Annotated in this window: 41 protein-coding genes and 4 pseudogenes (1 of these 45 running past the window's edge); 9 read left to right on the forward strand and 36 right to left on the reverse strand. The window is 62.7% G+C overall.

What is annotated here, in order from left to right; genetic code table 11:
- The 9 genes and pseudogenes from C3Y15_RS16255 to C3Y15_RS16295 form a co-directional block, all read right to left on the reverse strand.
- A pseudogene (locus tag C3Y15_RS16255) lies at positions 1-319 on the reverse strand (phosphomannomutase/phosphoglucomutase); the annotation flags it as partial.
- Positions 320-859: 540 nt separating this feature from the next.
- Positions 860-5,323, reverse strand: a complete 4,464-nt coding sequence (locus C3Y15_RS16260; protein WP_124260102.1) for a cellulose biosynthesis protein BcsC — start codon at positions 5,321-5,323, stop codon at positions 860-862.
- A 1-nt stretch (position 5,324) separates the two neighbouring features.
- On the reverse strand, positions 5,325-7,871 hold the full coding sequence (gene bcsB, locus C3Y15_RS16265) for a cellulose biosynthesis cyclic di-GMP-binding regulatory protein BcsB (protein WP_124260103.1): 2,547 nt from the start codon (positions 7,869-7,871) through the stop codon (positions 5,325-5,327).
- A gap of 16 nt (positions 7,872-7,887) precedes the next feature.
- Positions 7,888-10,089 (reverse strand): UDP-forming cellulose synthase catalytic subunit, encoded by a 2,202-nt coding sequence (bcsA, locus tag C3Y15_RS16270; RefSeq protein ID WP_124260104.1) that lies wholly within the window; start codon positions 10,087-10,089, stop codon positions 7,888-7,890.
- Complete coding sequence (gene bcsQ, locus C3Y15_RS16275; RefSeq protein ID WP_124260105.1) at positions 10,086-10,865, reverse strand: cellulose biosynthesis protein BcsQ; 780 nt, start codon at positions 10,863-10,865, stop codon at positions 10,086-10,088. The genes bcsA and bcsQ overlap by 4 nt, the downstream gene beginning before the upstream one ends.
- The gene (gene bcsP, locus C3Y15_RS16280; RefSeq protein ID WP_308117486.1) at positions 10,862-11,299 is read right to left on the reverse strand and encodes a cellulose biosynthesis protein BcsP; all 438 of its coding nucleotides are present in this window, start codon (positions 11,297-11,299) and stop codon (positions 10,862-10,864) included. The genes bcsQ and bcsP overlap by 4 nt, the downstream gene beginning before the upstream one ends.
- A 27-nt stretch (positions 11,300-11,326) precedes the next feature.
- On the reverse strand, positions 11,327-11,782 hold the full coding sequence (bcsD, locus tag C3Y15_RS16285) for a cellulose biosynthesis protein BcsD (RefSeq protein WP_124260107.1): 456 nt from the start codon (positions 11,780-11,782) through the stop codon (positions 11,327-11,329).
- A gap of 279 nt (positions 11,783-12,061) precedes the next feature.
- Positions 12,062-12,295, reverse strand: coding sequence for a flagellar transcriptional regulator FlhD (locus C3Y15_RS16290; RefSeq protein ID WP_011880561.1), 234 nt, complete (start codon positions 12,293-12,295; stop codon positions 12,062-12,064).
- Between the two features lie 207 nt (positions 12,296-12,502).
- On the reverse strand, positions 12,503-12,727 hold the full coding sequence (locus C3Y15_RS16295) for a flagellar transcriptional regulator FlhD (protein ID WP_059703086.1): 225 nt from the start codon (positions 12,725-12,727) through the stop codon (positions 12,503-12,505).
- Positions 12,728-13,074: 347 nt separating this feature from the next.
- Here C3Y15_RS16295 and galU point away from each other — a divergent pair, with 347 nt between their 5' ends.
- The 5 genes from galU to C3Y15_RS16320 all read left to right on the forward strand — a co-directional run bounded on the left by galU (position 13,075) and on the right by C3Y15_RS16320 (position 18,902).
- Positions 13,075-13,959 (forward strand): UTP--glucose-1-phosphate uridylyltransferase GalU, encoded by an 885-nt coding sequence (gene galU, locus C3Y15_RS16300; protein WP_011880563.1) that lies wholly within the window; start codon positions 13,075-13,077, stop codon positions 13,957-13,959.
- A 95-nt stretch (positions 13,960-14,054) separates the two neighbouring features.
- Positions 14,055-14,636 carry a phosphatase PAP2 family protein gene (locus C3Y15_RS16305; RefSeq protein WP_059474598.1) on the forward strand — a complete coding sequence of 194 codons (582 nt, stop codon included), beginning with the start codon at positions 14,055-14,057 and terminating at the stop codon, positions 14,634-14,636.
- A 189-nt stretch (positions 14,637-14,825) separates the two neighbouring features.
- Entirely contained in the window at positions 14,826-16,091 is a 1,266-nt protein-coding gene (locus tag C3Y15_RS16310) for a glycosyltransferase WbuB (protein WP_069239728.1), read from the forward strand.
- Positions 16,092-16,122: 31 nt separating this feature from the next.
- Positions 16,123-17,529, forward strand: a complete 1,407-nt coding sequence (locus C3Y15_RS16315) for a UDP-glucose/GDP-mannose dehydrogenase family protein (protein WP_069239727.1) — start codon at positions 16,123-16,125, stop codon at positions 17,527-17,529.
- Between the two features lie 47 nt (positions 17,530-17,576).
- A complete protein-coding gene (locus C3Y15_RS16320; RefSeq protein WP_124260108.1) occupies positions 17,577-18,902 on the forward strand; it encodes a glycosyltransferase family 4 protein in 1,326 nt (441 codons plus the stop codon).
- Between the two features lie 1,045 nt (positions 18,903-19,947).
- Here the strand turns inward: C3Y15_RS16320 and C3Y15_RS16325 are convergent.
- The 19 genes from C3Y15_RS16325 to C3Y15_RS16415 all read right to left on the reverse strand — a co-directional run bounded on the left by C3Y15_RS16325 (position 19,948) and on the right by C3Y15_RS16415 (position 42,835).
- Complete coding sequence (locus C3Y15_RS16325) at positions 19,948-21,033, reverse strand: acyltransferase (protein ID WP_124260109.1); 1,086 nt, start codon at positions 21,031-21,033, stop codon at positions 19,948-19,950.
- Between the two features lie 6 nt (positions 21,034-21,039).
- Positions 21,040-22,602 (reverse strand): hypothetical protein, encoded by a 1,563-nt coding sequence (locus C3Y15_RS16330; RefSeq protein WP_124260110.1) that lies wholly within the window; start codon positions 22,600-22,602, stop codon positions 21,040-21,042.
- A 120-nt stretch (positions 22,603-22,722) separates the two neighbouring features.
- Positions 22,723-23,883 carry a hypothetical protein gene (locus tag C3Y15_RS16335; RefSeq protein ID WP_124260111.1) on the reverse strand — a complete coding sequence of 387 codons (1,161 nt, stop codon included), beginning with the start codon at positions 23,881-23,883 and terminating at the stop codon, positions 22,723-22,725.
- 515 nt (positions 23,884-24,398) lie between these two features.
- Positions 24,399-25,619 (reverse strand): glycosyltransferase, encoded by a 1,221-nt coding sequence (locus C3Y15_RS16340; RefSeq protein WP_069239725.1) that lies wholly within the window; start codon positions 25,617-25,619, stop codon positions 24,399-24,401.
- Positions 25,620-25,699: 80 nt separating this feature from the next.
- Positions 25,700-26,299 (reverse strand): putative colanic acid biosynthesis acetyltransferase, encoded by a 600-nt coding sequence (locus C3Y15_RS16345; protein WP_080484382.1) that lies wholly within the window; start codon positions 26,297-26,299, stop codon positions 25,700-25,702.
- A complete protein-coding gene (locus C3Y15_RS16350) occupies positions 26,296-27,456 on the reverse strand; it encodes a glycosyltransferase (protein WP_124260112.1) in 1,161 nt (386 codons plus the stop codon). Before C3Y15_RS16350 ends, C3Y15_RS16345 begins: the two co-directional genes overlap by 4 nt.
- 26 nt (positions 27,457-27,482) lie before the next feature.
- Positions 27,483-28,718, reverse strand: coding sequence for a hypothetical protein (locus C3Y15_RS16355; RefSeq protein WP_230459696.1), 1,236 nt, complete (start codon positions 28,716-28,718; stop codon positions 27,483-27,485).
- A gap of 21 nt (positions 28,719-28,739) precedes the next feature.
- Entirely contained in the window at positions 28,740-29,867 is a 1,128-nt protein-coding gene (locus C3Y15_RS16360) for a glycosyltransferase family 4 protein (RefSeq protein ID WP_080484381.1), read from the reverse strand.
- A gap of 12 nt (positions 29,868-29,879) precedes the next feature.
- Positions 29,880-31,277 carry an oligosaccharide flippase family protein gene (locus tag C3Y15_RS16365; protein WP_224019646.1) on the reverse strand — a complete coding sequence of 466 codons (1,398 nt, stop codon included), beginning with the start codon at positions 31,275-31,277 and terminating at the stop codon, positions 29,880-29,882.
- 23 nt (positions 31,278-31,300) lie between these two features.
- Positions 31,301-32,251: a GDP-L-fucose synthase gene (locus tag C3Y15_RS16370; protein WP_124260113.1), complete on the reverse strand. Its 951-nt coding sequence runs from the start codon at positions 32,249-32,251 to the stop codon at positions 31,301-31,303.
- Between the two features lie 5 nt (positions 32,252-32,256).
- Positions 32,257-33,375, reverse strand: coding sequence for a GDP-mannose 4,6-dehydratase (gene gmd, locus C3Y15_RS16375; RefSeq protein WP_069239721.1), 1,119 nt, complete (start codon positions 33,373-33,375; stop codon positions 32,257-32,259).
- Between the two features lie 64 nt (positions 33,376-33,439).
- On the reverse strand, positions 33,440-35,653 hold the full coding sequence (locus tag C3Y15_RS16380) for a polysaccharide biosynthesis tyrosine autokinase (protein ID WP_069239720.1): 2,214 nt from the start codon (positions 35,651-35,653) through the stop codon (positions 33,440-33,442).
- A 2-nt stretch (positions 35,654-35,655) separates the two neighbouring features.
- A complete protein-coding gene (locus C3Y15_RS16385; protein WP_069239719.1) occupies positions 35,656-36,096 on the reverse strand; it encodes a low molecular weight protein-tyrosine-phosphatase in 441 nt (146 codons plus the stop codon).
- Complete coding sequence (locus C3Y15_RS16390) at positions 36,093-37,265, reverse strand: polysaccharide biosynthesis/export family protein (RefSeq protein ID WP_124260114.1); 1,173 nt, start codon at positions 37,263-37,265, stop codon at positions 36,093-36,095. The genes C3Y15_RS16385 and C3Y15_RS16390 overlap by 4 nt, the downstream gene beginning before the upstream one ends.
- A 56-nt stretch (positions 37,266-37,321) precedes the next feature.
- On the reverse strand, positions 37,322-38,701 hold the full coding sequence (locus C3Y15_RS16395; RefSeq protein ID WP_069239718.1) for an undecaprenyl-phosphate glucose phosphotransferase: 1,380 nt from the start codon (positions 38,699-38,701) through the stop codon (positions 37,322-37,324).
- A 45-nt stretch (positions 38,702-38,746) separates the two neighbouring features.
- Positions 38,747-40,264: a mannose-1-phosphate guanylyltransferase/mannose-6-phosphate isomerase gene (locus tag C3Y15_RS16400; protein WP_081335151.1), complete on the reverse strand. Its 1,518-nt coding sequence runs from the start codon at positions 40,262-40,264 to the stop codon at positions 38,747-38,749.
- Positions 40,265-40,356: 92 nt separating this feature from the next.
- The gene (locus C3Y15_RS16405) at positions 40,357-41,319 is read right to left on the reverse strand and encodes a helix-turn-helix domain-containing protein (RefSeq protein WP_124260115.1); all 963 of its coding nucleotides are present in this window, start codon (positions 41,317-41,319) and stop codon (positions 40,357-40,359) included.
- A 614-nt stretch (positions 41,320-41,933) separates the two neighbouring features.
- On the reverse strand, positions 41,934-42,191 hold the full coding sequence (locus C3Y15_RS16410) for a hypothetical protein (protein WP_124260116.1): 258 nt from the start codon (positions 42,189-42,191) through the stop codon (positions 41,934-41,936).
- Between the two features lie 308 nt (positions 42,192-42,499).
- Complete coding sequence (locus C3Y15_RS16415; protein WP_124260117.1) at positions 42,500-42,835, reverse strand: hypothetical protein; 336 nt, start codon at positions 42,833-42,835, stop codon at positions 42,500-42,502.
- A gap of 146 nt (positions 42,836-42,981) precedes the next feature.
- On the opposite strand from C3Y15_RS16415, the gene C3Y15_RS16420 reads away from it, so the two are divergent.
- A complete protein-coding gene (locus C3Y15_RS16420; protein ID WP_059668296.1) occupies positions 42,982-43,443 on the forward strand; it encodes a GDP-mannose mannosyl hydrolase in 462 nt (153 codons plus the stop codon).
- An 88-nt stretch (positions 43,444-43,531) separates the two neighbouring features.
- Here C3Y15_RS16420 and C3Y15_RS16425 read toward each other — a convergent pair whose 3' ends face one another.
- Positions 43,532-44,350: a helix-turn-helix domain-containing protein gene (locus C3Y15_RS16425; protein WP_243860231.1), complete on the reverse strand. Its 819-nt coding sequence runs from the start codon at positions 44,348-44,350 to the stop codon at positions 43,532-43,534.
- A 1,927-nt stretch (positions 44,351-46,277) separates the two neighbouring features.
- On the opposite strand from C3Y15_RS16425, the gene C3Y15_RS16430 reads away from it, so the two are divergent.
- The gene (locus C3Y15_RS16430; protein WP_059703111.1) at positions 46,278-47,438 is read left to right on the forward strand and encodes a porin; all 1,161 of its coding nucleotides are present in this window, start codon (positions 46,278-46,280) and stop codon (positions 47,436-47,438) included.
- Positions 47,439-47,478: 40 nt separating this feature from the next.
- On the opposite strand, the pseudogene C3Y15_RS16435 reads toward C3Y15_RS16430, so the two are convergent.
- The 4 genes and pseudogenes from C3Y15_RS16435 to C3Y15_RS32285 all read right to left on the reverse strand — a co-directional run.
- Positions 47,479-48,007 (reverse strand): annotated as a pseudogene (locus C3Y15_RS16435) (OmpA family protein); the annotation flags it as partial.
- 137 nt (positions 48,008-48,144) lie between these two features.
- A pseudogene (locus tag C3Y15_RS32600) lies at positions 48,145-48,960 on the reverse strand (YadA-like family protein).
- A gap of 38 nt (positions 48,961-48,998) precedes the next feature.
- A complete protein-coding gene (locus C3Y15_RS32280; RefSeq protein WP_224019648.1) occupies positions 48,999-49,505 on the reverse strand; it encodes a response regulator transcription factor in 507 nt (168 codons plus the stop codon).
- Between the two features lie 67 nt (positions 49,506-49,572).
- A pseudogene (locus C3Y15_RS32285) lies at positions 49,573-49,758 on the reverse strand (response regulator); the annotation flags it as partial.
- Positions 49,759-51,740: 1,982 nt separating this feature from the next.
- On the opposite strand from C3Y15_RS32285, the gene C3Y15_RS16450 reads away from it, so the two are divergent.
- Both C3Y15_RS16450 and C3Y15_RS16455 read left to right on the forward strand, forming a co-directional pair.
- On the forward strand, positions 51,741-52,565 hold the full coding sequence (locus tag C3Y15_RS16450; protein ID WP_124260119.1) for a response regulator: 825 nt from the start codon (positions 51,741-51,743) through the stop codon (positions 52,563-52,565).
- Positions 52,558-54,912, forward strand: coding sequence for a sensor histidine kinase (locus C3Y15_RS16455; protein ID WP_124260123.1), 2,355 nt, complete (start codon positions 52,558-52,560; stop codon positions 54,910-54,912). Before C3Y15_RS16450 ends, C3Y15_RS16455 begins: the two co-directional genes overlap by 8 nt.
- Before the next feature lie 100 nt (positions 54,913-55,012).
- Here C3Y15_RS16455 and yjfF read toward each other — a convergent pair whose 3' ends face one another.
- The 3 genes in view from yjfF to C3Y15_RS16470 are tightly spaced (each overlapping or abutting the next) and all read right to left on the reverse strand, a layout consistent with a single transcriptional unit that may run on beyond the window.
- Positions 55,013-56,101, reverse strand: a complete 1,089-nt coding sequence (gene yjfF / locus C3Y15_RS16460) for a galactofuranose ABC transporter, permease protein YjfF (protein ID WP_059462485.1) — start codon at positions 56,099-56,101, stop codon at positions 55,013-55,015.
- Positions 56,098-57,123 (reverse strand): ABC transporter permease, encoded by a 1,026-nt coding sequence (locus C3Y15_RS16465; protein WP_059458291.1) that lies wholly within the window; start codon positions 57,121-57,123, stop codon positions 56,098-56,100. The genes yjfF and C3Y15_RS16465 overlap by 4 nt, the downstream gene beginning before the upstream one ends.
- Positions 57,120-57,671: the end of a sugar ABC transporter ATP-binding protein gene (locus C3Y15_RS16470; RefSeq protein ID WP_124260120.1), read on the reverse strand. 963 nt of this gene lie beyond the right edge of the window; 552 of the gene's 1,515 nt are visible here — the last part of the coding sequence; the start codon falls outside the window, past its right edge; its stop codon occupies positions 57,120-57,122. Before C3Y15_RS16470 ends, C3Y15_RS16465 begins: the two co-directional genes overlap by 4 nt.

Below are 57,671 nucleotides of genomic sequence, written 5' to 3' on the forward strand. Positions count from 1 at the left end.
GGCGCTCGCCGCCCTTCAGCGCGAGCGGCACGCTCGCCGCGAAATAGCCGACCGGCGTGGGCACCATGCCGACGTCGACGACGTCGACGCCCGCCGCACGCAGGCCATCGGCCAGCGCGCCGACGAGCTCCGGCCCGGACAGGCGGCCGTCGCGCGCGACCACGACGGCGTCGCCGCCTTGCGCGCGCACTTCGCTGCCGAACGCGCGGCCGATCGCGCGCGCCGTATCGGCGTCGAGCGTCTTGCCGACCACGCCGCGAATGTCATATGCCTTGAAGATGGATTGGGAGATCATCAGTTCTCTCTCGGTTGCGTGCATGGAAAACGCTCGGACCGGCGCGTGCGCATGGCCGCCTGCGCCGCCGCCGCGCAATCGCGGCGCACCCGGGCGACGGACGAATTCACATGCGCGCACGACAGCAGCGGCATCTCGTCCCGGCGCGCGCAATGCGCGTTGCCGTGCGTTGCCGTGCGTTGCCGTGCGTGGCCGGGGCACCGGATCGCCGATACGGACGACCGCCAGCGATGCGCCATGCAATGTCGTCCGTTCCGCGTCGCCGCGGATCGCCGTGCACCGTCGCCGCGATCGCCGACGCGCATGCAGCTCGCCCACACGACGCGCGCATTGCGTCGTCGTTCGCGAACCGCGTTGCAAATCGCCACCGCCTGCCATGGTCGGCCCGCATGCGCGGCTGCCGATGCGCCGGCCGCGTCGCTTCCGCCCCCGCCGGTCGTTCGATCAGGCACTGTACGTCGCGCACACGCCGACGGGCCGACAAAGCTCTGAACGATTCCGCCAGCGCGCGACACGGCGGCAAAGGCATCGCATCCCCGGCCGCACACCCCGCACGCGCCGCGCTCAGTCCGTCTGCGCGAGATACGGCGACGTGAACACGCGCGGCGGAAACGGCGCCAGCCCGCCTTGCGGCGTGAAGCTGTAGCGCAGATACACGGCGGCCGTCCATTCGCGATACTGATACGCGTTGCCGAACGACGCGGTCGCGCCGACGGCGAGTTGCGGCGCGACCTGATATTCGCCGCGCGCGGCGAGCGAATACGCGACGCCCGTCTTGCTGTGCGACGGGTACAGCGCACCCGGATCGAGGCCCACGGCCTGGCTGGCGGCCGCGTTCGCCGCGGCTTGCGCCTGCATGCCCGGATCGAGCGGGAAATACGGCACCGCGTTCTGCCGGTAATGCTGCACGCCGATCGAGCCGTTCAGGTCGTAGGTGAACCCACCGGTCCTGCCTGAATACTCGACCGGAATGTTCAGTATCACGTACTGCTGCGGGCTGAAATACCCGCCGTGCCCGTACGTGAAATACGACTGGTTCTTGCTGAAGCGCATCCACGTCGCGTTGACGCCGACGGTGAGCGTCCGGTCGGCATCGTTCAGGATGCGCGTATACGCGCCGCCGCTGCCCTTGCCGGAGAAGTTGCGCTCGACGTGATGGCCGTCGTAGAAGTCGAACCCGGCCGCGACGTAGGTGCCGCTCGTACCGTCGTCCCAGCTCAGCGTGCCGCGCGCGCCGCTGCGCATCACGCCGCCCCACTTGAGGCCCGCGCCCGCGTCGCGCGCGCCCGCGTACGACAGCACGCTGTCGGTCACCGCGCGGCGCGTCACGGCCAGCGAATACGCCGCGCGATCGGTGATCGCGCCGTTGTAGCGCGCGCCGCCGACGATGTCCTGATACGGAAACCCGACCGGCGTCGCGCCGATCTCGGCCTGCACCTGCTTGCCCTCGTAGCCGAGCGCGACGCCGACGCCGCTCGCGGTCTGCGAGCCCGGCGAGCCGCCGCCCGCCGCCTTCGACAAGCCCGCGCCGAATCGCGCGAGGGTCGGCACGTCGGTGCTCGCGCTGCCGCCGTCGAGCATGACCGGCGTGGCCGTCACGACGACGTGGCCGTTGCCGGCCTTGATGCGCCCTTCGATCGGCGCCTCGATATCGGTGAGAGCCGACAGCCCGGCTTCGCCGGTCCGGTTGCGGAACACGAGGCCGCCGGTCAGCGCGCTGGTCTGTTCGCGATTCACCTGCGCGAGCTCCGACGCGACGTCGAGCAGCTGCGCATCGGCGGCGTTCGCGCCGCCGTCCGGCTGCGGCGGCTGGCTCGCGGGCCGGCCGCCCGCATAGCCGGCCGGCGGACGCGGAATGTAGCGTGGCGCCGCATACGGATCCGCGTCCGTCTGCGCGAGCACGGGCTGCCGTGTCGCCTGCGCCTTCGCGCCGCCGCGCGCCAGCCTGCCGGGCCGGGACGCAGGCACGGGCGCGGGCGCGGCCGCCGATGCAGTCGCCGATGCAGTCGCCGATGCCGCGGCACGCGACGCGGGCGACATCGGCCACGGCGTCGCGACGTAGCCCGCACCACAGTCGTCGTCAGCGCTGGCCGACGCGCCGCATTCGGGCGACGGCACGTCGGCCGCCGGCTGCCGATACGGCCGATAGCGCGGCGCGGCCGCGGCGCGTCCCGACTCCGCCAAGCCGCCGCCGTCGCCGCCGTAACCGTCCGGTTCGCGCGCAACGGGCAGCGGCGCGGCGCGCGGCGCCGGACTGGCCTCGGGCATGGCGGACGGCATGACGTAGGTCGCGGGCGGCGCGGGCGGCATCGAATAAGGCACGGTCGGAACGTAAGAGGACGGAGAGGGCCACGAAGGCGCGCCGGGCGCCGGCAGCGCCGCGCCGGAACGCGGCGACGGACGCGCGGCGTCGACGGCGGTCTTGCCTTCGAACGGATTGGTGCCGGGCAGCGGGTTCGCGCCGATGCGCCGCAGCGCGTCGTCCCAGCCGCGCGGCACGTTCGCGCGTGCCGGCTGGCCGGACGCGGGCGGCGTATTGGCCGCCAGCAGCGCCCGCTGCAGATACTGCGCGGCGAGCGTGAGCTTGCCCTGCGCGCGATACAGACGGCCGACGGCCGCGAGCAGCGCTGGGTCGTCGGGCGCACTGCGCAGCGCGCTCGCCGCGAACGCTTCACCGTCGCGCCACGCCTTCGCGCCGCTCGCCGCATAGATCGCCGCGATCAGCAGGCCGACGTCGTCGGGGCGGCGGGCCAGCGCGACCCGATAGCACTTCAGCGCATTCGCCGGATCGCCGGCCGACGTGTACAGCCGCGCGAGCGCGCCCTGCAGCTCCGGGTTGTCGGGCATCGCGGCCAGCCACGGCGCGATGACGGCGTAGCCGCCGGCGAGGTCGCCTTCGTCGCGCACCTGATCGGCGCGACGCACGACGATGTCGAGATTGAGCCGTTCGACGTCCGCACGCTGCGCGGGCGACAACTGCATCGCGTCGAGCCGCCGCATCGCCTCGGCCACGCGCACCTCGTCGTGCGCGGCCGACGCGAGCCGCGCGTATTGCAGCAGCAGGCCCGCATTGCCGGGTTCCCGGCCCAGCGCACGCTGCACGATCCACAGCGCGCGCGCGGCGTCGCCGGCCTGCGCGTAGCCGGCGGACAGCTGCGCCGCGAGCGCCGGCACCGACAGGCCGATGCCGTCCGCCTCGTGCAGCACGGCGAGCGCCTTCGCTTGCTGGCCATGGCGCGCCAGGCGCGTCGCGAGGGCCACCTGCTGGCCGACCCACAACCGGTGCTGCAACGTCGTCATCGCCGCGGTGCGCTGCGCGGGCGCGATGCGCTCGAGCCGCTGCAGGCCGACGCTCCAGTCCTGCGTCTGCTCGGCCAGCAGCGCACCGGCATAGAGCGCATCGGGCATGTCGGGCCGCTCGGCCAGCAAGCCGTCCATCAGGCTGCGCGCGGAGCCGATCGCGCCTTGCCGCACGTACACGCGCGCGAGGTCGAGCCGCAGCCACGGATCGTCCGGATTGCCGGCGAGCGCATCCTCGAACAGGCTGCGCGCCGCGCCGAGGTCGCCGCGCGCTTCGGCCTGCCGCGCCTGCGCGGCCTCGGCCGTACTGCGCAAGCGCTCGAGGCCGCCGGCCTTCGCTTGCTGCTCGGCGCTCAGTTGCGTCGCGAACTGCAATGCCTCGTCCGCGCGGCCCTGCGCGGCCAGCGCGCCGACCAGGCCGCGCATCGCGTCCGGGTTGTCCGACTGGCGCCGCAACGCCATCCGGTACGCCTGCTCGGCGCCGGGCGCGTCGCGGTTCTCCAGCAGCGCGTCGCCGAGCAGCACCTGCGCGGTGACGTTCGACGGGTCCGCGAGAATCGCGCGCTCGAACAGCGCCTTCGCCTGCGCGAAGTCGCCGTTGCTCTGCGCGCCGAGCGCGCTGCTCGTGTAGAACCAGTAGGTGGCGCTGTCGAGCGCCGAGCGCCAGCGCGCCGCATTGCCGCCGCGCGACGCGCGTTCGAGATCGCTGCGCGCCTGCGCGAAGCGCTCCTGCTTCAGCGCGACGATGCCGCGCCCGCCCAACGCATCGCTGTCGTTCGGGTTGGCGTCGAGCACGGCGTCGAAACGCGCGCGCGCCGCGGCGAGGTCGCCACGATCGAGCGCCACGAAGCCGTCGTCGATCGCGCGGCCGCGCGCTTCGTTCGCCGCGCCGCGCCGATCGGGCTCGCGCGCCGCCAGATCGGGCCGCACCATGCCGTCGTAGCGCGCCTTGACCGGCGCATCGTCGGGCGCGACCTTCAGGTACGCGAGATAGCGCGCCTGGTCGGACGGCCGCGCCGCGAGCCACAGCAGCGCCTGACGCCAGCTTTGCAGCGCGTCCTTGCCGACCTTGCCGTCGCCGGCCAACTGTTCGAGCCGGTCGATGCCGTCGCGGCGCGTCGCGTCGCGATAGGTCAGATGTTGCGCATAGGCGAGCGCGTAGCGCGGATCGTCCGGGTTGTCGCGCGCGAGCCGTTCGAGGCCGCGCCGCGCATCGTTCCATCCGCTCGGCGTGGCCGCGAGCGCCTGGAAATATTCACGCTGCAGCGCCGGCGACGACGGCACGCCCTGCAGCGCGCGCTGATACTGCCGCACGGCCTGTTCGCTCTGCCCGCTTTGCGCGAGGCGGCGCGCATCGCCCAGCTCGGCGTCCCGCGCACTCGATTCGCCCAGGCGGCTCGCGAGTTCGTCGGTGCGCGCGAAGCCGGGCGCGGTGCGGCGCAGCTGCTCCAGATAGCGGCGCGCGCCGTCGAGATCGCGGCGATCGGCGAGCACCATCCCCATTCCGAACAGCGCGTCGGGCTGATTCGGATCGACGCCGAGCACCTTGTTCCATGCCTGCGCCGCGAGATCGCCGCGACCGTGCGCCTGCCAGTAGCGGCCCTGATCGACGAGCACTTTGAGCGCGTCGTTGGCGGCCTGCGCCGCATGCGGCAGCGCCAGCGCGCACACGAGGCTCGCGACACCGCCCGCGCGGGCGCCGAGCCCGCGTAACCGTCGGTCGCGCATGTCACTCCTTCAGCCGGCGCGCCGCACGCGCGCGCAGCAAACGATAGAACAGCGCCGCCGCGATGAAGGCGCCCAGCACGCCCACCAGCGCGAGCAGCACCGGCCGCCCCGACATGACCCAGCGCACGTAGGTGAGCGGCGGCAGCGCGCCGAGGTGATACGCGGTGTCGGTCGACGCGACCGTCACCGTGCGATCGCGAATCACCACCGTCGCGCCGCGGATCGACGCGAGCAGATCCTCGTCGAGCAGCGCCGGCCCGAGCACCGCGTCCGCATGGCCGGTCGCGCCGATCAGCGCGACCGCGCTGCGGGCCTTGCGCAACGGCGATTCGAAGCCGGCGATCACCGCGCTCGCGCCGTCCGCCACGATCGCCAGGCCGGCCTGCACGCGCTCGGCGCCCGGCGAATCGGCCGCGACCGCGCGGCCGAACAGGCCGCCGAACAGGCCACCGAACACGCCGCCGCGGCGCTCGTCGTCGAACGGGATGCGCGCGGCCCAGCGGCTCAGCAGCGGCTGCGTGTCCGGCGCGCCGAGTATCAGCAGATCGCGCGACGCGAACGCATCGACGCCGGCCGCGTCGGTCACCGCCACGCCGCTGACCGGATAGCCGGTCGACGCGCCCATCCGCCCCATCGCGAGCAGGTACAGGCCGTAGACGTCCGCCGACGGCTCGTTCGGCAGCACGACGGCCGTGTCCGACAGATCGGCCATGCGCGTGAACGGAAAGCCGCTGTTCGCGAACGCGGCCAGATCGGGCAGTGCGATGTAGTGCGGGAACGACGACACGTCGATCGTCGAGCCCGGGTCGATCGCGCCCGCGACGTTCTGCAGCAGCCGCCCGGTGCATTTGCCCTGATCCGGCATCTCGTAGAAGAAGTTCAGCGCCAGTTGCGCATGCGGCGTCACCAGCGGCGGCGGCACGTGCAGCGTCGCGCGCGCGGTGCCGTCGGCGACGAACGGCAGGTAGCGGCTCAGGCTCCAGTTGGCCCAGTCGCGCGCCGGAATCGGCAGCGCCTTCACGAACGTGTCGTCGACGCTCAGGTTGAGCGACGAGCGATCGGCGCGCAGGGTCGGCGTATAGCGATACCGCAGATCGATCGGCGCGCCGCGCGTGTTCCACGTAAACAGATCGGGCGCCATGCGCAGATCGAGCCGCACCGGGCCGGCCTGGTAGCCGGACACCGATAGCGCGCGTTCCGCGGCCAGTTCGCCGAAGCGGACCGGGCGAACCGACGACAGCCAGTTCGGCGCGTCATACGGCACGCGCGGCGCGGGCGGCTGCACACCGGTGACCGTGGCGCGCGTGCCCGCGAGCGGGCCGCGGCCGAATGCGAGCGCCAGCGCGGCCGCCTTCAGTTCGGCCGGCGTGCGTCCGAGCACCAGCAACAGCTGGCCGTGTGCGGGCGCGGGGCGGTCGGCGACCGCCAGCGTCGGCCCGTCGATGGCCGGCAGCGGGACGCCGTCCACCCGATCGTCGGTGGTCGCGAACACCACGACGTTGCCCGCTTCCGGCATGGCGCCGACGCGCACCGGGAAGCGCGCGCCGCGATACGACGCGAGCGCGCCGAACCACGATGCGACGATACCGGCCGCCTCCAGCGTCTCGCGCGACGGCCGCGCGGCGAACGCGAACGGCAGCTCGAGCCGCCGCACGTCGCGCTGATCGAAGAACGGCGCGGGCAGCACGCCGAGCTCGGGCGGCTCGGGCAGCGTCGCATAGGTCAATTCCAGCCGGCTCGCGTTGCTCACCGTCGCCCACAGCGACGAACTGGCCGGATTCTCGCAGCCGTTCGTGTAATGGCCGATCAGCTGAACGTTCAGATGGTTGTACTCGGTGACGAAGCGCGGATCGATCGGCACGTCGCGTGCGACCGTCATCCCCGCCTGCGCGGCCGGCAGCGGCAGCGTCGCCGCCACTTCGCCGTTGACCAGCACCTTCAGCTGCGACAGGTCCGGCAGCAATGCGGGCGAGTAGCTGTAGACGAGGTGCAGCGCCGCCGCCGTGACGACCTCGTCGCGCCGCACCGAAAACGCGACGCCGTTCTGGCCGTCCGTGCCGTGCAACTGCAACGGATCGCGCGCGCCGAGATCGGCGAACGTCAGCGCCTGACGCCGGCCGCCCGGCACCAGCGTGCCGGGCTCCGCCGTGGTCGGCAGCCGGCCGGCGCGGCGACGCTCGGCTTCGTCCTTCGGCACCGGCTCGGCGAGCAGCGGCGGCGGCGCGACGGCTGGGCCGGCCGGCACGGCCATCGACAGCGACGGCAAACGATCGGCCAGGCGCTCCGGCGGCTCGCCGGGCGACGCGGCAGGATCGAACGCGCGCACCGCGCCGGGCTGCTGGGCCAGCGCAGCGGATGCCCAGAGGCCCAACGCGACGCCGCTCGCGAGCGCGCCGAACGCGCATGCGCACGTCCGCAGCTTGCGCGGCCAGCGCGTGCGCCAGCTGCCGGCCCGCGCGCGACGAGCCGCGGCTACCCCCATCGAAACGCGCGCGTTTTCACCCGCGTCGTCGCGCGTGCCGCCGCGCCATCGCGACATCCCCGTCATGCTGTCTGCCCTCGTGTTATTTCTTCGTGATGGTGTCGGCGGCGTCGCCTTTGCCGCCGCGGCCGCCGTGGTGGCCGCCGCGCAGGTCGCCGTACAGGCGCGCGATCACGCGCAGCAAACCGCGTATGCCGACCGTCGCGAGATGCAGGAATGCATGCGGCGGCGAGTCCGGCCGGCGGCCCGCGGTCCAGTCGATCCATGCGTCCGCGCGCGCGAACGTCGAGCTGACCAGATCGAATTCCTGCTGTTGCGACAGGGTCTCGAAGCGGATGCCGAGCCGCCCCGGTTCCGCGTACTCGATCGTCCCCGGAAACGCGTACTCGTCGACGCCGCGAAACAGCGACACGGTCACCTGTTCGCCGTCGGGCACGCGCGCGTCGTCCGGCACCGCGACGCCGATGCCGCCTTCCGAGTAGTCGAGCGTTTCGCACGCCAGCGTGCGGCCGTTGCCGAACCGCAGCATCACCGGAATGCGCGCGGCGACGCGATGCGACTCGCGCACCTGCCGGCGCTCGTTCGCCGCGGCGACCGCGAGGCCGAGGATCAGCAGGTTGTAGGTCGTCCACGCGAGGTTGAACGCCGTCGTCTGCACCTCGCTGCCCACGCCGCGATTCAGCGCGATATGCAGCGCGCCCATCGCGAGGCCGAACGCGTTCAGGATCACCAGGCTCAGGTACGGCTTCGAGATCGCCCAGTCGAAATAGCCGCGGTCGATCCGGCCGCCCTTGGCCGTGACGTTGAACGTGCCGAGCCGCGGATTGACCAGCGCGAGCAGCGTCGGCAACGCGATGTACGACGCGAGCACGGCCTCGTAGACTTCCGCCCAGAACGAATGCCGGAACCGGCTCTGCATCCGCGAGTTCGTCAGCGTCGCGTGCACGACGTGCGGCAGCGCGTAGAGCGCGAGCATCGTCGCCGATGCGTGGATCACGTGCGCGCCGAAGAACAGGAACGACAGCGGCGCGGTGAGGAACACGAGCCGCGGGATGCCGTAGAAGAAATGCATCATCGCGTTCAGGTAGCACAGCCGCTGCCCCAGCGTGAGCCCGCGTCCGAACAGCGGATTGTCGATGCGGAAGATCTGCGTCATGCCGCGCGCCCAGCGGATGCGCTGGCCGATGTGGCCCGTCAGGCTTTCGGTCGCGAGACCGGCCGCCTGCGGGATCGCGAGATAGGCGGTCGTATAGCCGTGGCGATGCAGCTTCAGCGCCGTATGGGCATCCTCGGTGACCGTCTCGGTCGCGATGCCGCCGATCTCCTCGACCATCGAGCGCCGCAGCAGCGCGCACGATCCGCAGAAGAACGTCGCGTTCCAGAGGTCGTTGCCGTCCTGCACCAGCCCGTAGAACAACTCGCCTTCGTTCGGCACCTTGCGGAAGATCCCGAGGTTGCGCTCGAACGGATCGGCCGAGAAGAAATGATGGGGCGTCTGCAGCATCGACAGCTTCGGGTCGCGGATGAACCAGCCGAGGCACAGCTGCAGGAACGAGCGCGTCGGCACATGATCGCAATCGAAGATCGCGACGTACTCGCCGTGAGTCGCCTTCAGCGCTTCGTTCAGGTTGCCGGCTTTCGCGTAACGGTTGTGATCGCGGATCGTCCAGTGCACGCCGACGGCTTCGCAGAAGTCCCGGAACTCCGGCCGGCGCCCGTCGTCGAGCACGTGGATCGACAGCTTGTCGGCCGGATAGTCGAGCGCGAGCGCCGCGTAGACCGTCGGTTTGACGACGCTGAGCGGCTCGTTGTACGTCGGGATGAACACGTCGACGCTCGGCCAGTCCGCGCGCGACGCGGGCAGCGGCAACGGCTTGCGCCCCAGCGGCCACGCCGTCTGGAAGTAGCCGAGCAGCAGCACCGCGGCCGCATACACTTCGGCCGCGACGAGCAGCGCGCCCCAGGCCGCGTCGAGCGGGTGCGACCACACCAGCGTTTCGGTGAGTCGCCAGAACATGTACCGGCCGGTGGCCACGACCGACAGCACGATCATCACGAGCGTCGCGTAGCGGCCGTTCACGCGCCGGATCGCGAGCGCACCGGCCAGACAGCAGGTCGCGAACGCGAGCTGGCCGGCGTCGTCGAGCGGCACCGTACAGACGAAATACAGCGCCAGCGCCGCGCATGCGGCGAGCGGCGCCGTGACGAGCCAGCCGCTGCCCGGCAACCGGTCGAGCAGCCGGTCGAGCGCCGATCCGCGAGAGACCTCGACAGCCGCGCTCATGCCACGCTCCGCGCATTCGCGCGCCGCCCGAGCGCGCGTTCGAGCCACTCGGCACACGCGCTCAGGTCGGCCGCGGCCTGCGAACGCGGGTCGTAGCGATGCACGGTCGTGCGACACGCGAGCGATTCCGCGACGCCCTGATCCGCGTGAATCACGCCGGCGAAGCGCGCCGCGCCGACGCTGTCGCGCAATGCGCGCAGCACGTCGCGGCCCAGCTCGCGCGACTGATCGACCTGATTGACCACGTAGCCGTCGCCGACGAAGTCGGTGCGCGTCGCCGCATAGGCGTCGAGCATGCGCCGCATCTGCGGGATCGACGCGTACGACGCCGCGTCGGCGAGCAGCACGGTCAGCACGAAATGCGCCGCCGTCAGTGCGGCGCGCATGTAGACCGACGAGCCGGGCGGCGTATCGACGATCACGATGTCGTCGTCGCCGAGCGCGAGCGCGGCGAGCCCGCGCGCGAGCCACGCCGGATCGCGATCGAGCATGCGCTCGAAGCGGCGCTGATCCGTTTCGCCGACCACGCCGAACGGCATCACCGCGATCCCGTCGACCACCGCGAGCGGCCACTGCCGCTCGCTCAGCGCCGCGCCGGCCAGCCCGTCGCTCATCTCGAGCGGTACGCCGAAATGCAGCTTCAGCGCATTCTGCGGATCCAGATCCACCACGCACACGCGATGCCGGCGCGACGCCGCGAGCACGGCCGCGAGGTTCGCCGCCAGCGTCGTCTTGCCGACGCCGCCCTTTGCCGACGCGATCACGACGATCTTCATGAACGGCCCGTCCATACCGGCGGCGGCTTCGGCGCGTCGGCCGGCGCGTGACCGCGCAGCCGCTCGAACAGCGTCTGCAGCGGCTCGGACGAGCCGGGCGCGCGCGTGCGGTCCGAGGCCGGCGACTTGCCGACCAGTTTCTTCAGCGCGCCGGCGCTGCGATCGCGTGCGGCGGCGGCGGTTGCGCACGCCGCGCGCGTGTCGGCCGTCGCGGCGTCGGCTTCGGGATGCGTGTGCTCGGCAGCGATCGGCGCGGGCCCGCGAGGCGCGTCGTCCGCTTGCAATTCGACACCAGCGAGCAGCGGCCAGCGCGCGCGCGCCGCATCGGCATCCGCTTCCGCGCGCACCTCGTGATAGCGTCCGGCATCGCCGCCGAAACGCTTGAACAACGATTCGATATCCCGTGAGCTCGACATAAGCTGCCCTGTTGTCATGACGGAGAGTCCGGTCGCGCGGGCCGTTCAGCGCGGCGCGCGAGCGATGCGCAACTCGATCCGTGCGTCGTCCTGCGGCACGACGTCCTGCGTCACGCGCAGGCCGGCCGCGCCGACGCTGTCGAACCAGCCCTGATACGCGCCCTGCAGGAACGCCGCCGACCAGCCGAGATGGCTGGCGCCGAGCGCGCGCAACGGCGCCGCGTAATGAACGATGCGCAGAAACGCCTGTTCGTCTGACAGCTCGGCGTAGCCCCACTCCATTTCGCGCCAGCGCGCGTTCAAGGCGTTCGTGAGATCGTCGGTCGACTCGCACGGGCCGAGCGGATGCGCGGCCGCGAAGCGCATGCCGACGCGCGCCATCAGTTGGCGGAGTTCGTCCTGATCGAGCTGATCGCTGAATTCGCCGGCAAGCGCCTCCAGGAACCCGCGCCATTGCGGCGACACCTGGCGCTCGAGAAGGTGCTCCAAGATTTCCTGCATGCGAGACGGCCCCGGTGAAATTGGATGATCGATGTGCCCGCATCGTGCCTGTCGTGTGCGGGCATCGTGCCAACGGCGTTTTGGAAATCGTAGCGAATCCCGCTTCGCGGATGGGCGCCAACATCTAGCCCGGAGGCGACAAACTGGCAGACGTAACCGACAACGGGCCGGCTGCGTCAGCGCGGCCGTTTCGTGCGCCCGCCCGTCGTCGGACGGCGAACACACTTCACGCGGCGCTGGGCGCGCCGCGAGGCATCGAGCGACTACGCGGGCGTCGTGTCAGGCCAGGCCCGGCGACGATTCATCGCGGAATTCGCAGAACAGCTCGCGGCGATCGGCGAGCACCTCGATCTGCTCCGGCGTCAACCCGGCGACGATCGATGCGACTTCGTCGGACATGCCCAGCTGCTGTTTCGCGACTTCGCGATCCGCATGCAGCAGGCGCTGCGCGAGCGTCAGGTATGAACGGTTGAATTCAGCGATTGCGTCGAAGACGTCGTCCTGTTCGGCCATGATCGTTCCTGTTATTGTCGGCCGGCCGTCGGATTCGGCAGGCCACGGGGCGCATGTTCCCGACGCCCGGCGTTCTCGACCGAGTACTGTATGTGACGCATGCACCGCTGAACGGACAAAGCATAGACGTAATCCGCCAAATCGCGATGTTCTGCGACTGGCGCGATTGCCGCAATCGCGGCGGTTACCGCGAGCGCGGAATGGGGCCTACGGGGACGGAACCGGTGCGTCGGGCCTGGCCTGCGTCAGGCGCTCGACGAGCGCTTCGAGCTCCGCCGGCTTCAGCGCAATGATCACTGACGCAATCTCGTTCGAGATGCCGAGCTCGCGTGCAGCCACGTCGCAATCGATCTTCAGCATCTGCTGCATCAGTTCCAGGTAGGCCGGGTCCAGCGCTTCCAGTGCGCGGCAAATGTCGCGTTGTTCCATCATCGCGCCCTCCCGATAACACGCCCGTGACGTCGATGGATCGGCATTCCGACGCGTCGGCAGTTGCCGTTCCGGTGTGCGGATGCAAGCCGCGCTTCATCGCGGCTGCCGTCGAATGAATACCATTTCAAAATAGTTCGTTGTGCAATTCGTGATGTCGTGATCGGCCTGTCCGATTCGCCCAGGATTCAGTCGTCGTTTCAATCCGGAACGCCCCTAGGATTTGTGCAACTGCACACGCTCGACGCAATGCGATTGCGCATGTGCAACGTCGATTGTCTGGGCGCCCGGACGCCGCATCGGAAACCGGCGTGGTCCGCTCTTCACTCCGAAATCATGGAAATATCGCTATGTTGAAAGTGACGAAAGCCGTCTTTCCGGTCGCCGGCCTGGGCACGCGGTTCCTGCCCGCCACCAAGGCGAGCCCCAAGGAAATGTTGCCGGTCGTGGACAAGCCGTTGATCCAGTATGCCGTCGAAGAGGCGATCGAAGCGGGCATCACCGAGATGATCTTCGTGACCGGGCGCAGCAAGCGCGCGATCGAAGATCACTTCGACAAGTCGTACGAGATCGAGGCCGAGCTCGAGGCACGCGGCAAGGAGAAGCTGCTGTCGCTCGTGCGCAGCATCAAGCCGAGCCATGTCGACTGCTTCTACGTTCGCCAGGCCGAAGCGCTCGGGCTCGGTCACGCCGTCCTGTGCGCGGAGAAGCTCGTCGGCGACAACCCGTTCGCCGTGATTCTCGCCGACGATCTGCTCGACGGCCCGACGCCGGTTCTGCGCCAGATGATCGACGTATTCGACCACTATCATGCGTCGGTCATCGGCGTCGAGGAGATCGCGCCGGCGGATTCGAAGTCCTATGGCGTGATCGACGGCAAGCGCTGGGAAGACGATCTCTTCAAGCTGTCGGGGATCGTCGAGAAGCCCGAACCGGCGCAGGCGCCGTCGAATTTCGGCGTCGTCGGCCGTTATGTGCTGAAGCCGAAGATCTTCAAGCATCTGCGCGGGCTCAAGCCGGGCGCGGGCGGCGAACTGCAGCTGACCGACGCGATCCAGTCGCTGCTCACCGATGAACAGGTGCTCGCGTACCGCTACGACGGCACGCGTTTCGACTGCGGCAGCAAGCTCGGCTATCTGAAGGCGACGGTCGAATTTGCGTTGCGGCATCCGGAGGTCGCGGCGGATTTCGAACGGTATCTGCTCGCGCGGATGTCGGAGCAGCTGGTCGTCTGACGCCGGTCGCGCGCCGCGGGCCGCGGCGCATCGTGCGACCGATCTTTCACGCCACGTGCCGCGGAGATTGCGGCGTCGCGCAGCGAGGACCGCACATGTGGACCGCCATCGGCAACCTCGGTGACGCTGCGCTGACGCTCCCGCTCGCCGCCGTGTGTTTCGCATGGCTCACACGCTCGTTGTACGGCTGGCGCATTGCGCTGTCGTGGGCCACGCTGCTCGCTGCGGCGATGTTGCTCGTCGGCGTCACGAAGGTTCTTCATGCGGGATGCGGCGTGCAGATTCGCGCGGTGCACTTCCGCGCAATCAGCGGGCATGCGCTGCTCGCTGCGGCCGTGTGGCCGATGGCATGCCTGCTGATGCTGCACGACGGCTGGAACACGCGTACATTGCGCGCGCTGTTGCCGGGGCTCGCGCTTGCCGCGACGATCGCCGTGGCGCGCGCACGCGACGACGCACATACCGCGTCCGAAGTGATGGCCGGCTGGATGCTCGGTGTGCTCGTCACCGTCGTGCTACTGAAACGATGGACGGATGCACCGATCCTGCCGCCCGTGTTGCGGCCGCTCGCGGTGGTGTCGGTATGCGCCGTGGCGGCGCTTGCGTATGGACGGCATGCGGCGATTCAGGATGCGATCGACGTGTATGCGCCGGTGGTTTGTGCAAGGGGGATGTGAGCGGGGGACGTGCGCGGAGGTTGCCGGGCTCGACATGCGACCGGCGATGCGCGACGACGCTCGTGGTGCTGCACGGTCGCGGCCGACGATTGGCGGCACCGATCAACATTCTGTCGGACTCGCACGATTGGCATTACCGACAATGGGTTCATCACGCACTGCACCATTTTCTATTTTCGCTGGGAGCCGATGAAGATCCTCGTCTACGGCATCAACTATGCGCCCGAGCTGACCGGCATCGGCAAGTACACCGCCGAGATGGCGGAAACGCTCGTCGAGAAAGGCCACACCGTGCGTGTCGTGTGCGCGCCGCCCTACTATCCCGAGTGGCGCGTCGCCAGCGGTTACTCGGCGCTGCGCTACTCGACCGAAGAGCGCGGCGGCGTCGCGCTCTGGCGTGCGCCGCTGTGGGTGCCGTCGCGACCGAGCGGCATGCGCCGCATCGCGCACCTGGCGAGCTTCGCGCTGTCGAGCTTTCCGATCATGCTGCGGCAGGCGCTGTGGCGGCCCGACGTCGTCGTGTGCATCGCGCCGAGCCTGCTCAATGCACCGGCCGGCTGGCTCGTCGCGCGCCTCACCGGCGCGCATGCGTGGATTCACATCCAGGACTACGAGGTCGATGCCGCATTCAGCCTCGGGATGCTGAAGGGATCGCTGCTCAAGCGTGCGGTGCTTGTGCTCGAACGTACGCTGCTGAAGCGGTTCGACACCGTATCGACGATCTCGGGAAAGATGATCGAGCATGCGATGCGCAAGGGCATTCAGCCGCACAAGCTCGTCCACTTTGCGAACTGGGCCGACACGCATTCGATCTATCCGCTCAAGCGGCCGAGCGAATTGCGGACCTCGCTGTACATCTCTCCCACCGCGACGATCGTGCTCTATTCGGGCAACATGGGTGCGAAGCAAGGGCTCGATATCCTGGCCGACGCGGCGCAACGACTCGTGATGCGAGACGACGTCGTGTTCGTGTTCTGCGGCAACGGGCCGGCGCGTGCGGAGCTTCTGATGCGCTGCGGCGGCCTGAGGAACTGCCGCTTTCTCGAGCTGCAACCGATCAGCCGGCTGAACGAGCTGCTGAATCTCGCCGACATCCATGTGCTGCCCCAGCGTGCCGACGCTGCCGATCTCGTGATGCCGTCGAAGCTGACCGGCATGTTCGCCAGCGGGCGGGCCGTGATCGCGATGGCGAGCCCCGGCACCGAGCTGCATGACGTTGTTGCGCCGCGCGGGATCGTGGTTCCGCCGGGCGATGCCGAAACGCTTGCGTCGTCGATCGACGCGCTCGCGGCGAATGCGGCCGAACGCGCCCGACTGGGGCAGGCCGGGCGCAAATTCGCCGAGGCCGTGCTTTCGCGCGACGCGGTGTTGAGCGCATTCGATGCCAAGTTGCACGCATTGCGTCCCGCGCCGTCCGACGCCGAAGTCCCCGGCGCACGGCATCCGGATTTCTGAAACTGCATTCGACTCTTCTCGATACCGCAACATGAAGATCACCATCATCGGTACCGGCTACGTAGGCCTCGTCACTGGCGCTTGCCTCGCCGAAATCGGCAACGACGTGTTTTGCGTCGACGTCGACCAACGCAAGATCGACATCCTGAACGGCGGCGGCGTACCGATTCACGAGCCGGGCCTGAAGGAGCTGATCGATCGCAATCGCGCCAGCGGCCGGCTGCAGTTCTCGACCGATATCGAAGCGAGCGTCGCGCACGGCGACATCCAGTTCATCGCCGTCGGTACGCCGCCCGACGAGGACGGTTCCGCCGATCTGCAATACGTGCTCGCCGCTGCGCGCAACATCGGGCGCTACATGACCGGCGCGAAGGTGGTGGTCGATAAGTCGACCGTGCCGGTAGGCACCGCGCTGCACGTGCGCGATGCGATCGCGACCGAGCTCACGCGGCGCGGCGTGCGCCATGAATTCTCGGTCGTGTCGAATCCGGAGTTTTTGAAGGAAGGTGCGGCCGTCGACGATTTCATGCGCCCGGACCGCATCGTGATCGGCACCGATTCCGATGAAGCTGGCGAGCGTGCGCGCGAACAGATGAAACGGCTGTATGCTCCGTTCAACCGCAATCATGAGCGGACGCGCTATATGGACGTGCGCTCGGCCGAGTTCACCAAGTATGCGGCGAACGCGATGCTCGCGACGCGCATCTCGTTCATGAACGAGCTGGCGAATCTGGCCGATCGCGTCGGCGCGGATATCGAGGCCGTGCGGCGCGGCATCGGTTCGGATCCGCGGATCGGTTACGACTTCCTGTATGCCGGGGTCGGCTACGGCGGATCGTGTTTTCCGAAGGACGTGCGTGCGCTGGTGCAGACCGCTGCCGAATACGGCCAGTCGCTGCGGATTCTGGAAGCTGTCGAAGCGGTCAACGATGCGCAGAAGAAGGTGTTGCTGGAGAAGATTTCGGAGCGATTCGGGGAAAATCTGTCGGGGCTCACGTTCGGGCTGTGGGGGCTGGCGTTCAAGCCCAATACCGACGACATGCGCGAAGCGCCGAGCCGCGATCTGATCGCCGGGCTGCTGAAGCGCGGTGCGAGCGTTCGCGCTTACGATCCGGTTGCGACGGAGGAAGCGCGGCGTGTGCTCGCTCTCGATCTTGGCGACGATCCTGGCGCGCATGCAAGGCTTCGGTTCGTTGCGACGTCGGAAGAGGCTGCGGCCGGCGCCGACGCGCTGCTGATCGTCACCGAGTGGAAGGTGTTCAAGAGCCCGAATTTCGCGGCGCTGGTGGAACTGCTGAATGAGCCGGTGATCTTCGATGGGCGGAATCTTTATGAGCCGGAGGCGATGGGGGAGTTGGGGGTTGAGTATTACAGTATTGGGCGGCCGGATGTGGCGGGAGCGGAAACAGTTAGGACGCTGAGCGTAGCACGGGCATAAGCGTACAACTTCCGGATTCGGTCTATATCGAGACCTTAAGCCCGCAATTGAACCAGAACCGTTACGGAACTTACCAATATGGCCTCGGATATAAATCAGGCACTGCGGGCATCGCGCAATACACGTTTGCACCCCGCAATTCAGTGTTTGTAAATTTAATGAATAAGTCCCGCCATCGACCGGATCCAACCAAACAAATTCCCGTGGAGCATCGAATCATGAAGGTTAGCGTGGCAGTTTGCGGTCGCTTCCACTTTCACAATTACATTGAAAATCTAGACAGATCCGGAATTCTAGATACATTTTACTACTCCCATAAGATACGCAATTCCGCATTCTCGTTGGCGCACAGCCGTTCGATCAATATCTGGGCAAAAGAATATGCCGTCCGAGCTCATGCCAAAGTGTTGAAGGGACGGCTGAGCGATTTGCTCTACCCGTCATATCACGACCTTTGGCAACTTGGCGTGCGCCTATACTGGCGACCGACTCAAGTACTACACGTCATGGCACACGGTACGTCACGACAAGTTGTCAAGGTCGCGAAACGCGAAGGCTCGACCGTAATCGGAGAGGTTGTCAATACCCATCCGATTTATCGTGACAGCATTCTAACCAAGGAGGAAGACAAGCGCGGGCTTCCACATGTCAACAGAATTAATCGACAACAAAAGAGATTGATGGACGAATTAGAAATGTACGATTACGTGCTGGCGCCATCAGCGATCGTACGAGAGTCCTTCATTCAGCAGGGAGTTTCGGAAAGCAAAATAAAAGTTATTCCATATGCCGCGAATGTGAAAAGATTTCACCCTCTAAATAGACATGACCAGTCAAAGGATCGCTTCGACATCTTGTGCGTTGGACAAATCAATTTGAGAAAGGGCCAACTTTACCTCCTGGAAGCCGTCAAGCAACTCAACGACAAGCGATTGCATGTCACGCTGATCGGTCAAATTGATCCACATATTGAATTTTTACTGGAGCCATATCGACATCTGTTCACGCACATTCCGCGTGTGGACAACACACAACTCAACACATACTACAATTCCGCTGATCTCTTCGTGCTGCCTTCCCTGGAGGAGGGTTTGGCGGTAGTGCTATGCGAAGCTTTGGCTACCGGACTTCCGATTGTCGCCACGCTAGAATCCGGGGCTGCGGAAATCATCGAACATAATCGTAGCGGCAAAATCATTCCGGCCGCTTCCGCCACCCAACTGGCCAATGCAATAGATGAGATGGTTAGCGCCCCCGGAAGGCTGAGGGAATTTTCTCACCAGGCACTCCTCGCCGCTACCAATACTCACAATTGGAATCAATACGTCGAAAAACTGGTCGGCGTCTACTCCGACTGTCTGGGATCGAATTAGCTAATCACGAGGCGTAGGGCTTCCGCCTCAAAATCGCGACACGTCAAATTATGTATTATCGGCGAGTTCGTAGAGCGCTTGCGGCGCCGTGACGCCTTTTCATCAGCGTAGCGCTATGTCGGTGAATGTGAACGCGTGCTCGTGTGCTCGCGGGCAGACCGCTGAGACGCGTACAGACGATAGGATAGCCCTTGCACTTGACTCTTGAGACGTCGCAGTAGTACCAAAAACGAGTTACCGATCACTTGATTCATTCACCAAGGCGAGCGGTATATGCTGCTTCTGCTGATCGTACCATCGCCGCCACCCGGCGAACCAGAATGCGAAGCGCGATACGACAACGTGGCCGCACTATTGGTCCGCCCCAAGTTCTTTCCCTGACTGCTTTGCCCGGTGTAGCCAGCAATACTGGCGGCGGACTCCCGGGAGAGTAGCCGCTCAACCGGTGTTCGACTGTAACCTTCCGAGGGCGCAGCAGAGTGCTTTCCAACGAGCTCCTCGCCGAAATTCGCGTCATATCGCCCGTCGTAACTTTTCGGTGCACCGAGCAACGGACTAGTGGATGCCCCGGGGACGCTTATTGAGTTCCGTGCCTGGCCGTTGCTGGCCGAAGCTTTGCCATCAATGCTGCTAAAGCCGCCTGTCGCCCTACCATCAATTCCATGTGCGGTCCCGAAATGCGGAGATGTCAATGTTCCCACCGGCAGATTCCGATTTCCCCATTGTCGGCGCGTTCGTCCTTTATTCGATTCACTTTGGGCGTTAGCCGCAGTATCAGTCAATAAAAAAAACACAAGCGTCATGAAAATACATATCGCTTTCGTACGTGTGCGCATATCTTCCCCACCACTGCTATCGAATTGTCGACCCATTCTCAATAAATCAAATACCACAACCCAACCGACCACCACGATAAATCAATATTTTTCACCTTAATGACGGCACCCCAACCAGACATCCCATAGAAAAATTCAATCACAAATCTACGCAAAAATAATCAATTTTCCTCACGCCAAAATAAATATCATCAGGTTAACAACTAACACTATACAACCACCGCCCTATACACAGCCATCATTCCTCGCTTTCCAGGCATCTCGATGAATATGTTAGTCACATAGGAAATTGAAATAAGGGTAATCAAATATAAAATCAAAATCGCAAAGAATCTAATATCAATCACGATACCCATCATCGATTCAAAAACAAGCAACAGAGGCATATGTAAAAGATACATTGAATAGGACAGCCTACCCAACATTTGCGGGATAGGCGAATTCAACAAATTAGAAATAATTCCCTTATCTCCGCTCAATAGACCGATCAACATTGCAAATGCAAGTGGAGCGACAAATGCCAGCACACCATACTGCGTTGACGTTGTGATCAAAAAGATTGAAGCCACAGCAATAGCAACCTCCGCATAGCCACTCATTCCCATCCAGGAAAATTCGCGCCACGGCTTAAAATGATATACCACAACACCTGCAAAAAAACCCGCCAAGCATCGAATCATTGCTCCTGATGAGGCCACATTATCAAGACATGCCTTTGCACCAACACCGCATCCATTTTTTACCAAATCTATATAAAATAGAAATGCATAACAAACGAGCGAAATAACCAACGAAATTAACGCACGGCGTTGATTATCCACCACAAGCCAAAACATGCCAAAGACTACGTACGCGTAAAACTCCGTACTGATACTCCAACTCGCGAAATTATATACATGAATATTTGGCAAACCGAGTCCGAAAATCATGGTGATCGTGGCCAATATTTCCGCCGCCGAGGGCAAAATCAACGCGCCAGCTGAATCAACCACATTGGCAACAATAAAATATGCAAGATAAGAAAATAGCAAGAGCGGCAATAACCGCGCGAGCCTCGAAAACATGTATTTAAAAAATTCCGCGAAACTCACTAGCCTATCGCCATAGCTAACACACATCACATAACCGCTCAATATAAAAAACAAATCAACCGATAGATACCCGGCTTTGATCAATGAAATACCGTGAAGTGCCTTGACGTGGTAAATCACAACCAAAAAGGCTGCGACTCCTCTGAGCCCCTCAAATGACTTAATCAGTGGTTTAGCCATTTTCCCGTCGCCAGAATTTTCCATATATCGTCACCTTATAATCAAGGGCCACATGGAATTGATTATCTGGCCATCTATAGTAATCCGGCCCAATTTCGGCTTTACGCTCGAATCATCTGAAAAGTGGCTTCCAACCGCATTCTTCGCCACAAGGGATAACGTCCGCTTTCCGAGTGAAACTATTCTAATTTTACCAAGGCGCAACCCTGCCACCCCCCCTAGCGGAAAAAACTTTGCATCTGACCTACTCAAGCCAGATTGCCCAATCAGAAACGGGGAATGCGCGCCTCGATCCAAGAATTCAATATATCCATCGTCAATTGTCAATTCGGCGTCGTGTACACGAACCGGAACTGTCGTCTGTCCCGTAATGGACAATTTCCTAATACGTACTTTCGTCGTTCCAGTGTTTCTTATTTTGTACTTGGAAGAAAGTCTTTCCGAAATAGACGAACTCGGGCCAGCGCCTGTGGCAGGAAAACCTATAGAAACCGCCGCTGAATATGCGTCCTCAGATGGTGTGTTCGTTGCGCAGTTTTTTGCTGCGAGATAATCTATTTCGGTATCCCCTCCAAATAACACACTTATCCCAGCTCGCTGAAAATCGCGTACCTCGATGTGTTTGAAGTGAACGTTAATCGACGTATCACCGACTAGCAATCCACCAAGCGAATTTGATGATCCGTTTCCTTCCAGAACAAGACTCCCCCAGTCGACATCGGAGGTTGATTCGATTGTCAGTGTGTTTTTTTTAATATCGTCCGAAATCACAGTAACACAGTCACTTGTTACTCCGTTTGACGTGCCCCATGACGCTGAGACACCGCGATCCAAGACGACTTTTTGCCACCCGCTGTCGATAGTTGCTGAGTGACAGATATATGCAGCCCCCTCTGTAGCCGTAAAGTGCAAGTTCTCCAACCGAATATTTTTTGGATAATCCTGTTGCCCATTACGGAATCGTATGACGAGATTCTCCGCATATTCAAAAATCTGACGCAAACGCTGATCGACCGTAATTGAATTTTTATCGATCGACCTGACAGTCAAAAATTGGTTTGGCGCGTCCTCGCGTGAGGGCGTACTGCTTACCGAGCGCCCATTTCGTGCCAAGCGGATAGTCTGACCGACAAGAACATCTGGGGCGTTTTTAAAGAAAATCTGATTTTCATTACAACTCACCCCTATCACCTCAGCAGTTTTCTCGCCATCGAATACCCCTGACAATATATTTATTGATGTCTGGTAGCCGAAAGGTGACGACTCACCACCCATCATATCGATAATCGAGCGACCTTTCGACGTTACGAGGACATTTGAAGGCAATATCCAAATTCTCGAAATACTAGTTGGATCAAGATGGTGACCCAAGATGTTTTCGTCTACGTCTGATCCGGTATATTTCCCAAGGATATATTTGGGGAGATTCAAACATATTACTCCGCCACCACGCTGATGAATGGCATTGGAGGCACGCTGAAATGCAGCTAACCAATCCCCCCTGTCTTTTTCCTCGTAGTAATCTTCAACAGCGACCACGCTCTTGAGTCCGACGTCAGCAGCACTCGACGGCCGCTCGTCGGCGTTCACCATGAATGGCGCCCCCACATATCCGGCGACAACAGCACCGATTTTAGCGACCGCTGCTCTTCGAGATGGACGCATGGCGTTATCAAACCATTTAGTTTCATTCCGGTTATTCGGCAAATCCCGTTATATTCTAATTTTAACGGGATGAACAATCATCGCGATCAACATACCCAACCAAAAGGCTCGAGATATAACAACAGCTTGCCCTCCATCGAATAAGAGAGCCACAAACATAACCACTGCTATGCACATAGTTGGCATCATCCCTCTCTTGCGCCTAGACACATATATACCGCGAACCAACCATGCTAAGAATGGGGCAGTCAATAAAATTCCATAGTGAAAACACATGTAGAAAAACAAAGAATCTATGGTCGTCACCTCTACAACCGATTGCGAAAAATACGGATCAATGTCATTGAAAAATGAACGATACCCGAGTCCGTGAGGCAACGTTACCTTCCATGGATTCGTAAAAATAAACTTAAAATACGAAAATCGCGTCTCGTCAGAGCCTTGCATTCTCCCGTTTCCACTTACGGTGGCATCAAGAAAATTCTGAGTCTTTCCGACAGCCTGAATATAATGTGATTGGTCGCTAACAAAAAAATCTTCTACCTTTGAAACGAGACGCGGTGCGACTGGGATTGCTACAATTGCGCCCGCCGCAATAATTATCACGAGACGCATTCGCGACCTATTCTCAAGCTGTGATGCCGCATAGGACAACAAATAAACGATTCCGCACGCGGCGGAAATCCAATATTGTCGATAAAAACTAACGGCTGCCAGAAATACAAGCAGCACGGTGGCCAATGCAGCAAGAGCCATCCGACGCGACTCACACGCGAGCACGATCGCCACCAGCATGCAAACGTATGGAGACGCGAATTTTGTTCCCAAGGAATCTCCAGTGACTTGAAAATACCAACTCAATGCACTTATTATTCCGGTAACTATCCCGAGCTGAATCAACGGCAACGAATCTCGTCGCCTAAAATCCCAGAAAATCAGAAAGCCGAGCAGGATACTAAGATTAGCCCTGTAATCGGCATATGAATATATTGCATTCCCCCCGATGAGAGACCCCAATATAAAAAGTGCAGTTATAGTTATAAATGCCGCGATTACTTCGTGTCTTTTATACCGGACAATCCTCACGACTGCGCGCGCGATGGGGTCGCGAGCAATGAGTCCCCATCCAATCGCCAAAAACAGCGCCGCTTCAAACAGGTAATTTCCGCCAACATCGAATACCTTTATCGAAAATGCAGAAAAAAGCACTAGACTATAAATCGTTGGCGAAATCCAGCTTATTACGTAGCGCACAATTCTTCGCGAAACATCAGATCGAGCAGACGCTCCTCCGATATATGTTACGTTGACAAGTTTAATTCGGCTCGATCCCGCGTTTATTTCGTTCATCGGAGTGATACCAGTGTCAGCTCAGTAACGTGGTTTTCGAAACCAATTACTTCGATATGCTCGCCGGTACGAGATAGCAGCGGCTACGAAGTGCACTTTACGGTTGTGACGATGTGCAAGCTAGAGGGGGCTAGGGATTGATCACCGTCGACGAGGGATCTAGGTGTGGGATCAGATGCCTACCATTAGAAGGCATGCCCCACCCCATCCGGTTTTGTGACGCTGCATATCTCGGCATGGTGTCCGATCATGGATGACGGCGTCCGCCTAAATCTTGGCCGGATCCGTCGCGCCCCTCGAGCATTTCACTGCATGAGATGCCGCAGTGCCTTGCGCTGGATTAATCCGACATGATTAACAACCCGACGACATTCTCAAACAACCCCATCCACTACCCACTCCGGCCGTGCCCCTTCCGCAAGCAACCAGCGATACACCGCAGCCATCCGTTCCGCGACGCTGCGCCAGATAAAGCGCTCCGCGACCATCACCCGTCCACGCTTCCCCATCTCACTTAGTTCGCACTCGTCCGCTGCGCCAAACTTCGCCAGAAACCGCTTGATATCCTCGACATCCGCTCTGATTCTAAACGCCGCCCCAGCGTCAAATCCCTCCGGCAGATTGCATGCGTCTGTCAATGCGCACGGTACACCGACCGACCATGCTTCCAGCGGAACCATCGGTAGACCCTCGCTGAACGACGGCAGAATCAACCCATGACAGGCACCATAGGTCTGCTGTTTCGCGCCGCCGAATTGCGGTCCGATGAATCGGACGCGGTAATCTGCTTCCCGCATCTCGACTACCTGGCGCAATTGATCGATATAAGCCTGGTCCCCCCAGCCGCCAACAATCAGCTCCAGGCGCGAGTCCAGCGTTCGGTCTTGCAGCATCGATTTCCATGCGAGCAAAAGATTGTCCAAACCCTTCTTTGGATGTAAACGGCCGAAATACAGCAACAGCCGTTTGCCATCAAGGTTATCGCTCCACCACGATGGCTGCGTTCGGACCTCCGTCTTAGGCATATGCACGCCATTCGGAATGATCGCGATCGGCTGTTCGAAGCCGGCTGCGCGAATGCCGCGTGCCTCCTCCAAGCTCAGCGCATGAAAGCAAGCAGCGTCCCGTAAGTGCGCGCGCTCGTAGCCGGTCAACGCAATCCATTTCTTGACCCTGGAGCGATTCAGGATCCAGCGATCCAGCATTCCATGCGGGGAGATTAGGTAAGGCTTGCCATATCTGCGCCGCCATGCGACGACATCTGCCGATGGGTGCATCCAGATACCGTGCGTATGCACGAGTTCCGCGCCGGAACTCAACAGGGCCTTGCGCATCGCGGGAGCGAAACCGATGGCTTTTGGGCCCAGAGGTTTCGAGGTGGTCAGAGGAATCGTGCCCCATTCCGCACGATCCTCCTGCGTGTGGCCGTCTTCCAGGCCGAAGACGTGTGGGGATATCCCCGCGCCCGGCAATTGCAGAACCAACCCTCTGACGGCATCGAACAAGCCGCCGGCATCGCGTGACACCGACGAGGTGACAACGGCAATGTTCGCAACGGACGTACGTTCGCCGAACGCCTCGACTGTAAGCCCCATACTCTTCAATTGGCACCTCTATATGAACAATTTTTATACGTCCGACCGCCAATTCGGAGTTCGAGTCGTCTACCTGGCGATCATTGCGGCACCCGGCGCCTTAACGGTCGACAGGGGGTTCCGACACAAACCATCCCTTCCTCGATATCGGAAAACACCGAGCTTCGCGCACCAACGACAGCGCCACGGCCGACGGTCACGCCCGGCGCGACAAATACATCCGAGGCTACCCACGCCTGTTCCTCGATTCGGATCGACCGGCCGCGAATTGCGAAGTCAACGCGAGCGGGATCGTGATCACCAGCACATAAATACGAACGCTGCGAGATAACCGCATGAGCACCGATCTCAATCGTGCCCAAACTGTATAGCACCGCATCGTCCCCGATCCAGCTGTGATCGCAAAGCGTCACTTTCCATGGATACGTCACCACGGCCGTCGGTCGGATCAGCACACCCTTCCCGACTCGCGCGCCAAATAAACGCAATAGAAATCGGCGCCAGCCATACATGAATTGCGGTGATGCCCGAAACAGGATCGCCTGGCAGAGCCACCAAAGTTGAACGATCACAATGCTGCGACCACGGAAGCCATGTGGTACAGCAAAGCGGCTCAGATCCTGATAGGCCAATCGATCGCCGAGGCCGCCGGAATCCTGTGTCTCGGTGTCATATGTCATGCTTTGATCACTCTAGCGACGATATCCGCCAGTCTCTGACCCACGCTCGGCGAGTTGAGCTGCTGATATTTGGCAAAAGCGCGTGTGGCCGTGTTGCGAACGACCTCCGGCGGTAACTTCCAGATCTCGATCAAAGCCGCTGCCAACGCATCCGCGCCGCCATCCTCAGCATAGAGAAATCCGGTCTCGAAAGGCTCCACATATTCCGGCTCGGGACCCATGTGCATCGGCAGCCGGTCGTGCACCAGAGGCGGCAGACTGAGGCCGAACATATGGACGACGCTCAAACCCGCAGCGCCGGGATAGCAGCCAATCCGGCACTTTCGGCTGATCGCGGCAATCTCACCATCATCGAAAATCCCGCCGTGCCAGACAACGTGAGCCCGCCCCGCATACCTGTCCTGCAAGCGAGCTCGTTGCTCGCCATCACCGACGACGTGCAGCACAATGCAATGCCCGCCGTGCACGAGCGCTTCGACGGCTTGGATCAGGATTTCTACGTTGCAGCCCTCACGCAATCTCCCGACGAACAACACGCCTTGCTCGGTGCCAGTTTTCTCCAATGGCGCAACCGTCCGTTCAACCATAAGCGAATTCCTCGCGACGGTAAGCTTCGAGGGCGGGCAACCAATGCGCTCGAGTGAGCGCTTCGATACCTCCGCGTAGCAGACGTACTGCGAGGAAAGTGCGACCGCCGCGCGATAACAAAGGGTACGCATCAGACCCGGTTTCTCGTAACGGTAAAGACCTTGCCCGTGAATCACCATCGGAACGCGAGTCACACGACCCACGATCAGCGCCAGCCACAACGAAACGTAAGTTACATCGCCGAAGATGAACACGGCTGCCGGCCGCTCGCGTAGGATGCGCGGCACGACCTTTGTCTGGACTTTGACGCGCTTGTTGAGGAAAACATTCTTGATCGGCGTTTCGACGAATTCTTCGCATTCTGGGCGCTCGCGAGAAAAACCTCGCGACTCAACCCCTGATGAGTTCGCGAACACCTTCACGTTGAAGCGTTGCCGGAGAGCCGCGATAACCTCGATCCGATAGCGCGCAATCAACGGTTGCACGTAATAGACCGTATGCTTCAATGCAACCCCAGTCTCCCTGCCAGCGCCGTTACCGCTCGCATTCGATGTCTCGTGGTTCGTCACGGTCCCGTCCAAATGGTCAACTCGATTCACGAAACACAACTATCGACTTCGTCGAAGTGCCAGTTCTGAGATACAGCAATGGCATTGACGACGTTGCGTCCGAAAGCCTGCGGCGTATGTGCCATCGCGAACGCCCGCAACCGGTCAGATCCCCTCATTGCGGCCACGCTGTCGGCAAGGCATGACCAATTGAAGCGCACGTCGCTGGATCCGCTGACAAAATCACTCCATCGAATGCCGAGCCTGTATCGCTCCCGGTAGTGTTCAATTAGTCCGTAGCCTGCCGTCACGACGGGCACTCCAGCCTGCGCCGACTGAATCAACACACCGCTCATCCCGCTGAAGTTCTCATAGCACAACCACGCCACGTCCGCGCAGGCGAAGGCTTGCCCTTCCTCGAGATGCGTTACGAAGCGATCGACAGAAACGAGCTGGTGTCTGCGCTCCGGCCGTCGTTCAAGATACTCGGCGATCATCCGCTTCGCTTCCGCATTCTGCGCGCCCATCATCAGTACACGGAAATGAGGCGGCAGATCCGGCGCGTCAAACAACCTCAACAACTTCGTGAGCCCTTTGCGAGGGCTGACCGAGCCATACAGCAAGATCACGAAGTCGCTCGGCGAAAGGCCGTGAACCAGCCGCGCCGCCGACCGCTCCGCCGGTTGCCGGATGAATGACACGTCGGGAACGTAGCGGACCTTACCGGAATGATGTTTCATCGCTCGGCCGACAAATTCGGCGAGCGGCTCGTCGATCGAGGTCAGAACGGCAAGATTTCGCGTCTTGAGCGCACGGGCGAAAAAGAACTTGTTAACCATATCCTGCTTGCCGTAAGTACCGATAATGCCGCACGCTGCATGATGAAACTTGGCGGCCAACAACATCCCGCCGAACGGTGTATCGCCAAATGGTGATCCGAGCCAGCCAATCACCTTATCGATGTTGTTGAAGAAAGGTACATATACGAAATCGATCTTCTCGTACCGGGACACGGTTCGATAGCCTGCCTGAAACGCTCGAATCCATCGGTACTGCAAGCGAAACAACTCGAACCGACTCGCCCCCCCTGGGGGCACGTCAGGCATCGTTGCAATCTTCAGCCGGTCACCGAACTCGGACAGCAGCGCTTTGTATGCGTCGTGACGCGTCGCTTCGGTGCTGGTCAACATAACAACCTTCCACCCGCGGGCGAGCGCCTCAGCCACGATCAGCCGAACGTACAACACCATGCGGTGGCCGGTCGCATCTGGTTCGACGATCATCAATGTCGCCATTCCGTTCCCCTACGCACGGTCTGTCCCGAAGTCATCGCGCATCAAGATCTGCTTGAAAAGATCGAAATACCGTTCGGCCACGCGCTTAACTGAAAATGCGCTGAGATCCCGCTCGAACCGTGGCTGATACTTAATGAATGATTCGATCGCCGCCGCGTAGCTCGCGCTATCCGACACTGGAATGCACCGTACTCCTTCAAACCGACTCAGCTTCGCAAACGCATCAATATCCGACGCCACGACCGGTACGCTGCTAGCTAGAGCCTCGATCATCGCGACGCTGTGCGCCTCGCGTAAGGACGGCATGAGATAGACGTCCGCCGCGGACAAAAGCGAAGGCACGTCCGACCGGCTGCCCAACCACAAGACATGGTGCTCAAGCTTCAGTTTTGCTATTTTTTCGACGACTTCCTGGCGATATTCATCGGTCTCCGTCAGGCCGGCGAACCAAAGCACGACATCGTGGCCGCCACTAACGAGCCGCTGGAGCGCCAGTACGCTGGAGACCTGTCCCTTCACTCGCGCAACGCGACCGACCTGCAACAGAACTATCTGCTTCTCACCGACCTTCAACGCATGACGCAGCCTGTGTCGCTCCGCCGGATTAAAACGGAAACGATCGATCTGAGTACCGTTCGGGATCGTCTCGATCCGACCCGCGCTACCGAACCGCATTCTGTAGTTATCGCGGGCGGTATCGGTCACGGTTACAACCGCCGCCGCCGCAAAACGCAACAGATACTCAGAAGCACGCAACGCGGGATTCGAATAGTCGTCGTTCGTCGCAGAGTGCAACACGCTCACTACCGGAATGGAAGCACCGGACAAACTCGCCACCGCCCGGGCGTACGCGGCCGGGATCACTGAATGCGCGACGATAATGTCCGGTTTGAATTCCCGGCATGCGCGTTTGATCAAGCGTATTCGGTCCAAACGCCCAGTCACATGTGGCGGACTCGTGTACCAGACACCCCGTTGCACAAGCGGATCGACGATTTTCTCGAAATCTGGATCGGATGGATTCAACGCGGCGATGCCCGTGACTGCGCCGCGCCCTGCGTGTGCGTCTGCCAAACTGCACGCGAGGATTTCCGCGCCGGAATACCGTGGCGTCAGAACAATATGAAGAATTCGCATGACCGAGTCTCCTCAAGCAGACAACGAAAAGCCGGCCCGCAATTTCTGCAGAGGCAAAACGATTGCGATAGCGCTCAAGAGTCCGATCGGTACGACGCGGTACGGAATCTCAGACAACAGATATCCGAGCAAAATGACCAGACCTGAAATTGGCGCTCCGATGAAAGCGAGCGGCCAAAGCTCCCGCAAGTCGCCACCCGCGTCGGCAAGCATTTCCCGAAGCATGATCAGGCAGCAGACAAAAACCGAAATGGCAGACGCAAGTGCAACGCCGATCGGGCCAAGCAAAGGTACTGCAATAGCAGATAGGCCGAGCAAGACGACAAGTTGTATCGACGTGGCAACCGTGACTCGACTCGGCCGCCCGGTTCCACGAAGATATGCATTGAGAAGACCAACAAGCACGCCCACCGCCATCAAATAGACAAAGACCCGGAAAAATGGCACCGCACCGCGCCACTGGCTGCCGAGAGACCAACGAATGATGTCTGGCGCCGTCACGCAAAGGAATGTTGCAAGCACCAGACCGATCGCGCCCAGATGGCTAAACAGGGCCAACGCATACCTTACCGCATGCTCTTTGTCTCTCCGGGCCAGCTCGGCAAAGTTCGGAAACAGGTACTGGTTAAGCGCAATGCCAAAGTCGGCCACGCCAAATTGGGCGAGGCGACTTGCCGTCTGGTATAGGCCGAGAGTCTGCACGCCAAAAGTCTTCACCGTTATGAGCCGATCAAGTTGATTGACGACCATCGTCAGCAAGCTGCTAGCCCAAACCCAACGGCCAAACCCCATAACCTCGCCAAGCGGTGCGGTGTCGAAATTCAGACGCGGCCGTGTGGAAAATACGACATGCGACGCGATAGCCTTCAGCAACTCTGCCAGCGGAAGCGCTGCAAGCACCCATACCACGTCGTGGTAGGCGAATGCCGCAACACATGACATCACGAAGTCAACGATGACGAATGTCGTCGTCAACAGGCCAACCGTGCGAAACCGCCTTTCGCGTTGAGCGATCGCAACCCGCATGCTTGCCATACACCGCGCAAACGGTACCAGCGCAACCAGTTGCAACAACGTCGTGCTCTCAGGAATGCTTATCAGTCGCGCGATTGGCGCCGATGTCACGAACAAGACAACTGAAAGGATCGTGCCTCGTACAGCGTTTGCCGTCCACAATGCGTCCAGGCTTCGCTGATCCAACAACTCGCGTTGCTGGATCAGCGCATGGCTCAATCCCATTTCGGTGAGCGATTCCGCAATCGACAGAGCCATCAAGGCCGCGGCGATCAGCCCGATCGACTCTGGCCCCAACAAGCGTGCCAAAAGGAAGAACTTGAACGCCACCAGAAGGCGCGACACACCCTGTTGCGCGAACACCCAGGTCGCGCTGCTCTCGTCAAATCGCATCATCTTGGTTCGCAGTGTCTCCGCACTTAAACCCGTTCCGTCACGTGTGCTTCAGGACGCTCGAGGAAATCGCGGTAGGTCGAAGCCAGTCCCTCGTCGAGACCAATCTTCGCAGTCCATCCCAGATCGGCCAGCTTGCTGACGTCGAGCAGCTTCTGCGGCGTGCCGTCTGGCTTCGTCCCGTCGAATTCGATTCGGCCATCGAATCCCACCGCCCGCATAGCCGCGCGCGCCAATTCCTCGATCGTGACATCCGATCCGCATCCCACGTTGTACAGGCTCGCTTCGACGTCCCGCTCCAAAGCGAAGACTGTCGCGTCAGCCATGTCGTCGACGTGGAGGAACTCGCGGCGTGCGCGTCCGGTTCCCCACACCAGGAGGCTGTCCTTTCCTTCGAGATTCGCTTCGTGCGCCTTGCGTAGCAATGCTGGCAACACGTGACTATTTTTCAGGTCATAGTTGTCGTTCTGGCCGTAAAGGTTTGTCGGCATCAACGACACATACTTCGTCCCGTATTGCCGGTTGTACGACTCGCAAAGCTTGACCCCCGCGATCTTTGCAATTGCGTACGGCTCGTTGGTCTTTTCCAGCGGTCCGGTCAGCAAATACTCTTCCTTGATCGGCTGCGGACATTCACGCGGATAGATGCACGAAGACCCAAGGAATACCAAGCGCTGAATCCCGGCCCGATAAGCCGCGTGGATCACGTTGGCTTCGATCATCATGTTGACGTACAGAAAATCGGCGGGGTAAGTGTCGTTCGCCAGAATTCCGCCGACCTTGGCCGCTGCAAGCACCACGACATCGATTGCACCGTCGCGGAAGAACGTTTCCACCGCGGCCTGATCGGTCAAGTCGAGTTCCGAATGGCGACGCGTCACCACATTGCGATAACCTTTCGCCTCGAGGTTACGCACGATGGCCGAACCCACCATTCCCCGATGTCCGGCGACAAAAATTCGCGTGTCTTTGTCCATGGTGCTCACTCGTTGTATTCGAACGTCTTGAAACCGGCTAGGGTCACGAGCGCATCGCGCTTTGCAACCTGATAGTCCGCGCGCACCATTTCAGTGACCAATGACTCGAACGAAGTGGTTGGCTTCCAGCCGAGCTTCTCATGAGCTTTAGTGGGGTCGCCCAGCAGTGTCTCAACTTCAGTCGGGCGAAAATAGCGCGGGTCGACACGCACGATCACGGTGCCAGGCGCCACCTTCGCATCGGAGCCTTCCACCTTTTCGACGATACCGACCTCGCTAACCCCCTCTCCCTCGAATCGCACGGCGATACCGAGTTCAGTAGCCGCATGCTGGACAAACTCCCGTACGCTGTACTGCACGCCGGTCGCGATGACGAAGTCTTCAGGCTGCTCCTGTTGCAGCATCAACCACTGCATTTCGACGTAGTCGCGCGCATGGCCCCAGTCGCGCAATGCCGACATGTTTCCGAGGTAAAGGCAGTCCTGCAGGCCGGCTGCGATCCGCGCGATCGCGCGTGTAATCTTGCGCGTGACGAAGGTCTCACCACGTACCGGCGACTCGTGATTGAACAGAATGCCGTTGCACGCGTAGATGCCATACGCCTCGCGGTAATTGACGGTGATCCAGTACGCATACATCTTCGCGACCGCATACGGGCTGCGCGGGTAGAACGGCGTCGTCTCCTTCTGCGGAATCTCCTGCACGAGACCGTAAAGCTCCGACGTCGACGCCTGGTAAAAGCGCGTCTTTTTCTCTAGCCCGAGAATCCGGATCGCCTCCAGGATACGCAGCGCGCCGATGCCGTCCGCGTTCGCCGTGTATTCCGGCTCCTCGAACGACACGGCAACGTGACTCTGCGCCGCGAGGTTGTAAATCTCGTCAGGCTGCACACGCTGGATGATGCGCACGAGGCTCGTCGAATCGGTCAGGTCGCCGTGATGGAGCACGAAGCGCCGGTCCGACACGTGGGGATCTTGATAGAGATGATCGATCCGGTCGGTATTGAACAGCGAGGCGCGGCGCTTGATGCCATGCACCTCGTAACCCTTATTAAGCAGCAGCTCTGCGAGGTATGAGCCGTCCTGCCCCGTTACGCCGGTAATCAAAGCAACTTTACGATTCATGATTCGATGCTCCTAAATGGACGTGCCCTGTGTGTCGATTGCAAAAGCACATTCGCAATGTTGTTCACTCTGAAACGCTTTCGTATCCGTAGTAGCCGGAGTAATAGCTGCCGTAACCGAATCGATGCCGAGGTACGTCGGTCAGCAACGCCCCCTTCAGGGCTGCGCCGCCGCCGCGCAGGCGGTTCGCACATTCGATGAGTTCGGCTCGCGGGTGCTTTCCATGCCGGACGACGAGCAGCGTCGCCGCCGCATATCGGCCGATCACCGTCGAGTCGGTAACCGCAAGCACCGGCGGCGTGTCGATGATCACTAGGTCGTAGCGCCGCGATACTTCATCGAGAAGCTTCTTGAACTGGTCGCTCAGCAGTAGCTCTGCGGGATTCGGCGGCAGCGATCCCTTCGGAAGCAGGTCGACACCGGTGATGACGTCGCGCTGAATCGCCTCGTCGAGCTTGAATCCCGTGATGACGTCGGATAAGCCGGGTTGCTTGGACACGCCGAGATACGAATGAACGTTGCCGCGACGCATGTCCGCATCGATCAGCAGTACGCGCGTACCGCTGCTCGCGATAACGGCCGACAGGTTCACGGACACGAATGACTTCCCGACATCCGGCCGAGGTCCGGTAATCACGATCACGTTATTGGTGGAATCGAGCAGGCCAAACTGCAGCGCCGTTCTCAAGCTGCGAATGCCTTCGGTAGCGAGATCCTCGGTCTCGAGCGCTGCCAGCACATGCGGGCCTGGCAACCCTCGATCCATCGCCTGCTGCAGGTTGATCTGAGCCTGGCTATGAGGAATCGTGGCGTAGACCGGCAAATCGATCGCCTTCTCGATTTCGTCGCTGTGCTTCAGCCCGCCGAACAACGCGTGCTTCGCAAACGCCGTCACGGTACCGATCAGGAGCCCGAGCAACGCGGCCAGCACGATGATGAGCGGCCGTTTCGGCTTCACCGGCTCGTCGGCGGCCACTGCGAAGTCCACGACACGGACATTGCCGACCTGACCTGCCTTGACGATGCGCAGCTGCTGCGCGTTATCGAGCAGGCTGGTGTAAAGCTCCGTATTCACGCGCACGTCCCGCAACAGGCGCAATGCAGATTGCTCGGTATCCGGCAGCGTCAGCACGCGCTTGTTCAACTGCTCCTGCTGCGCATTGAGAGCCGCGATTTGCGCGGTCAGTGCCGCGACCGCCGGATGTTCGCCCGTGAAGCGTTGCGCCATCTCGACACGCTGCTGCTCGAGATCGACGAGCTTCGTCTTGCCTTCGACGATCTGCTGGAGCAGAAGACGGCTTTCCTCGGTCAGATCGACGGTGCCCTTCTGGTTGCGAAATGCGTTGTATCTGTCTTCTGACTGGTCCAGTTGCTTGCGCAACTGTGGCAATTGCTGGTCGAGGAACGCAAGCGTGTGTTCCGCCTCGGCCGATTTGCGGTCAATGTTCTGCTGGACGTACGTGGATGCGAGCGTATTGAGGATCGCCGCGGTCCGAACGCTGTCCGAGCCATCCAGAGATGCGCCGATTACACCAGATTGCTTCGTCTTTTCGGCAATGACGAGCGCGTCCTGCAGACCTTTGATGGTTGCCTGTGTCGACGCGCGGGTGAGAACGAATTCCGTGTTCGGCCGTCCGCGAAGACGCGCAACGACGAGTTCCACCCCGCCGTACTGGTCCGCCCCGCGTGCAAGCTGGCCGACGGTACCCTTCAGGACGACATCGCCTTCTGGATTGACGAGCTCGTAATGACTGTCGTCACGGGCAATGAGCTGGTACGTCGCGCCGTAGCGTTCTTTCGGCACATCGAACCGCGTGACTTCGATCTTCTCGCCGCCCCACGCGAAGCGTGTCATTCCGAACCGCGGCGGCGCCAATTTCTGGCTGCCCGCGATGCGTGCTGCCAAGGCTCCGATCACCGGAAAATAGCGCGGCTGCGCCGAGATATCGAGGTGCAATGCTTCGACCGTATGGCCGACCACGAGACGCGATCGAATCAGCTCGATCTCGGCGTCGGCGGTCTGCTTCGTATCGAAGATCGAGGCAAGCTCCCCCAACGCGTTCTGCGTAGAGTTGGCACTGTCCTCGACCTGAATCATCACGTCGGCCCGATAGGCCGGCTTCGCGACGAACGCGTATACCGTGCCGAGCAAAAGGATGAATGCGGCAATCGCGAAGATGAGTTTCCAGTTCTCTGCGACGACAGCGACATAGTCGGACAGGTGAATCTCATCACCGTCCTGCATGTCGATGATTCTCGATTTATTTACGGATTCCATAATCAATTCTTGATCCGATTCATTTTGTCGACCCAGCGCTTCATGCTCTGGTCGATTTGCGTCAGAGCCAGCTCGAATGCCGGTCGCCCGCGCCGATAGGGATCGATGACATCGATCTGTTCGAATTCGCCAAGCCGGAATACACGCCCTTTCGCGAACGGATAGCCGGCTTCGATTCTTTTGCGCTGGCTCTGCGTCATCGTGAGAATCAGGTCTGCCGATCGCATGTGTTCGAGATTCAGATCGACGGCAATGTGCTGCCCGAGGTCGATGCCGCGCTCGGCCATCAATTCGACGGCGAGTGGATCGGCACGCCGGCCCGCGAGCGCCGAACATCCCGCCGATCTGATCCGGGCCGCCGGCAATGCGCGCGCCAGCAACGCCTCCGCCATCGGGCTGCGGCAGATGTTGCCTTCACACACAACCAGGATGGTGTCGATCATTTGGTCAACACCGCGCCGGTCAGACCTGCGTTGATCGCGGGCAGCAACAGACTCAGTACGCGGCTGAAACGCACGAGCGCGTTGCCGTCCACATACACGACGTCCTTCGGCTGCAGCTCGAACTGGTTCGCCAGCACCATCGACACCGGCGAGTGAGCGTTCAGATGAAAAACCTGCGGCTTCGCTTCCGATGCACCGCGTATCACGTACAGCTGCGCGGCATCGGCACTCGCGCTATTCACGCTACCGGCCTGCGAGAGTGCATCGCTCAGCGTCAGGCGTCCGTTCCGCAACGGCAATGCCGTAATCGGCCTGTTGACTTCACCCATCACGAAGACGCCGTTATCCTCGCGAGAGACGATACGCAACAGATCCCCGTTCTTGAGCAGTATTTTGGACGGGTTGACGCTGTGGTCGAGCATCCGCGTGAGGTCGAGCCGGTATGAATTGCCGTTGCGCACGACGACCATCCGGCTTTGATCGGCCGTCGGGTTGAATCCGCCCGCTCGGTTGATCGCCTCGTTCAACGTCATCGGTACATCGTTGATGGAGACGACACCTGGTGTATGGACTTCTCCGTCGACGTAAACCTGCTTTGCACGGAACGAAGAAACGCGCACCGTGACCTGTGGTTTCACGAAAACCCGCTGCAGCGCGGCCTGGATGGCCCGTTGAGTTTGGTCGATGCGCATGCCAGCGACATGAACGCTTCCCGCATACGGCACTTGTACGTTGCCGTTGTCGTCAATGACGAAGCCTTGAGCGGGATCGGACGGCCGCGAGTTTGTCGACGTTTGCGAACCCTGTGCAACAGCAAGTTCGGGATGGTCCCAGACAGTGATCTGCAATACGTCGCCCACGCCGAGCGTGTACGGCTCCGGTTTGCCTAACAGGTCGTTGAGCTGCGATTCGCCGAGCCGCAGCGCTGCCTCACGCATCTCCCGAATCAACGCCATGTTGATATCAGTAATCGGAATCTGCAGGTTCTGCTGCGAAGTACTGTCATCGCCGCCTGTAACCGGCAATGTCGCTTGCGACGACATGCGCATGCCGGGCGCCACCGAGCATGCCGACAGTGCCGCGCTCATCGCCGCGCCGATCACGATTCGTGTGCCAAGACGGCGGATTTCCGTCGCCCTGGCCTCGCGCCGATCCAAAATACATCTCATCTCGTGTTCCCCGGTTTATGTTTAGAGATGCGACAAATCACGACTTCCACCACCGCTCAATAAGCATTCGCATTGACCAACCCCTTCGCCACCGTCGCCAACACGATCCGCATATCCAGCGCGAACGACCAGTTCCGCAGGTAATAAAGGTCGTACTCCACCCGCTTCTGCATCTTCTCGAGCCGATCGGTTTCCCCGCGATACCCGTTCACCTGTGCCCATCCGGTGATGCCGGGCTTGATCCGATAGCGATGGATGTAGCCGTCGACGACCTTCTGATACAGCCGGTCGTGCTCGATCGCGTGCGGCCGCGGCCCGACCACCGACATCTCGCCGCGCAGCACGTTGAGAAATTGCGGCAACTCGTCGAGACTGGTCTTTCTGAGGAAGCGCCCCACCCGCGTGATGCGCGAATCGGTCTTCGTCGCCTGCGTGACCACGCCGGCCTGCTCGACGTGCACGCGCATCGTCCTGAACTTGAGGATCTGGAACTCTCGTCCATCGGCCCCCTTGCGGTACTGCTTGAAGAACACCGGCCCGCGCGACGACAACTTCACCGCGATCGCGATCACGACCATCACCGGCAGCAGCCCGATCAATGCAACGGCTGCGAACAGGCGATCGAACAGTTCCTTCTTCCACATCGCGTGGCGCGGCATCGGCGATGCCACGAGATTGATCGCCGGCGCACCCATGAGGTCGACCATCTCGCCGTCGAACAGCGCGACGCTACGCACGTCGGGAATGAAACGGATGTTCACCAGGTCGTCGCCGAACGCATTGACGAACCGCAGGATCGTCGCCTCCTCCGACAAGGGCAGCACCAGCCAGATTTCCTGCACACCGGTCTCGCGCACGAACTTCGCGAACTCGTCGAGCTCCGTGAATACCGGCACTCGAGGCGAAACACCCGCGACGACCGGCTGCAGATCGAATACCGCAGCCGGGCGAAACCCGCTCGCCGGCGACTCCTCGATGTTGCGAATCACCTGCTGGCAATGCTGCGCATGCCCCACCACCGCAACACGACGCAGGTTGATGCCCGCGTGGCGGACGCTGCGCAGGAACAGATGCGTGCCGATGCGCGACGCGATCAACGCACTCCCGGTCATCGCGGTCCAGTAGACGAACCACAACCGCGAGATCACGTCCGATCGATGCAGCGAGAACATCAGCACGATGCCGCACGCCTGCACGGCGAACCACGCGAGCGAGATCTTTCCGCTCAGCCTGAGCATCGAGCGCCCACGCCACGATTCATACACGCCGAACGCCGGAAACAGCACGAGTGCAAAGGCGATCGAGAACGTCACCAGCGCGCTGTCGAAGTGCGATTCAGAAACCGTCTGATAGCGAAATTGCGACGCCAGCAACGAGCCGGCGACGATCACCGCGATATCGACGAGTCGAGCCATCATTCCTTGCAGACCGAACATTTCAATCTCCCGTCTGATGTCAACGAATACAGCCGAATCGGCGCATCACGCACGCCCATACGTGTCATCGAACCGCACGATGTCGTCTTCGCCGAGATACGATCCCGATTGCACTTCGATGAGCTCGAGCGGCAACTTGCCCGGGTTCTCGAGCCGATGCGTCACGCCCAGCGGAATGAAGGTGGACTGGTTCTCGCCGAGCATGAATTGCTCGTCGCCGCGCGTGACGAGCGCAGTCCCACTCACGACGATCCAATGTTCGGCGCGGTGATGGTGTAGCTGAAGCGACAGCCGGCCGCCGGGATGCACGACGATGCGCTTGACCTGGAAGCGTGCGCCGTGATCGATCGAGTCGTAGTAGCCCCACGGGCGCCGCACCTTGCGGTGCGCGTCGGCCTCCGGCGCCTGCTGCGCGCGAATGCGGCTCACGAGGCCCTTCACATCCTGCACACGCGAGCGATCCGCGACGAGCACGGCATCCGCCGTTTCGACGACTACCGCATTGGTCACGCCCACGCATGCGACGAGTCGCCCTTCCGAATGAACGAAGCTCGACGTCGCGCCCTCGAATACGACCTTGCCGCGACCGACGTTGCCGTCGGCGTCCTTGTCGAGCGCCTCCCACACGGCGTCCCACGAGCCGAGATCCGACCAGCCCGCATCGAGCGGCACGACCACGCCCTCCGCCCCGACCGCCGTGGACGCCAGGCGCTCCATCACGGCATAGTCGATCGAATCCGCCGGCGACTGCAGGAAGGCTTGCTCATGCGGGCGGAAGAACGGGCCGTCGGTCTTGCCTTGCACGTACGCAGTGAGGCAGGCCGCGTGCATGTCCGGCTGCAGGGCACGCAACGTGTCGAGCCACACGCTCGCACGCACGACGAAGATCCCGCTGTTCCACCAGTACGCGCGCGACTCGACATACTGCGCGGCGAGTTCGGCAGCCGGTTTCTCGACGAATCGCTCGATGCGATGCGCGCCGCCGTCGAGCGCTTCGCCGAGCTTGATGTAGCCGAAACCGGTATCTGGACGCGTGGGCGGCACGCCCAGCGTCGCAATCGCACCGCGCCGTGCATGCTCGACCGCCAATGCGATCGCACGGTGAAACGCCGGAGTATCGGCAATGGCGTGATCGGCCGGCATCGCGACGACGATCGCGTCCTGGCCATCGGCATGCGCCACCGCGGCGGCAAGCGTCAGTGCAGGTGCCGTATCGCGCCGCGCGGGCTCGACGACGATGCTTGCGGCGAGCCCGCTCGCACGAAGCTGCTCCGCCGTGACGAAGCGGTGTTCATCGCCGCATACGACGATCGGCGCCGACACTTCGCTCTCGCCAGCTGTAAAGCCGGTCATGCGCTGAACCGTCGCCTGCAGCAGCGAGTCGGCACCCAGCACGCCGATCAGCTGTTTCGGATATTGCTCGCGCGACATGGGCCACAAGCGCGACCCCGATCCACCCGCGAGAATGACCGGCGCGACTCGAACCTTCGCCCGCACTGCGTCGCCGCGGTCGGGATCGACCGATCCCGTTTCGTCGCGTGCTGTCTCGGTGAATGCCGACATGATCTGCACTCCTATTCTCTCAGGGCAATGATTCGATTCGAAAATCCGAGAAGATGTGCGCCGTCCCGTCGCCGCGGCACATCCCGTGTTTGCTAAATCGGTCGCACGCCCCAGTTCGAGCGGGCCCGCAACCGGTATTGCGAAGGCGTCACATCCAGGTGCCGCCGGAATATCTTCGCCAGGCGATCACCGTTTCCCCACCCGCATTGCCGAGCGATCGTGCCGATCGGCATGTCGGTCTCCATCAGCAGCTGCACCGTGCGCTCCAGGCGCACCTGCAGCAGAAACTCGGACGGTGTCGTTCCGATCTCCTGCTTGAAATGCCGCAGGAAGTTCCGTTCGCTCATTGCCGCAACCCGCACCGCGTCGCTAACCGATATCGACCGATCGCAGTTCCTGCGCAACCAGTCCGCTGCCGCCCGTACCCGCTCGACGGGCACACCGTGGCGCGCGTCGTCATGCTCTGCCGCAACCAGCGCGTCGTTCAGCGCGAGCCGCGACGCGATCGCTCGCACCGCATCGCCGCCGAGATCGCGCTCGACCAGCGCCAACGCTGCGCGAGCCGGCCCGTAACCGTCGTAATCGACGACGACTGCGTCGGCCCCGTGCGCACCGCTTCGCGCGGCGTCGATCAACATCCTGCCTTCGCTGATGGTCTCGACCATGCCGGCCTTCGGCACGACGACCCTCAGCCAATCGATCACCCGCGCGTCACGCGCAGCGCGCCGCGCACCTTCTCCACCTGCGACGAACACCGCGTCGAAGGTATCGGCCAACGCCGCATCGCAAGCAAACGTGCGTACGCTGACGGCCGACGACCACACGACGTTTCCACCTCGCGACGAATAGAACCGAACGTCATACAGCGGAAGCGAGGCCGCATGAGGCGCATAAATCTCATTGGCTGCCTCGAACACCTCGCATACCGCAGCCGCCGCGAGCAACGAGAATCCCTCGAATACGACAACGCCGATATCTCGACTCTTGCGCGACCGTCTCCCTCCAACATCTCCTTCCGCTTCATCTACCGAATGAGCGACATTCGTGTGCGTCATGGCGTACTCTCGAACATCCCTTCCAATCGACTTCGGTCCGGCTCGGTAATTTGACTCCGTTGCGATGCATCATACCGACGGCGCCGAGTGGCGTTTAAACGCTGGCCGATCAGAACAAACAGTCGTCGGATTAGCCTGCGGGAATTCCCTGATCGGCCAGAAATTGGCGTTTTCTGACTACCGTGTAGCAGCGAAATGAAGCACGTGTGCTGGAGAAAGATGCATGACGAGCGAGATGCGGGAATCGCCGCTTCCGAACGCGTCGAATCGAGTAGCACTGCGATGTGACGACAGCACGCGCCAACGCGCAATTCACGCACCGCTTCGCAGATTCCCCATCGATCCAGGCCATATGCGAATGCGATGCGGCTCACGGCGACGGGATGGTCCGATGCCTTCACATCGATGTGGCAAACGCATGCGATTCGACGGCAACATGCAATCGGTGTCACTCGTGCATGTGCCGCATCGATACGGCGTATTCGGCCACGCGTACGGCCGCGGCCGCAGTAGGCAGATTCCGCCAGGCAACCGAACACCGTGTTTGGTCTCGCGTGCCCGTGCTGTCGCATATGAGCGGCGTCGCGCGCACCGCTTACCGCTTCAACGAGCGTCTATGTGAGCGCTATGCCAGCGATGAGCGTCGCGACGCCGATCGGCAGCGCGAACATGGCCGAGAGCGCCATTCTCTTCAATACGCGAGCGCGCGCCACTTCACGCGAACCGCGGGCCCGCCGCGGCCGAAACTCGAGCAGCAGAATCGCACGTCCATGTCGGGCACCGGCCCACAGGCCGGATGTCACGCTGAACACGAGGTAGACCAGAATCCACACGAAGCAGATTCTCGAGAAGATCAGGAGAGCGACGTTCATATCCGCAATGCCAAGTTATCGGTGAAGTCGCGCAGCTCAACCGATGCGCGATTCGCTGCTGCTAGCGTACATTGCGGTGCAACATGCCGCACATGACATTCTTCCCCTCGATTCCGCCATTGACGATCGCGTTTGACGTAGATGAAGGTTAGTGAGCGCGCCAGCCGTTTTTTGCGCGGTCGTGCGTGAGTGCCGTGCTACGCGACGGACGCGTCGAGCGCAGCGCACGGTGCCGTCGGGTTCGGCAAGAGTGAGGTTCTGGAGATTGGCGCTTGCTGCATTGCCGCCTTCGATAGAGGCGGCACGCATCATCGCGTGGCGTCGGCGAGTCGAGCGGCGGCAAAGACATGCGCCGCACCTGCAGCTCGACCCGTGCTGAATAAAAAGACCTGCGCGCGCGACGCGCGCAGGTGAAGTTCCGAGGAGGTTCCGGGGTGAACGCGTCTCCTCGAAAGGCCAGACCAAAGACTAGCGCCGAAACGATCGTTCGGAATCGAGATGGCGGCTGCCGCCACGATCATGGCCGAATGCAATTGTGTCGATGCGCGCCGCACGCTCGACGCCAACGACATCGCGATAACACGCCGATTTGCGAGCGCCAATTGGCGGAATGCTTCGAGGTTTTGACCGACGAGCGCGATCATGCCGGGCAATGATGATGAACACCGTCGGCGACAACTCCGCGGCATTGTGGGTCTACGAAATCGGCACACCGATTCACAGACCGACGCAAACGCCATCGCGATCCGACGCCGGCACATTCCCACAAACTTCATGGAGCCTCTCCGCCATGTTGCCGCTCGATACCTTCTTGCGCATCGTCGACGCAACGCCGCTCGTTGCGATCGACCTGATCATCTCAAACGAGGACGGCGCATACCTGCTCGGCCATCGCACCAACCGTCCCGCTCAGGGCTTCTGGTTCGTGCCTGGCGGACGCATTCACAAGAACGAACGCCTCGACGATGCATTTCGACGGATTGCGCGCGATGAACTCGGATGCAGCGATCTCGAGCGCGCCGACGCGGAACTGGTCGGCATCTACGATCATCTCTATGAAGACAACTTCGGCGGCGCACCGGACATCACGACACATTACGTCGTGATGGGATACAAGCTGCGCGGCAATCTGGACCTCGTGTCGCTTCCGAACGCGCAGCACACCGCGTACCGATGGGCGACTGCCGACGAAATTGCCGCCGACCGGTCGATCCATCCGAACACACAAGCCTACTTCGCGCCCGCGCCCTGAACACCGCCCCGGGCCACGCGTGCGGACATACACGAATCGGCCGGCAAGACGCCGGCCATCACACCCACTGCGAATGCGACGCTGCGTTTCAGCGGCGGAACGTGCCGTTGCGCCATTCGACGCCGTCCGCGGACGCGATCATGCGGTCCCGAGCGGCCGCGCGATACTCGGTCGGCGACATCGACAGATGCTGTCGGAACAGCTTCGCGAGACGGTCTCCGCTGCCGAGGCCAACACGGCGCGCGACCTTGTCGGCCGGCAAGTCGGTTTCGACCAGCATGCAGCAAGCCTTCTCGAGCCGCACTCGCAGCACGAACTCGGTGGGCGTCACGCCGATCTCGCTCTTGAAGCGCCGCAGAAAATTCCGCTCGCTCATCGCCGCCGCCTGAGCGGCATTGGCGATCGAGATGCGATTTGCGCTGTTCGAGCGCAGATGAAGCGCGGCAGCACGAATCAATTCGCTGGCGCGCGCCTCCTGCGCGCCGAACAACACGCTCGCGAACTTGCGGCTCGCGCCCGGCATCATGCAGGCTACGATTTCCTGCGCGATCTCGTAGCCGGCATCGCGCACGACGATCGACAACGCAGCGGCGAACATGCCCTCGTCGCCATCGCTGCTCTGCTCGGCTTCGCCCGGATTGCACACCGCCAACGACGCCTGCAGCGCGGGCGGCACGGTCTCGGGAGTCTTCTGGTTCAACCGGATCGCGCTCAGCATTTCGACGCCGGCGCCGTCCCCCTTGACCACGCGCGCACGCTGATGCGCATGATGCAGCCAGCCGATGAACGGCTCGTCGAGCCCGTTCACCCGCCCCTGCCCGCCCAGCACGAACATCGCTTGCACGCTGCTCGTATCGAGCGGTCGCGGCGCGTCGGTCCAGATCTGTACGCCCGACGACGAGCGCACGGCGCCGCCATGACTCGAGTGAAGCCGCAGTTCATAACGGTCCTCAAACGACGCATTGACACGCTCGAGCCGATTGGCGAGTTCGAATACTGCAGCCAGCCTGCCCATTTGCATAATGGAAAAACCGTCGAGCAACAGAATGATTACGCTGTCACGTCGACGACCGATAGTTTGACCCCGATCCCCGCTCACTCGCGACCCCGTTGTAATTACATTCGGCACTGTCAGCATCATCTCGGCCCTTTAACAATTTTTTGCATTTTCTGCAGCGCATCATATGCGGCAAATACGCCGCCGTTCCGTCAGTGTCCGATCTCGCCTCATTGTTGACGGAATCAATCAAGACGGCGATCCGTTACCAATTATTTGTTGGTAATCAAGAAAATCAATCCCGCCGGCCGCGGCGGAATTGGTCTCCCTTGATCCAGGTCATTGCCTTAATATTTTTGCAATGTATCGCACCGCTGTATGGAATGCGTGCGTTGCGGGCGTTGTTCGTGTGCCGTTGCGGCTGCGGGGCCCAAATGGATATGGCGCGACGGCGCCGATGGTATCGCGAGTTCACGTCATTGAAGCGGTGCTCGGCATTAGCAGCCGCAACGGATCTCACGAGCCTTTCACCGGTGATCAAACGTATCTACCGGCAGTACATCGCAGGGCAATATGCCTGTCGATTTTAACGTTTGCGCAGAATGTGGAATCCCGCACAAGTGGTTCTAGAACACTTATTCGCCGGCCGTCGCATGTCGTCCTGGCAACGCTTTAATATCCAGTAACACGCCGTAATTAAAAGTGACAGCGGGAACTCGCGCTTTTTGCGGGTTGCCCGCCGTGACAAGCAGATCGTGTCCGACACGCAAGTGGGCACCGTCGCGCAGTGGTCCGGGGCCGCACACGCCCGCCGACTGCCTGCGGAATGTGTCAGGCGCGTGACGAGCAACGCGCCCTGCAACGCCACCGGACTCCGCCAGGCCCCAACGCCACCGCAGCTCGCGCCGTATGCGAACGAGACGGAACAATCCGTACCGGATCACCGATAGTTAGAACAACGGATGTTGCACGATTGCCAGCGCCACGCACATTCGATGTCGAGCGCCATACCTCACCGCGCGATTTCGGCAAATAGCCCGGATCGCTGTCGGATAAGACATGGGCCGTATCGCTCGTTGCATGCCTCGCCGAATCGGATCCGGATTCGCGCTACTCATGTCAATTCGCCAACGCGAGAGTTTCGCGATGTTGACGAACGATCGCTTTCTCGGCGCCTGTATTGCACACCATCACGCCGATCTTGCCTACGTGACTGCATAAATTTATTGGCACACCCGCGGGTGGCCGGAGTGCACCGTACGGCGAATCAGTTTCCATCACATGGTGACAATTCAGGCGCGTAAAGAACGCCGCTTCAATCCGACAGGACACCATCAACATACTGCACGACGAGAAAGCATCGCACAACCGTTCCATAAGATTCAGCTCGCGCAGCGGCAATAATCCCGCACAGTATTTCTGTTTATCAACCGATGCTAAAAATGGTTTGAAACTCTCAGCACTCGGCGTCGGCGGTGAGCTTTGAACACCGCATGGAAAGCGAAAACGATCGATCTACCGTCACACACGGAACTAAGAATCCCATAATAATCCGCCAAATTTCACCGTCCGATCTAGACAAGACTTTGTCCGAATACACCTTATTAGATCCATTGCCTTCTCGAAAATAGATCAAATAAAACGGCGCCCAGTATCGTAATCCGCTCGATATCAATCAACAGCATCGCAAATCGCCCTCGCCCCACATGTCCGGGACATACCGATCCCCGTTTCTTTTCCACGACACATCGCACCCCTGAATTTCCGCAAGAAAATATCTCGATGTACGCTGCACTGCACTATTCGAACGCAAACACGCACACAAAGCGGAGAGACCATGAAACAAGCAACTTTTCCGATCCTGACGATCGCGTCGTTGATGGTGGCCGGTGCAGCGCACGCGCAGACGAGCGTCACGCTGTACGGCACGATCGACACCTCGTTGACGTACGTGAATCACGCCGACGGCAGCAAGAATCTCTGGGCGCTCGGCAACAGCAGCGCGGGCAACCTGTCGGGCAGCCGCTGGGGTCTGAAGGGCTCGGAGGACCTCGGGGGCGGACTCTCCGCGATCTTCCAGCTCGAGAACGGCTTCAATCCGAGCACCGGCGGTCTCGGCCAGGGCAGCCGCATGTTCGGCCGTCAGGCCTACGTCGGCGTCGCCAGCAATCAGTACGGTTCGCTCACGCTCGGCCGCCAGTACGATCCGCTGATCGATCTCGTCCAGCCGATCACTGCCGACAACTACTTCGGCAGCGCGTTCGCGACCGCCGGCGACGTCGACAACTACGACAACAGCTTCCGCGTCGACAACGCGATCAAGTACACGTCGCCGGTGTTCGCCGGCCTCCAGTTCGCGGCGATGTATTCGCTGGGCGGTGTCGCGGGCAGCACCGGCTCGAAGCAGTCGTATTCGGCAGGCGTGTCGTACACCAACGGTCCGCTGAGTCTCGCCGGCGGATACTTCTACGCGGCGAACGCGAACCCGTCCGCGGGCACGCGCACGACATGGTCGAGCACGTCGGACGGCACGTTCGACGGCGCGATCAACACGGGTTATCAGAGCGCGCATTCGATCGGCATCGCGCGCGTGGCGGGCCAGTACGTGTTCGGCGCATTCACGGTGGGGGCCGGCTACAGCAATTCGCAGTACCGACGCGACGGCGCCTCGGTGTTCACGAAGAACGAGCACTACAACACCGCGCAAGGATTTCTGAACTATCAGGCGTCGCCGGCGCTGCTGGTCGGCGTGGGCTACAGCTTCACGAAGTCGGGCGGCGACACCGCGGCGAACTATCACCAGGCATCGCTCGGCGCCGACTACAACCTGTCGAAACGTACGGACGTCTACATGACGGCCGCGTATCAGCATGCCAGCGGCACGACCGCCGACGGAGCCGGCGGCTCGATGGCGGCAGAGGCTTCGATCGGGTCATACGGCTACAACGGCACGAAGTCCCAGACCATGGTCAATCTGGGACTCCGTCACCGGTTCTGATCGCCGTCGCGGGCAGCCGGCCGCGTCGGCGCCCGCAGTCTCACTGCGCGTGCAGCGATATCTCGACGCGCCGGTTGCGCGCGCGCCCTTCTTGCATATCGTTCGACGCGACCTGGTTCGCTGGCCCGTGCGCCGCGGCCGCGAATGCGTCGGCCTGCAGTCCATGCTCGCGCAAGTACGCCGCGACGGCGTCGGGGCGACGCTTCGACAGCGCCTGGTTGTGCGCGGCCGAGCCCGTCGAGTCGGTATAGCCGTCCACGTCCACGCGCGCGAAATGCATGTCGCGATGATGGTTCAGCAACGCGCCGAGCGCGGCGCGTGCGGCCGGCGTCAGAACGGCCGAGTCGGTTGCGAAATAGGCGTCGCCGGTCAGCGTGACCTTCTCGGCCGGCGCCGGTGCAGTACGGCGTCGTCGAATCGACCACGCGCACGGGTTCGCTGCCGCACATGCGCGTCGCGACCTTCATGCAGGCCTTCTCGCTCGACAGGAAGCCGTGGCAATCGACACGGAACGTCCTGATGCCGTCCCGCGACTGCCGTTCATAGGCGTTGAACGTAGGCCCCGACGCGTTTCACGTAAAGCTCCGTAAATGCGAGGGGCACGGCGCAGGCGGCGCGATGGCGCGACCGCATGCGCGTGCGATGGTGTTCGGAGTGCGACGCGGCATGTGCCGGCCGTACGTGCCGGCGCATGCCGCTGCGCCGCTCATTTCCACTGATACAGCATGCCCGCGCCGACCACGCGCTGGCTGCCGGCAAAACCGCCGTTGACCGTCGCCTTCAGGTTCTCCGTGATGCGCGCCTGCACGCCGACTGCCATGGCTTTCCGGCCCTGGAACGTCGCCGTGCCGCCCCCCATCGCGAAGCTCGAATCGCGGTCCATGTGCGGAATCGACGCCATCCCGGCCGTCGCGGCGATCCCTCGCGCGCCATCGAATCGGTCTGCTGGATCGGCCGCTACATCTGCGTGAGCTGGTTGTTCACCGTGTTCAGCGATTGCGTGAACTGGTTCGATACGGCATTCAGCTGATTCACGTTCACCGCGTCGGTACCTTGCGTACCGGCCGCGACGTTCACCACCTGCCGCGCCGAATCCGCCGAGCCGACCGCGACGACGTTCGAGCGGCCGCCATCGTTGCTGCCCGCGCCGAGCGCCGTCGAGTCGTTGCCCGACGCCGTCGAACTGTTGCCGACCGCCGTGCTGTCCGAGCCCGACGCAACCGAGCCCGATCAACCGGCCGACGAATTCGAACCGCTCGCCCCCGGGCGGCACGTTGCCGCCGGCCGGATTCGACGTGTAGGAGCCGTGCGCGCTGGCGCTGTCGATCGCGATCAGCACGATCTTGTGCGGCGACGGCCGCAGCAGCAGTAGCCGCTGCACGATGTCGAAGAACAGGAGATCGGCGCGGCGCAGCACGCTGGACGCGCTCAGCGACACGCACACCAGCAGCACGAACGCGCCCATCACGATGCATTCGCGGATGAAGCCGGCGGGCAAGTGTGCGTCGTCGCCGCGCATCAGAGGCGGCTCGTCATGCATGCGCGTGGCGCAGCGGCGGCTCACTCGCACGCGAGTCCGACCGGCGTCAGCCGGGCCGGCGACACCGGCTCGGCGGGCTGGCGCAACGCCGCCGCGCCGCCGTGAGCGCCGTACGACGACACCGCTTCGAGGCGATAGCCGTGCGTATAGACGACACTGAGCCGTACGCCGTTTTCCGGGCAGCGCTCGAGCTTCTGCCGCAGCCGGTAGATGTGCGTATCGAGCGTGCGCGACTCCGGATCGAGCTCGCGGCCCCATGTGCTCATGCAGACCAGTTTGCGCGACAGCGGCTTGCCGACGTTGCTGAAGAACAGTTCGGCGAGGTCGAATTCCTTCGGCGTCAGCTTGATCGGCGCACCGCGCAGTGTGATCGCGCACTCGCGCGGGTCGAGCAGGTAGTCGCCTGCTGCGATCGCGCCGCAGCGGTCGGTAGCGCGCGCCGAGCGCATCAGCAACGCGTTCACGCGGCTGGCGAGTTCGGCGACGCGAAACGGCTTCGCGATGTAGTCGTTCGCGTCCGCATCCATCGCGATGCACGATATCGTCTTCCAGCGTCTTGCTCGTCACGAACAGCACGGCGGGCGAGGCGCCCAGCGTGCGGCGGATCCAGTACAGCACTTCGAAGCCGCTCATGCCCGGCAGCAGCCAGTCCAGGATCACGAGGTTGAACGGCTCGGCGCGCAGCAGCCGCTGCGCCTCCTGGCCGTCGGCCGCTTCGATCACCTCATGACCGAGCGGCTCCACTACCCGCGCGGCGCGCCTTCGCATGAACGGGATCATCTTCGACTATCAACACACGCATCAGCGGTCATCCTCGTCATCGGCGGACGAGCGACCTGGCCGTCGTCGCTTCGCCGCGGGCACGACATCGTATGGGATACGTATGGGATACGAACGAATCATGCGCGTACGGTGCAGAGCCAAACAGCGCGCGCGTCCGCGCCCACGATCATGGCGGTTCGCATTCGTCGCGCTACCTCGCGCGACCGGTAAGTACGGCGCGAATGGTCCAGCAGGCCCGACGCGGCGGTAGCGCGTGTAACGCGCGCGATTGCGCCCTACCGTGAGACATCAGATCGAGGATTGGAGGCGTGGACCGGCGCACGAGGTCGATCGACGCGAGCGCCGCACACGCAGCGCGCGCCGCGCCGGGCCTTTGCATACGCGGCCGCGAGCGCGTGACGGCGACGGTCGGCGCACGAGGACGCGCCAATTGAGGTAAGGCATGAGCATGCTTATGGGCGTTCCACGGAGCTCTCAGCATCGGGATGCTCATGGTTGCAGTGCCTTCATCGGGCTGCATGTGTTTCGGTGGTACCGGATGGAATCGGCCGCGTCGCGCAGCCGGTTTCGCGGCAAACGTTTGCGTCCGGAACACTCACGAGCAATTTTTTTTCGATCCGAACGATCCGCCGACGCTGTAGTCGTTGGCGAGCCAAAAGCCGGGCGGATTTTCGCATGAGGGTAATGGTTATCATGTGACGACAGATGTTTGAGCGCAACAGCCATACATGCTCAGCCGGCGTGCTTCGCGGACGCCCTCGCGCCTCATTGGATCGCCGCAGCCGAAGGCGGCGATCATGCGATGGCACGCCGCCGGCCCGCGTCATCACACCGATGCGCGTGCAACGCCGGATTCCGCCGGACGACGCCATTAAGTCGCCGAACGAACGCATGCCGACCGGCGCCACGGGTCGGTTCGCGCCAGCGACGTCGCGACACCCACCGCTGAGCCGACGCACGCGCCGCGTGCTCGCGAACACCGATAGCCACGACCGGTTCGATCTGTCCCGCACATCGATCCGCCGAGTTCGCCATGTTCATTTCTTTTCATGCCGCGCGACTCACGAAACGTCGCGCGCGACCGCCGCCTGATGAACCGCGCGACCGGCGATCGACGCAAGTTCACTCACCCATTTTTCATTCCGGCATCCCACTATTTTCCGGTTTTTCCACAACATTCAGTGATTGACCGCATGACCACGACATCACATTTATAAACTGACTTTATTTAACTATTTCTGTCTTTCTGCTGTGTCAAACTCTCGTCCGGTTCCGCGTCCTTTCTTTCGTTTTCCGCGTCAGTGCGTTCGAAGGATAGGCGGCTCGCAACGGCCCTCGTGCCTACGGTCGTCGCAGCCTCGGAATCCTAGATTCTGGGAACATAAGTACGCGATGTCACATCGAGCGCCGAGCGCAACAAAGCGCCGCTTCGACCGTTGAATTTCGCGTGGAATACCAGTTGATTGGCCAAACCGGTTCCACTGCTTCGCGCCTAGTTTGCAGGCATTCCAGCCCGCAAACCTTTGCCCGAGCGGACTAAATGTTTCCCCGGCCGGACGATATTTACATTCATACAATCGCGCATCGCGACGGATGCCGAGTGTGAACGTTTTTTTACGCCCAATATATACGATGCCCGCTCACGGAGACGATAAAACGATGAATTCGATCTGCAATGCGTACGGAGTCCCGCACGACAAAATCCGCTTCAATCCATCGCTCGGACCAATTCGATTTCCATTCGCCGGATTCGGAAATAACGACCGGCATTCAGCGGACGTAGCGGCACGGTTTTTGTTGATCCGTTCGCGATTGCTCCGCGCAGCGCCGCGCGTGCCGTGCGCTGTCAATCAAGTCCACACGGATTGCACGGAATCGTTACCGCGGCGCGCGCCGTCGACCTATAATTTTTCGCAATAATCGCGCACATAGATGCATCGAGCCAGCCCAGGCCAACCCTCTCCAACGCGCTCGCAACCATGCCATCCCGTTCGTCCAGTCCGGCGTCGCTCCGCGCCACGCCGGAGCTCGTCGGCGCACATATTCTCGTCGTCGACGATCGCCCGAACGACCTGCGGCTCCTGACCGAGATCCTGCGCTCAGCGCGGTGCCGGATCAGCGTCGCGTTCGACGGCCTGCAGGCGTATCACCGCGCGCAGGCGATCGTGCCCGACCTGATCCTGATGGACGTCCGGATGCCGCGCATGGACGGCTTCGCCGCGTGCCGGCTGCTGGCGTCGACGCCCGACACGCAGAACATCCCGGTCATCATCCTGACGGCCGCCGGCGATCTCGACGATCGCATCGCGGGCCTCGAGACGGGCGCGCTCGACTACATCGTGAAGCCGTTCGAGCCGGCCGAGGTGATCGCCCGAATCCGCAATCACCTGAAACGCGCGCGGCGCAGCCAGCCGTTCGCGCATCTGCCCGAGCTGCCCGATCACCCGGACACCGCGCTGGTGCGCGCGGCCAGCGACATCCTGCTGCGCGAACTGCGCAACCCGCCGACGCTGGACGAACTCGCACGGCAGGTCGGCACCCATGAGAAGCGGCTGTCGCGCGTGTTCCGCGATCATCTCGGGCAGACCGTATTCGAATATCTGCGCGACACGCGGCTGCGCGCGGCGCAGCACTTCCTCGCCGCGACGTCGATGGGCATCGGCGACATCGCCGAGGAGATCGGCTTTTCGACGCCCGGCAACTTCGCGACGGCGTTCCGCGAACGCTTCGGCATCACGCCGTCCGACTGGCGCCGCCAGCGCCCGACGGTCGATGCGCAGCCGCCGTCGCATGACCATGCGTAGGCGCGGCGCGTCGGCCGCGTATGCGTTCGGGCTGCTCGTGCGGCTCGTGCTGGCGCTGCTCGCCGCATACGCCGCGCCCGCGGCTGCGGCCGACGACAACCCCGCGCGGCTCGAGGCAGTCTCGTTGCTCGAGGATCCGGGCGCGGCGCTGTCGGCGAGCGAGGTCGCGACGCGGGTGGCCGAGCGTCAACGTCGCGCTGCCGCGCCGGCGCGGCCGTCGTTCAACATCGAATTCTCGCGTTCCGCATGGTGGGTCGGCGCAACGCTCGTGAACCGCGCGGCGACCCGCCAGCCGATGGTGCTGGCGATACGCGACGCGCGCGTCGATCGCGCCGACTTCTATGTCGAACACGGCGGCCAATGGACGCTCGCCGGCCGCTTCCCGGCCCGCGATGGCAGCCTGGGCGAACCGGTGTCGCGATATCCGGTGCTCGCCGCGACACTGGACGCCGGCGAACGGCTGCCGGTGCTGGTGCGCGTCACGTCGCGCAAGGAACTGAAGCTCGCACCGAGCGCATTCACGCGCGACGCGTGGCATGCGTACGAGCTGCGCGCGGCGATGTGGAACTTCGGCTTTCTCGGCGGGCTGCTCGCGCTCATGTGGTGCGCGCTGCTGATCGGCTTCTTCTCGCGCAGCGGCACGTTCGCGGTGCTCGCGCTGCTGGCGCTCGGCACGGCGCTGTTCGAAGCGACCTACCGCGGCTACACCGCGCTGTACCTGTGGCCCGGTGCGTACGAATGGTCGGCGCGCGCGGAAATGGTGTCCGTGTATCTGTCGCTAGCATGCTTCATCGCGTTCATCCTGCGGATCGCCGATCGCGAAAAGACCGGCATGCCGATGCGCGCGGCGTACCTGGTGTTCCTCGCACTCGAATGCGTCGGGATGGCCGGCGCTGCGTGCGGCGACCTGCTGACGTTCACGTGGTTCAGCCTGCGGGTGAACTCGGCGCTCGCGGTGATGAACATCAGCCTCGCGCTGATCCTCGCGTTCCGCCGCACGCCGACCGCGCGCGTGATGCTGATCGCGATCTCGTTCGCGGGATTCAACATGCTGATCCGCGTGCTCGACGCGCGCGACGCGATTCCCGGGTGGCTGCCATGGCTTAAGTCCGACATCTATCCGAACCCGGTGATCGCGATCGTCGGCCTTGCCACGCACCTGCTCGTGCTCGCCGCGTGGATCAACCACGTGGGCCGTCAGCGCACCGAAGCGCGCAAGCGCCTCGAGCACTGGCAGCTCACCGAACAGGACCGCCTGCGTGACGAGGTCGCGAAGCGCACGGTCGCCCTCAACGACGCGCTGCAGGAAGTCAAGACGCACATGCAGCAGAAGATCGAGACGCTCGGCTACGTCAGCCACGACCTGCGCGCGCCGCTGTCGACCATCCACGGCTACGCGAAGCTGCTGCTGCAAACCGCGACGCCCGGCCAGGCGCGCCTGATCCGCTCGATCGACCGCAGCATCCGCTACCAGCTCACGCTGATCGACGAATTGCTGCAGTACACGCGCGCCGAGCTGCAGCCGCTCGGCATTGCGCCGGACGCGACCGACCTGCCCGGCCTGCTCGACGACATCGGCGACTACGCGCTCGCGCTGTGCGCGCAGCAGAACAACCGCTTCGACTACCGGCCGCTGACGCCGTTGCCGCGCAAGCTGACGATCGACGGCATCCGGCTGCAGCAGGTGCTGCTCAACCTGCTGTCGAATGCGTCGAAGTTCACGCGCGACGGCACGGTCACGCTGTCGGTCGGCGCGTACCGGCAAGCGGGCGCGTGGCGGCTGGTGTTCGAAGTCGCCGACACGGGCATCGGCATCGAGCTCGACCAGACGACCGACATCTTCCGCGCGTATCAGCAGGTGCAGGCCGTGAACGGCGGGACCGGCCTCGGCTTGTTCATCGCGCAGCGGATCGTCGGCGCGATGAACGGCGAGCTGGCCGTATCGAGCCAGCCGGGCGTGGGCACGTCGTTCACGTTTCAGATCGTCGCACCGGCGCTCGGGCATGCGTTGATCCCGGCGTCCGCGCTCGCGCGCACCGTGCAGCCAGCGGAACAGATCGACCTGCTCGCCGATGCGCGCGGGATGCGCTGTCCGCCCGACGATGCACTCGATGAACTGATCGTGCTGGCCGGCGAGGGCCGCCTCACCGATATCGAGGAATGGCTTGGACAGTATGCGCACGCGCCGCGACATGCCGCGTTCGTGCATGCCGTGCGGGAGCGGCTCGACACGCTCGACCTGCAAGCGATCGAACGCCTGGCCGCAGCGCTGAAGCATACGGGCATCGTGGATGCACCGAGTGCGCCGTCGCTCGACGCGGAGCCGGATCTGGCCGGGCCGGCCTGATCGCGGTATGCGCGCAGGCCGTCGTCGGGCGGTGTGCGGTGCGAGGCCAGCGCGCCACGCATGCACCCCGCGCCGCCGCATGGCCCGCACCGCCCTCACGCTACAACCGCGGCATCGTCGACACCAGCGCCGCGTCGTCGCCCGGCGCAGCGGCCGCGGGCCGAGCAGTTTCCCGTGTCGCGCGCTTCGGATCGAGCCCGCTGCCGCCGGTGCGGCGCCGTGCGGCGTGCCGCTCGATGACCCGCTGCAGCAGACAGAACACGCACAGCAGCGCACCGATCACGATGCGCGTCCACCACGAGCTCAGCGTGCCGTCGAACGTAATGAGCACCTGAATCGTGCCGAGAATCCCGACGCCGAACACCGAGCCGATCACGTAGCCCACGCCGCCCGTGAGCAGCGTGCCGCCGATCACGGTCGCAGCGATCGCGTCGAGCTCCATCCCCTGTGCCTGCAGTCCGTAACCGGACAGCACGTACAGCGTGAACACCACGCCGCCGAGCGCCGAGCAGAAGCCGCTCAACGCATACACGCCGACTTTCGTGCGCGCGACCGGCAGCCCCATCAGCAACGCCGAGCGCTCGTTGCCGCCGATCGCGTAGACGTTGCGGCCGAAGCGCGTGAAATGCGCGACGTAGATCGCGGCGGCCAGCGTCGCGAGCGCGATCAGCGCACCGGCGCTGAGCATGCCGCCGCCGAGCGGCACGCTGATGCCCGCGAGCGCATGGAACGTCGGCTCGTTGATCGTGATCGATTGCGTGGTGATCAGGAAACACGCGCCGCGCGCGAGGAACATCCCGGCCAGCGTGACGATGAACGGCTGCAGCCGGAAGTAGTGGATCAGCGCGCCCATCGCCGCGCCGTACAGCGCACCGAACAACAGCACGATCGGCACGATCGCCCACACCGGCCAATGCAGCCGCTCGGCGCCGACGGCGCACAGGATGGTTGTCAGCGCAACGACGGAGCCGACCGACAGGTCGATGCCGCCCGACACGATCACGAAAGTCATCCCGATCGCGACGATCAGCAGGAACGCGTTGTCGACCAGCAGCCCGGTCAGCACCTGCATCGAGAAGAAGCCCGTATACATCACGGACCCGAAACCGAACAGCGCCGCGAACAGCGCGATCGTCACGACGATCGGCAGCGTGCGCGGGTCGGTGAGCCGTGCGAGGAATCGGTTCATCGCGGCGTCGCTCCGGTGGTGGCGCGCAGCGCGCGCGTCGCGTGGCGCAGCGCCAGCGCGCGCGCCGCGTCCGACTGGATCAGCGTGACGACGATCACGACGATCGCCTTGACGACGAGCGTCGCCTCGGGCGGCACGCCGATCGAATAGGTCGTGTAGGTCAGCGTCTGGATGATCAGCGCGCCGAGCACGGAGCCCGCGAGGCTGAAGCGGCCGCCGAGCAGCGACGTGCCGCCGAGCGTCACGGCGAGGATCGCGTCGAGCTCGAGCAGCAGCCCCGCGTTGTTGCCGTCGGCGCTGCGCACGTTCGAGCTGGCGAGGATGCCGGCAAGCGCCGACAGCACGCCGGAACACAGATAGACGCCGAACACGACGGCCCCCGCGCGCAGCCCGACGAGCCGCGTCGCGACCGGATTCACGCCGATCGCGCGGATGAACAGGCCGAGCGCCGTGCGGTTGACCAGCAATGCGATCGCCGCGATCGTCGCGATCGCGATCCACACCGAACACGGCACGGCCGCGAGATAGCCGCCGCCGAGCGCCAGGTAGCCGGGCGCGCCGATCGGAATGATCTGTCCGCCGGTGAGCAGCTGCGCGATCCCGCGCCCCGCGACCATCAGGATCAGCGTCGCGATGATCGGCTGCATCCCGACGAACGCGACCAGCACGCCGTTCCATGCGCCCGCCAGCAGCCCGACGCCGAGCGCCGCGGCGAGCGCGACGCCGACGCGCGACGGATCGCCGTCGAGCACGATCGCGGCCGCCGCGCCGGCGATCGCGACGATCGCGCCGACCGAGATGTCGATGCCGCGCGTCGCGATCACGAGCGTCATCCCGAGCGACACGATCACGAGCGGCGCCGCGCGATTCAGGATGTCGATCGGCGCGCCGAACAGATGGCCGTCGAGCAGCGAGATCGACAGGAAGCCCGGCCGGTGCGCGACGTCCAGCGCGAACAGCAGCGCGAGCGTCAGCACCGGCCACGCGAGCGAATGACGAAACAGCGAACGCAGCCGCATCATGAGCGGCCTCCCGCGATCAGTTGGTACACCTGCTCCTCCGAGGCATCGCTGCCGGTCAGTTCGGCGACCTTGTGGCGATCGCGCAGCACCGCGATCCGGTGACTCACGCGCACCACTTCGCTGATCTCCGACGAAATGAACAGAATCGCGAGCCCCTGCGCGCACAGCGCGAGCACGCGCTCCATGATGTCGAATTTCGCGGCGACGTCGATGCCGCGCGTCGGCTCGTCGAGAATCAACAGCTTCGGCTCCGTCGCGAGCCAGCGCGCGAGCAGCACCTTCTGCTGGTTGCCGCCCGACAGCAGCCCGATCGGCTGCTCCGCGTCGCGCGCCTTGATGCCGAGCCGCTCGATGTACGTGTCCGAAAGCTCGCGCTGGCGCGCCCGCCCGATCAGCCGCCACCAGCCGCGCCGCGCCTGCAGCGCGAGCACGATGTTCTCGCGAATCGACAGCGCGGCGACGATGCCCTCCTTCTTGCGGTCCTCGGGGCAATACGCGATGCCGTTGCGCACCGCGTCGTGCGGCGACGCGAGCCGCGCGCGCCGGCC

This window comes from Burkholderia sp. B10 (assembly GCF_004368385.1).
In the GTDB taxonomy this organism is placed as follows: domain Bacteria; phylum Pseudomonadota; class Gammaproteobacteria; order Burkholderiales; family Burkholderiaceae; genus Burkholderia; species Burkholderia vietnamiensis.

What these genes read in the sequence shown, in the direction of transcription:
- C3Y15_RS16465 (WP_059458291.1), bottom strand. Translation starts at nt 57,123, where the DNA reads ATGATGCGGCTGCGTTCGCTGTTTCGTCATTCGCTCGCGTGGCCGGTG.
- C3Y15_RS16450 (WP_124260119.1), top strand. Translation starts at nt 51,741, where the DNA reads ATGCCATCCCGTTCGTCCAGTCCGGCGTCGCTCCGCGCCACGCCGGAG.
- bcsD (WP_124260107.1), bottom strand. Translation starts at nt 11,782, where the DNA reads ATGCAGGAAATCTTGGAGCACCTTCTCGAGCGCCAGGTGTCGCCGCAA.
- C3Y15_RS16390 (WP_124260114.1), bottom strand. Translation starts at nt 37,265, where the DNA reads ATGAGATGTATTTTGGATCGGCGCGAGGCCAGGGCGACGGAAATCCGC.
- galU (WP_011880563.1), top strand. Translation starts at nt 13,075, where the DNA reads ATGTTGAAAGTGACGAAAGCCGTCTTTCCGGTCGCCGGCCTGGGCACG.
- bcsA (WP_124260104.1), bottom strand. Translation starts at nt 10,089, where the DNA reads ATGAGCGCGGCTGTCGAGGTCTCTCGCGGATCGGCGCTCGACCGGCTG.
- C3Y15_RS16295 (WP_059703086.1), bottom strand. Translation starts at nt 12,727, where the DNA reads ATGATGGAACAACGCGACATTTGCCGCGCACTGGAAGCGCTGGACCCG.
- C3Y15_RS16430 (WP_059703111.1), top strand. Translation starts at nt 46,278, where the DNA reads ATGAAACAAGCAACTTTTCCGATCCTGACGATCGCGTCGTTGATGGTG.
- C3Y15_RS16355 (WP_230459696.1), bottom strand. Translation starts at nt 28,718, where the DNA reads ATGATCGTCGAACCAGATGCGACCGGCCACCGCATGGTGTTGTACGTT.
- C3Y15_RS16315 (WP_069239727.1), top strand. Translation starts at nt 16,123, where the DNA reads ATGAAGATCACCATCATCGGTACCGGCTACGTAGGCCTCGTCACTGGC.
- bcsQ (WP_124260105.1), bottom strand. Translation starts at nt 10,865, where the DNA reads ATGAAGATCGTCGTGATCGCGTCGGCAAAGGGCGGCGTCGGCAAGACG.
- C3Y15_RS16340 (WP_069239725.1), bottom strand. Translation starts at nt 25,619, where the DNA reads ATGGGGCTTACAGTCGAGGCGTTCGGCGAACGTACGTCCGTTGCGAAC.
- C3Y15_RS16365 (WP_224019646.1), bottom strand. Translation starts at nt 31,277, where the DNA reads ATGATGCGATTTGACGAGAGCAGCGCGACCTGGGTGTTCGCGCAACAG.
- C3Y15_RS16455 (WP_124260123.1), top strand. Translation starts at nt 52,558, where the DNA reads ATGCGTAGGCGCGGCGCGTCGGCCGCGTATGCGTTCGGGCTGCTCGTG.
- C3Y15_RS16260 (WP_124260102.1), bottom strand. Translation starts at nt 5,323, where the DNA reads ATGCGCGACCGACGGTTACGCGGGCTCGGCGCCCGCGCGGGCGGTGTC.
- bcsB (WP_124260103.1), bottom strand. Translation starts at nt 7,871, where the DNA reads ATGACGGGGATGTCGCGATGGCGCGGCGGCACGCGCGACGACGCGGGT.
- C3Y15_RS16380 (WP_069239720.1), bottom strand. Translation starts at nt 35,653, where the DNA reads ATGGAATCCGTAAATAAATCGAGAATCATCGACATGCAGGACGGTGAT.
- C3Y15_RS16415 (WP_124260117.1), bottom strand. Translation starts at nt 42,835, where the DNA reads ATGATCGCGCTCGTCGGTCAAAACCTCGAAGCATTCCGCCAATTGGCG.
- C3Y15_RS32280 (WP_224019648.1), bottom strand. Translation starts at nt 49,505, where the DNA reads ATGGATGCGGACGCGAACGACTACATCGCGAAGCCGTTTCGCGTCGCC.
- C3Y15_RS16395 (WP_069239718.1), bottom strand. Translation starts at nt 38,701, where the DNA reads ATGTTCGGTCTGCAAGGAATGATGGCTCGACTCGTCGATATCGCGGTG.
- C3Y15_RS16360 (WP_080484381.1), bottom strand. Translation starts at nt 29,867, where the DNA reads ATGCGAATTCTTCATATTGTTCTGACGCCACGGTATTCCGGCGCGGAA.
- gmd (WP_069239721.1), bottom strand. Translation starts at nt 33,375, where the DNA reads ATGAATCGTAAAGTTGCTTTGATTACCGGCGTAACGGGGCAGGACGGC.
- C3Y15_RS16410 (WP_124260116.1), bottom strand. Translation starts at nt 42,191, where the DNA reads ATGAACGTCGCTCTCCTGATCTTCTCGAGAATCTGCTTCGTGTGGATT.
- C3Y15_RS16420 (WP_059668296.1), top strand. Translation starts at nt 42,982, where the DNA reads ATGTTGCCGCTCGATACCTTCTTGCGCATCGTCGACGCAACGCCGCTC.
- C3Y15_RS16405 (WP_124260115.1), bottom strand. Translation starts at nt 41,319, where the DNA reads ATGACGCACACGAATGTCGCTCATTCGGTAGATGAAGCGGAAGGAGAT.
- C3Y15_RS16345 (WP_080484382.1), bottom strand. Translation starts at nt 26,299, where the DNA reads ATGACATATGACACCGAGACACAGGATTCCGGCGGCCTCGGCGATCGA.
- bcsP (WP_308117486.1), bottom strand. Translation starts at nt 11,299, where the DNA reads ATGACAACAGGGCAGCTTATGTCGAGCTCACGGGATATCGAATCGTTG.
- C3Y15_RS16330 (WP_124260110.1), bottom strand. Translation starts at nt 22,602, where the DNA reads ATGGTGAACGCCGACGAGCGGCCGTCGAGTGCTGCTGACGTCGGACTC.
- yjfF (WP_059462485.1), bottom strand. Translation starts at nt 56,101, where the DNA reads ATGAACCGATTCCTCGCACGGCTCACCGACCCGCGCACGCTGCCGATC.
- C3Y15_RS16400 (WP_081335151.1), bottom strand. Translation starts at nt 40,264, where the DNA reads ATGTCGGCATTCACCGAGACAGCACGCGACGAAACGGGATCGGTCGAT.
- C3Y15_RS16305 (WP_059474598.1), top strand. Translation starts at nt 14,055, where the DNA reads ATGTGGACCGCCATCGGCAACCTCGGTGACGCTGCGCTGACGCTCCCG.
- C3Y15_RS16370 (WP_124260113.1), bottom strand. Translation starts at nt 32,251, where the DNA reads ATGGACAAAGACACGCGAATTTTTGTCGCCGGACATCGGGGAATGGTG.
- C3Y15_RS16325 (WP_124260109.1), bottom strand. Translation starts at nt 21,033, where the DNA reads ATGGAAAATTCTGGCGACGGGAAAATGGCTAAACCACTGATTAAGTCA.
- C3Y15_RS16385 (WP_069239719.1), bottom strand. Translation starts at nt 36,096, where the DNA reads ATGATCGACACCATCCTGGTTGTGTGTGAAGGCAACATCTGCCGCAGC.
- C3Y15_RS16310 (WP_069239728.1), top strand. Translation starts at nt 14,826, where the DNA reads ATGAAGATCCTCGTCTACGGCATCAACTATGCGCCCGAGCTGACCGGC.
- C3Y15_RS16290 (WP_011880561.1), bottom strand. Translation starts at nt 12,295, where the DNA reads ATGGCCGAACAGGACGACGTCTTCGACGCAATCGCTGAATTCAACCGT.